Annotated in this window: 49 protein-coding genes and 1 riboswitch (1 of these 50 only partly in view); of the genes, 26 read left to right on the forward strand and 23 right to left on the reverse strand. The window is 70.2% G+C overall.

Translation table 11 applies throughout. The annotated features are described in order from the left end of the window. Window positions 1-989: methylmalonyl-CoA mutase family protein (locus ACE3SG_RS21570; protein ID WP_374568279.1), on the reverse strand; the 989-nt coding region annotated here is incomplete at its 3' end. An 83-nt stretch (window positions 990-1072) separates the two neighbouring features. Between ACE3SG_RS21570 and ACE3SG_RS21575 the strand changes: the two genes are divergently transcribed. Next, window positions 1073-1744, forward strand: a complete 672-nt coding sequence (locus ACE3SG_RS21575) for a GntR family transcriptional regulator (RefSeq protein WP_374568280.1) — start codon at window positions 1073-1075, stop codon at window positions 1742-1744. A 24-nt stretch (window positions 1745-1768) separates the two neighbouring features. Here the strand turns inward: ACE3SG_RS21575 and ACE3SG_RS21580 are convergent, their stop codons facing one another. Then, window positions 1769-3589 carry a GSCFA domain-containing protein gene (locus tag ACE3SG_RS21580; RefSeq protein WP_374568281.1) on the reverse strand — a complete coding sequence of 607 codons (1821 nt, stop codon included), beginning with the start codon at window positions 3587-3589 and terminating at the stop codon, window positions 1769-1771. 115 nt (window positions 3590-3704) lie between these two features. On the opposite strand from ACE3SG_RS21580, the gene ACE3SG_RS21585 reads away from it, so the two are divergent. After that, entirely contained in the window at window positions 3705-4799 is a 1095-nt protein-coding gene (locus ACE3SG_RS21585; RefSeq protein WP_374568282.1) for an SUMF1/EgtB/PvdO family nonheme iron enzyme, read from the forward strand. A gap of 125 nt (window positions 4800-4924) precedes the next feature. On the opposite strand, the gene ACE3SG_RS21590 is transcribed toward ACE3SG_RS21585, so the two are convergent. Next, entirely contained in the window at window positions 4925-5635 is a 711-nt protein-coding gene (locus ACE3SG_RS21590; RefSeq protein ID WP_374568283.1) for a TetR/AcrR family transcriptional regulator, read from the reverse strand. 59 nt (window positions 5636-5694) lie between these two features. Here ACE3SG_RS21590 and ACE3SG_RS21595 point away from each other — a divergent pair, with 59 nt between their 5' ends. From ACE3SG_RS21595 to ACE3SG_RS21605, 3 genes are all read left to right on the forward strand, one after another. Next, complete coding sequence (locus ACE3SG_RS21595; protein WP_374568284.1) at window positions 5695-6090, forward strand: cytochrome c5 family protein; 396 nt, start codon at window positions 5695-5697, stop codon at window positions 6088-6090. Between the two features lie 70 nt (window positions 6091-6160). After that, window positions 6161-7549: a D-arabinono-1,4-lactone oxidase gene (locus ACE3SG_RS21600; protein WP_374568285.1), complete on the forward strand. Its 1389-nt coding sequence runs from the start codon at window positions 6161-6163 to the stop codon at window positions 7547-7549. Window positions 7550-7551: 2 nt separating this feature from the next. Beyond that, window positions 7552-8820, forward strand: a complete 1269-nt coding sequence (locus ACE3SG_RS21605) for an alanine racemase (RefSeq protein WP_374568286.1) — start codon at window positions 7552-7554, stop codon at window positions 8818-8820. 14 nt (window positions 8821-8834) lie between these two features. Here the strand turns inward: ACE3SG_RS21605 and ACE3SG_RS21610 are convergent, their stop codons facing one another. Continuing rightward, a complete protein-coding gene (locus ACE3SG_RS21610) occupies window positions 8835-9311 on the reverse strand; it encodes a dual specificity protein phosphatase family protein (RefSeq protein WP_374568287.1) in 477 nt (158 codons plus the stop codon). Between the two features lie 48 nt (window positions 9312-9359). Next, window positions 9360-9908, reverse strand: a complete 549-nt coding sequence (locus ACE3SG_RS21615) for an N-acetyltransferase family protein (protein ID WP_374568288.1) — start codon at window positions 9906-9908, stop codon at window positions 9360-9362. A gap of 180 nt (window positions 9909-10088) precedes the next feature. Between ACE3SG_RS21615 and ACE3SG_RS21620 the strand changes: the two genes are divergently transcribed. From ACE3SG_RS21620 to ACE3SG_RS21635, 4 genes are all read left to right on the forward strand, one after another. Further along, window positions 10089-11348 carry an efflux RND transporter periplasmic adaptor subunit gene (locus tag ACE3SG_RS21620; protein WP_374568289.1) on the forward strand — a complete coding sequence of 420 codons (1260 nt, stop codon included), beginning with the start codon at window positions 10089-10091 and terminating at the stop codon, window positions 11346-11348. A gap of 10 nt (window positions 11349-11358) precedes the next feature. Further along, entirely contained in the window at window positions 11359-12096 is a 738-nt protein-coding gene (locus ACE3SG_RS21625) for an ABC transporter ATP-binding protein (RefSeq protein ID WP_374568290.1), read from the forward strand. 41 nt (window positions 12097-12137) lie between these two features. Then, a complete protein-coding gene (locus tag ACE3SG_RS21630; RefSeq protein ID WP_374568291.1) occupies window positions 12138-13295 on the forward strand; it encodes an ABC transporter permease in 1158 nt (385 codons plus the stop codon). 108 nt (window positions 13296-13403) lie between these two features. Then, complete coding sequence (locus ACE3SG_RS21635; RefSeq protein ID WP_374568292.1) at window positions 13404-14573, forward strand: ABC transporter permease; 1170 nt, start codon at window positions 13404-13406, stop codon at window positions 14571-14573. Window positions 14574-14618: 45 nt separating this feature from the next. On the opposite strand, the gene ACE3SG_RS21640 is transcribed toward ACE3SG_RS21635, so the two are convergent. Next, on the reverse strand, window positions 14619-15152 hold the full coding sequence (locus ACE3SG_RS21640; protein WP_374568293.1) for a 6,7-dimethyl-8-ribityllumazine synthase: 534 nt from the start codon (window positions 15150-15152) through the stop codon (window positions 14619-14621). Window positions 15153-15246: 94 nt separating this feature from the next. Continuing rightward, window positions 15247-15402, reverse strand: a riboswitch (FMN riboswitch). A 183-nt stretch (window positions 15403-15585) separates the two neighbouring features. On the opposite strand from ACE3SG_RS21640, the gene ACE3SG_RS21645 reads away from it, so the two are divergent. Then, window positions 15586-16494: an alpha/beta fold hydrolase gene (locus tag ACE3SG_RS21645; protein ID WP_374568294.1), complete on the forward strand. Its 909-nt coding sequence runs from the start codon at window positions 15586-15588 to the stop codon at window positions 16492-16494. Between the two features lie 95 nt (window positions 16495-16589). Then, a complete protein-coding gene (locus tag ACE3SG_RS21650) occupies window positions 16590-17417 on the forward strand; it encodes a metallophosphoesterase (RefSeq protein ID WP_374568295.1) in 828 nt (275 codons plus the stop codon). A gap of 11 nt (window positions 17418-17428) precedes the next feature. On the opposite strand, the gene ACE3SG_RS21655 is transcribed toward ACE3SG_RS21650, so the two are convergent. Beyond that, window positions 17429-18970 carry a methyl-accepting chemotaxis protein gene (locus ACE3SG_RS21655; RefSeq protein WP_374568296.1) on the reverse strand — a complete coding sequence of 514 codons (1542 nt, stop codon included), beginning with the start codon at window positions 18968-18970 and terminating at the stop codon, window positions 17429-17431. A gap of 199 nt (window positions 18971-19169) precedes the next feature. Between ACE3SG_RS21655 and ACE3SG_RS21660 the strand changes: the two genes are divergently transcribed. Then, window positions 19170-19592: a universal stress protein gene (locus tag ACE3SG_RS21660; RefSeq protein WP_374568297.1), complete on the forward strand. Its 423-nt coding sequence runs from the start codon at window positions 19170-19172 to the stop codon at window positions 19590-19592. Window positions 19593-19650: 58 nt separating this feature from the next. Here the strand turns inward: ACE3SG_RS21660 and ACE3SG_RS21665 are convergent, their stop codons facing one another. After that, window positions 19651-19869, reverse strand: a complete 219-nt coding sequence (locus tag ACE3SG_RS21665) for a hypothetical protein (RefSeq protein ID WP_374568298.1) — start codon at window positions 19867-19869, stop codon at window positions 19651-19653. Window positions 19870-20167: 298 nt separating this feature from the next. Between ACE3SG_RS21665 and ACE3SG_RS21670 the strand changes: the two genes are divergently transcribed. Both ACE3SG_RS21670 and ACE3SG_RS21675 read left to right on the forward strand, forming a co-directional pair. Then, the gene (locus ACE3SG_RS21670; RefSeq protein WP_374568299.1) at window positions 20168-21481 is read left to right on the forward strand and encodes a D-amino acid dehydrogenase; all 1314 of its coding nucleotides are present in this window, start codon (window positions 20168-20170) and stop codon (window positions 21479-21481) included. A gap of 91 nt (window positions 21482-21572) precedes the next feature. Further along, window positions 21573-22865 (forward strand): Hsp70 family protein, encoded by a 1293-nt coding sequence (locus ACE3SG_RS21675; RefSeq protein WP_374568300.1) that lies wholly within the window; start codon window positions 21573-21575, stop codon window positions 22863-22865. A 199-nt stretch (window positions 22866-23064) separates the two neighbouring features. On the opposite strand, the gene ACE3SG_RS21680 is transcribed toward ACE3SG_RS21675, so the two are convergent. From ACE3SG_RS21680 to ACE3SG_RS21695, 4 genes are all read right to left on the reverse strand, one after another. After that, window positions 23065-23469: a PaaI family thioesterase gene (locus ACE3SG_RS21680; RefSeq protein ID WP_374568301.1), complete on the reverse strand. Its 405-nt coding sequence runs from the start codon at window positions 23467-23469 to the stop codon at window positions 23065-23067. Between the two features lie 22 nt (window positions 23470-23491). Next, the gene (locus tag ACE3SG_RS21685; protein ID WP_374568302.1) at window positions 23492-24184 is read right to left on the reverse strand and encodes a YecA family protein; all 693 of its coding nucleotides are present in this window, start codon (window positions 24182-24184) and stop codon (window positions 23492-23494) included. Window positions 24185-24601: 417 nt separating this feature from the next. Then, window positions 24602-26185 (reverse strand): methyl-accepting chemotaxis protein, encoded by a 1584-nt coding sequence (locus ACE3SG_RS21690; RefSeq protein WP_374568303.1) that lies wholly within the window; start codon window positions 26183-26185, stop codon window positions 24602-24604. A gap of 145 nt (window positions 26186-26330) precedes the next feature. Further along, window positions 26331-27260 (reverse strand): LysR family transcriptional regulator, encoded by a 930-nt coding sequence (locus ACE3SG_RS21695; RefSeq protein ID WP_374568304.1) that lies wholly within the window; start codon window positions 27258-27260, stop codon window positions 26331-26333. Between the two features lie 142 nt (window positions 27261-27402). Here ACE3SG_RS21695 and ACE3SG_RS21700 point away from each other — a divergent pair, with 142 nt between their 5' ends. Then, window positions 27403-28923 carry a CoA-acylating methylmalonate-semialdehyde dehydrogenase gene (locus ACE3SG_RS21700; RefSeq protein WP_374568305.1) on the forward strand — a complete coding sequence of 507 codons (1521 nt, stop codon included), beginning with the start codon at window positions 27403-27405 and terminating at the stop codon, window positions 28921-28923. Window positions 28924-28999: 76 nt separating this feature from the next. On the opposite strand, the gene ACE3SG_RS21705 is transcribed toward ACE3SG_RS21700, so the two are convergent. Both ACE3SG_RS21705 and ACE3SG_RS21710 read right to left on the reverse strand, forming a co-directional pair. Then, on the reverse strand, window positions 29000-29653 hold the full coding sequence (locus tag ACE3SG_RS21705; RefSeq protein WP_374568306.1) for a hypothetical protein: 654 nt from the start codon (window positions 29651-29653) through the stop codon (window positions 29000-29002). A 76-nt stretch (window positions 29654-29729) separates the two neighbouring features. Next, window positions 29730-33044, reverse strand: coding sequence for an EAL domain-containing protein (locus tag ACE3SG_RS21710; protein ID WP_374568307.1), 3315 nt, complete (start codon window positions 33042-33044; stop codon window positions 29730-29732). Between the two features lie 343 nt (window positions 33045-33387). On the opposite strand from ACE3SG_RS21710, the gene ACE3SG_RS21715 reads away from it, so the two are divergent. The 5 genes from ACE3SG_RS21715 to ACE3SG_RS21735 all read left to right on the forward strand — a co-directional run bounded on the left by ACE3SG_RS21715 (window position 33388) and on the right by ACE3SG_RS21735 (window position 41096). After that, window positions 33388-35889, forward strand: coding sequence for a response regulator (locus ACE3SG_RS21715; RefSeq protein WP_374568308.1), 2502 nt, complete (start codon window positions 33388-33390; stop codon window positions 35887-35889). 134 nt (window positions 35890-36023) lie between these two features. Beyond that, window positions 36024-36533 carry a PAS domain-containing protein gene (locus ACE3SG_RS21720; RefSeq protein ID WP_374568309.1) on the forward strand — a complete coding sequence of 170 codons (510 nt, stop codon included), beginning with the start codon at window positions 36024-36026 and terminating at the stop codon, window positions 36531-36533. Further along, window positions 36527-38191 carry a response regulator gene (locus tag ACE3SG_RS21725; RefSeq protein WP_374568310.1) on the forward strand — a complete coding sequence of 555 codons (1665 nt, stop codon included), beginning with the start codon at window positions 36527-36529 and terminating at the stop codon, window positions 38189-38191. Before ACE3SG_RS21720 ends, ACE3SG_RS21725 begins: the two co-directional genes overlap by 7 nt. 12 nt (window positions 38192-38203) lie before the next feature. Then, complete coding sequence (locus ACE3SG_RS21730; protein WP_374568311.1) at window positions 38204-40438, forward strand: response regulator; 2235 nt, start codon at window positions 38204-38206, stop codon at window positions 40436-40438. A 22-nt stretch (window positions 40439-40460) separates the two neighbouring features. Beyond that, on the forward strand, window positions 40461-41096 hold the full coding sequence (locus tag ACE3SG_RS21735; protein WP_374568312.1) for a response regulator: 636 nt from the start codon (window positions 40461-40463) through the stop codon (window positions 41094-41096). A gap of 17 nt (window positions 41097-41113) precedes the next feature. Here the strand turns inward: ACE3SG_RS21735 and ACE3SG_RS21740 are convergent, their stop codons facing one another. From ACE3SG_RS21740 to ACE3SG_RS21750, 3 genes are all read right to left on the reverse strand, one after another. After that, complete coding sequence (locus ACE3SG_RS21740) at window positions 41114-42088, reverse strand: hypothetical protein (RefSeq protein WP_374568313.1); 975 nt, start codon at window positions 42086-42088, stop codon at window positions 41114-41116. A gap of 97 nt (window positions 42089-42185) precedes the next feature. Beyond that, on the reverse strand, window positions 42186-43034 hold the full coding sequence (locus tag ACE3SG_RS21745; protein WP_374568314.1) for a lysophospholipase: 849 nt from the start codon (window positions 43032-43034) through the stop codon (window positions 42186-42188). Window positions 43035-43055: 21 nt separating this feature from the next. Beyond that, window positions 43056-46469, reverse strand: a complete 3414-nt coding sequence (locus tag ACE3SG_RS21750) for an AAA family ATPase (RefSeq protein WP_374568315.1) — start codon at window positions 46467-46469, stop codon at window positions 43056-43058. Window positions 46470-46588: 119 nt separating this feature from the next. Here ACE3SG_RS21750 and ACE3SG_RS21755 point away from each other — a divergent pair, with 119 nt between their 5' ends. Together ACE3SG_RS21755 and ACE3SG_RS21760 are read left to right on the forward strand one after the other, a co-directional pair. After that, window positions 46589-47047: a hypothetical protein gene (locus ACE3SG_RS21755; protein WP_374568316.1), complete on the forward strand. Its 459-nt coding sequence runs from the start codon at window positions 46589-46591 to the stop codon at window positions 47045-47047. 102 nt (window positions 47048-47149) lie between these two features. Next, complete coding sequence (locus tag ACE3SG_RS21760) at window positions 47150-47995, forward strand: enoyl-CoA hydratase-related protein (RefSeq protein ID WP_374568317.1); 846 nt, start codon at window positions 47150-47152, stop codon at window positions 47993-47995. On the opposite strand, the gene ACE3SG_RS21765 is transcribed toward ACE3SG_RS21760, so the two are convergent. After that, on the reverse strand, window positions 47996-48544 hold the full coding sequence (locus tag ACE3SG_RS21765; RefSeq protein ID WP_374568318.1) for a carboxymuconolactone decarboxylase family protein: 549 nt from the start codon (window positions 48542-48544) through the stop codon (window positions 47996-47998). 131 nt (window positions 48545-48675) lie between these two features. Here ACE3SG_RS21765 and ACE3SG_RS21770 point away from each other — a divergent pair, with 131 nt between their 5' ends. Next, window positions 48676-49533: a cupin domain-containing protein gene (locus tag ACE3SG_RS21770; RefSeq protein ID WP_374568319.1), complete on the forward strand. Its 858-nt coding sequence runs from the start codon at window positions 48676-48678 to the stop codon at window positions 49531-49533. 8 nt (window positions 49534-49541) lie between these two features. On the opposite strand, the gene ACE3SG_RS21775 is transcribed toward ACE3SG_RS21770, so the two are convergent. Next, window positions 49542-49757, reverse strand: coding sequence for a hypothetical protein (locus tag ACE3SG_RS21775; RefSeq protein WP_374568320.1), 216 nt, complete (start codon window positions 49755-49757; stop codon window positions 49542-49544). 129 nt (window positions 49758-49886) lie between these two features. Next, entirely contained in the window at window positions 49887-50255 is a 369-nt protein-coding gene (locus ACE3SG_RS21780; protein ID WP_374568321.1) for a VOC family protein, read from the reverse strand. A gap of 93 nt (window positions 50256-50348) precedes the next feature. On the opposite strand from ACE3SG_RS21780, the gene ACE3SG_RS21785 reads away from it, so the two are divergent. Beyond that, window positions 50349-51566, forward strand: a complete 1218-nt coding sequence (locus ACE3SG_RS21785; RefSeq protein WP_374568322.1) for a diguanylate cyclase — start codon at window positions 50349-50351, stop codon at window positions 51564-51566. Window positions 51567-51587: 21 nt separating this feature from the next. On the opposite strand, the gene metW is transcribed toward ACE3SG_RS21785, so the two are convergent. Together metW and ACE3SG_RS21795 are read right to left on the reverse strand one after the other, a co-directional pair. Beyond that, complete coding sequence (gene metW / locus ACE3SG_RS21790) at window positions 51588-52172, reverse strand: methionine biosynthesis protein MetW (protein WP_374568323.1); 585 nt, start codon at window positions 52170-52172, stop codon at window positions 51588-51590. A 108-nt stretch (window positions 52173-52280) separates the two neighbouring features. Beyond that, window positions 52281-53402, reverse strand: coding sequence for a homoserine O-acetyltransferase (locus ACE3SG_RS21795; protein ID WP_374568324.1), 1122 nt, complete (start codon window positions 53400-53402; stop codon window positions 52281-52283). A gap of 210 nt (window positions 53403-53612) precedes the next feature. Here ACE3SG_RS21795 and ACE3SG_RS21800 point away from each other — a divergent pair, with 210 nt between their 5' ends. After that, complete coding sequence (locus tag ACE3SG_RS21800) at window positions 53613-54671, forward strand: AI-2E family transporter (RefSeq protein ID WP_374568325.1); 1059 nt, start codon at window positions 53613-53615, stop codon at window positions 54669-54671. Window positions 54672-54681: 10 nt separating this feature from the next. Here the strand turns inward: ACE3SG_RS21800 and ACE3SG_RS21805 are convergent, their stop codons facing one another. Further along, window positions 54682-55092: a hypothetical protein gene (locus tag ACE3SG_RS21805; protein ID WP_374568326.1), complete on the reverse strand. Its 411-nt coding sequence runs from the start codon at window positions 55090-55092 to the stop codon at window positions 54682-54684. 197 nt (window positions 55093-55289) lie between these two features. Here ACE3SG_RS21805 and ACE3SG_RS21810 point away from each other — a divergent pair, with 197 nt between their 5' ends. Next, window positions 55290-55986: the 5' portion of an MFS transporter gene (locus tag ACE3SG_RS21810; protein ID WP_374568327.1), read on the forward strand. The gene runs 557 nt beyond the window's last position; 697 of the gene's 1254 nt are visible here — the first part of the coding sequence; the start codon lies at window positions 55290-55292; its stop codon lies beyond the right edge, outside the window.

The raw sequence follows: 55986 nt of genomic DNA on the forward strand, positions 1-55986 counted from the left end.
CTCCAGCCCGAGGTCTGGCAGTGCGTGCGCAGCATCAGGCTCTTGGGGTTCTTCGCGTTGAAGCCCTTCATGATGCGCGTCCACAGCAGCCGGGCGGCGCGCATCTTCGCGATCTCGAGATAGAAGTTCATCCCGATCGCCCAGAAGAAGCTCAGGCGGCCGGCGAACTCGTCCACGTCCAGGCCCTTGGCCAGCGCGGTCTTCACATACTCCTTGCCGTCGGCCAGCGTGAAGGCCAGCTCCAGCGCCTGGTTGGCGCCGGCTTCCTGCATGTGGTAGCCCGAGATCGAGATCGAGTTGAACTTCGGCATCTTCTGCGCCGTGTACTCGATGATGTCGCCGATGATCCGCATGCTCGGCTCGGGCGGGAAGATGTAGGTGTTGCGGACCATGAACTCCTTGAGGATGTCGTTCTGGATGGTCCCGCTCAACTTGTCTTGCGACACGCCCTGCTCTTCGGCCGCCACCACGTAGCCAGCCAGCACCGGCAGCACCGCGCCGTTCATCGTCATCGACACGCTCACCTTGTCGAGCGGGATGCCGTCGAACAGGATCTTCATGTCCTCGACCGAGTCGATCGCGACCCCTGCCTTGCCCACGTCACCCGTCACGCGCGGGTGGTCGCTGTCATAGCCGCGGTGGGTGGCCAGGTCGAACGCGACGCTGACACCCTGCGCGCCGGCGGCCAGCGCCTTGCGGTAGAAGCGGTTCGATTCTTCGGCGGTCGAGAAGCCTGCGTACTGGCGGATCGTCCACGGCCGCACCGCATACATCGTGGCCTGCGGGCCGCGGATGAAGGGCTCGAAGCCCGGCAGCGTGTCGGCATGCGGCAGGTTCGCCGTGTCGGCCGCGGTGTACAGCGGCTTCACGGTCAGCCCTTCGGGCGTGACCCAATTCAGCGCGGCCACATTGCCACCGGGGGCCGACTTGGCCGCCGCCTTCTCCCATTGGGCCAGCGTGGCGGGGGCGAACTCTTTCGGATGGGTCATCGGAAACTCCTGCTTGCCACGCATGATACGTTATGCATAATTATGAATTCAAGCTTGACACCGATCTGACAATCAGCCAAACCGTGCCCGAAGTCGCCACGTCGCTCGCCCCACGCGCCCTGTACCAGCAGGTGGCCGAGCGGCTGCGCGAGCAGATTTTCAACCGTGAGCTCGAGCCCGGCAGCTGGATCGACGAGCTGAAGCTCGCGCAGGAATACGGCATCAGCCGCACGCCATTGCGCGAGGCGCTGAAGGTGCTGGCCGTCGAGGGCCTGGTGACGATGAAGGTGCGGCGCGGCGCCTACGTCACCGAGATGTCGGCCGCCGATGTGCAGCAGGTCTACCGCCTGCTCGGGCTGCTCGAGGCAGACGCTGCCGCCGAAGTGGCCGAGAACGCCAGCGACGGCGAGATCGCCGAGCTGCGCGGCCTGCACGACAAGCTCGAAAAGCAGGCCCGCCACCGCGACGCGTTCTTCGCGATCAACGAGCAGTTCCACCTGCGCCTGCTGGCCATCGCCGGCAACCGCTGGCGCAGCCAGATCGTCGGCGACCTGCGCAAGGTGATGAAGCTCAACCGCCACCACTCGCTGTTCAAGCAAGGGCGGATCGCCGAGTCGCTGGCCGAACACCGCGCGGTGATGCAGGCGCTCGAAACGCGCCGGCCCGACCAGGCCGCGCGCCTGATGCGCGAGCACTTCGCCAACGGCTTGGCGGCCGCCACGCCGGTGGCCGCCTCAGTGGCGGCTGAGCGCTGATCTGCCGCGCCCGCGGCGCAGCGCTCAGGCCGCCAGGGCCTCGGCCGGCGCCGAATCGATCAGCGGCAGCAAGGCCGCCAGCACCTCGTCGTACCAGGCTTCGCTGCCGTGGATCCAGTCGACGCCGCCGTTCTCGTCGCGGTCCGGGCGGTAGTAGCGCGCCTCGCTGCCATCGAAGCCGCTGACACCCATCAGCTCGCGCACCGAACACGTCTCGCAGCCCAACTCTTGCAGCGCATGCCGCGCCAGCGATTCGTAGGCGTCGAGTGCGGCCAGGTGCGGCTGCATGCGCGGGTTGCGCGATTGCATCGGCGGGTCGGTCAGGGCGATGACGCGAAAGCCTCGCGCCAGCACCGCCTCGACGACGCTGAGCCGCTCGCGGTTGAGGCGCCGGTAGTAGGCCAGGGCCTGCTCGGTATCGACCTCACCATCTGGAAACTGGCTGGCCACCCAGGCCGCGAACGGCTGGGCCGCCACATGGGTGTGCAACCCGATGTTGGTGATGACCACACGCTGCGCCGCCGGCACCGGATGGTCGGGGGCAAAGAACGGCAGCATGCCGGCCCAGATGCGGCGCGACTTGGCGCCCTCGAGCGGCACGAAGATCTCGTCGCGGTCGAGGTGGAACTGGTTCTTGTACCAGCTCGATCCCCGCATGATCATGTTGCCGACATGCTCGACACCCCGCCGCTGCAAAGCGCGAGACAGAAAGGTCATGTGGCTGTCGCCCAGCAGGCACAGGCGCGCGCCCGGCGGGCTGCCCACGGCCTCGGCGCCCGAGCGGGCAAACGACTCCAGCAAGGCCTCTTCGCAGCTCAGTTCACCGTCGTCGTCGGCCGCGGGTTCGGCGGGGGCTGGCACGACGACCGGCGCAGCGGTCGCTTCGTCCCCCAACCCCAACCCGGCCGCGAAATGGCGCATCACGAATTCGACGCCCTCGTGCTTGACCGAGCGCAGGTTGGCTTCGTAGTAGCGGCCACCACTTTGCAGCCCCGCGATGATCTCGTACGACGGGAAGTAGTCCACATCGTCGCGGCGCGCCACCAGCTCGCCGGCCGCCGCACGCAGCACCGACTTCGAATGCATCGTCGCCGTCAACACATGCCCGCCCGACGCAGTGGCCGTGAGCGGCACCGGTGAGACGGTCAACAAGAAACGCATGCCGGGCCGCACCTGGCGCAACCGGTCCATCGTGGCATTCAGGCGGGTGACGACGTCTGCCGTGCCGTGGTTGACGAAGCGATGCAGGCCGGCGTCGAACTGGCCGCGCACCGTGCCCGGGCACATCGGGTAGGCGTACCCGTCCACATGCTGCCAACCCTCGGTCAAGCCGAGCGTGAAGACCAGCACGTCGATCTGCGACAAGGCCTCGCGGATGCAGGCCAGCGTGTGCGCACGGGCGCGCAGCACCTCTGCCGCCGTGGCGTAGCCGCCGGCCGGCACGGTGGGCCGGAAGGGGTCGAAGAATCGGCCGTCGTCTTCCCACACCTCATCTGGCGGCACCGCATCGCCCAGGGCCCACGAGACCCATTGCTCGAGCAGGGCCACGGTGTAGATGTTGGCTGTGCGAAACGAGAACACGCCCCAGCCGCCGGCCTCGGCATCGGCTGCCGACAGCCCTGCGGGCGCCGGCTCGGAATCGACCCACGCGTAACCGTGCGAGCGCAGCCAGCGGCTGATGTGCTGCGCAAAGCACGAGCCCGCCGTGGCAAAGCGTGTGCCGGCGTGGATGTCGAACCGCGGCGACCACAACGCCTCGAACGGCCGGTCGGCGCGGTCGGCGACCGCCGCCTTCCAGAAGGCCTTGGCAGGCAGGTCGCTGTAGGGGTGGGTGAGTTGGTGCATGGTCGGCCTCCGCCGTTCGAGTGTGACCAAACGGCGGCCGGGCAATCGCTCGAAATGGCCGGGCAGCGCCGGCAAATCGGCCCGCGATAATTTCGCGCCTGTTGCCGAACCCACGATGACCCCTGCCACCGAACCCACCTGGACCGCCGCCTCGCTGGCCGCCGCCCTTGACGCCAGCCGGGCCCACACCCTGGCCCTGTTTCACCGGCTGCAGGCCGCCATCGGCGCCCAGGCCCTGCCGCGCTACCTGCCCGAGCTGAGCCCGCCGCTGTGGGACCTGGGCCACCTGGCCTGGTTCGAAGGCTGGTGGACCAGCCGCCACCCAGGCCTGATGGCCGGCACCGACGACGCCAACGCCCCGCGCGCGCCCCTGGCGTTGCTGCCGAAGGCCGACGCCTGGTTCGACGACCGCCGCGTCAACCACCCCGCGCGCTGGAACCAGCCGCTGCCCAGCACCGCCGCCCTGCTCGACTGGGCGCGCCGCACCCGCGCCCAAAGCCTGGCGCTGCTGCCGGCTGCCGCGCGCCGCCCGCAGGCCCTGGCCCTGTTCGCCAAGGTGCTCGATGCCGAAGACCGCCTGCACGAAGACTGGCTGGCCATCGCGCAGACGCTGGGCATCGACCCCGGCGCCGCAGCCGACGATGCTGCCCCCCTGCCACATGCGCCCGACGAGCCGCCCGCCGTCGACAGCCACCCGGTCTCATGGGCCCGCTTCCTGCCATTCGTCGACGCCGGCGGCTACACCCAGCGCGAGTTCTGGACGGCCGAAGGCTGGGACTGGCGCAAGCGCGCCGGCCTGACCCGCCCGCGCCACGTGCCCGCGCCCGAGGGCGACGAAGCGCCCCGCCGCGCCCGCTTCGGCCAATGGGTGCCGCTGGACCCGATGCAGCCCGCCATGCACCTGAGCGCGCACGAGGCCGAAGCCTGGTGCCGCTGGGCCGGCCGCCGGCTGCTCACGGCCGGCGAGTGGCGCGCCGCCCAGTCAGCCGCCGAAGGTTTTGCCTGGGGCGAAGTGTGGGAATGGGTGCGCAGCGACACGGCCGTGGATGCCGAAGCCGCGGACGACACCACACCGCCGACCACCCCGCCGCCGCAACTGATCGGCGCCTCGTTCGCCACCGCCCCGCACCTGCGCCAGCAACCCACTACCCGCGAGATGCCCGCCGACCGCAACGATGGCTTCTGGGGTTTCCGCAGCGCTGCGATATAGGCCCCCACGCCCCCTCCCGGGGGCTTGCCCCTCGAGGGGGCTCGCGCAGCGGACCGGCGTAGCCGGATCCGCGCACGCCACTTGAAGAGGCCCGGGATGCACCGGGCCGGGAGATCGCGCAAAACCTACGGTTTGCGTAGTTTGACCGCCTCGCCGGCGATCATCGAGGCGAGCATGCGGCCAACCACCATCGGGTCCAGCCCCGGGTCGTCGAACAGCATCTCCTGCGTCGCATAGGCGGCCTCGATCGCCAGCCGCGCGAAGATCTGCACGTCGGCCCGCTCGGCCTGGGGGTGTGCGGCCATGAACGCCTGCTCGATGATGCCGCTAACGTGCCGGTGCGACGCGATGCGCACCTCTTGCAGCGCTGGCACCGCACGCAGTGCGCGCGTGATCCACACCCCGGCCGGCGCAGCCACGGTCACCTCGACCGTCTGGGTGAACAAGTCCATCACGCTGGCCTCCAGCCGCGCGCGCGGCTGCGCCAGCGTCTCGGGCGTGGCCCAGTTTTCCAGCAACTGGTTCTGCACCGCCATCAAGCGCTCGCCCAACTCGTGCAGCAGCGCGTACTTGTTCGGGAAGTAGCGGTACAGCGCCGGCGGCGTCAGCCCGGCGCGCTCGCAGACGAGGTTGGTCGACCAGCGCTCGACCCCCACCTCGCCCAGCAGATCGGCTGCGACCCCGAGGAGGCGCTCGTAGGTCTCGAGCGCCCGGCCCTGCCGCGGCACCGCTTTGGGGCGCAAATCCGGCCCGGCGTCGGCCGCGCCTTTGGACGAGCCCGAGGGGCGGGTCTTGGTGGCAGCGCGGCGGGTGGACGGGTCGGCAGATCGGGGCATGGTGCTTCAGGGTTGTCCCCGGGTGGAATTCTAGGCACGGCTATACGATAGTTATAGCTATGTTTTGTAGCGACATACCCTGTCACCACGGCCGCCTCGGCGCGTGGGGCCTGTTCGGCGCCACCGCGTTGCTGAGCCTGGCCGCTTGCAGCCGGCCCGCCGAGACCCCCGCCACCACCTCGGCCTCGGTCGCCGCCAGCGCGCCACTGGCCGACATGCGCCTGGCCGGCTTGTACGACCGCGCCTGCGCCAGTTGCCACGAGGTCACCGGCACCGGCGCACCCCAGCACGGCGACCGCCAGGCCTGGGCCCCGCGCGAGGCAGCCGGCGTGCCGGCCCTGGTGGCCAGCGTGCGCCAAGGCAAAGGCGCGATGCCCCCGATGGGCTGGTGCCCCGAGTGCAGCGACGACGATCTCACCACGCTGATCGCCCATTTGCGCGGGGTGCCTCAATGAGCCCCGCACGGCCGCCCGAAGGGGCTCGCTCCCTCTCGGAGGGACGGGCCGCAGGCCCTGGGGAGCCGTCATGAGCCGCCGCGCGCTGTTGCGCGGCATCGGTGCCGCGGGTGTGGCGGCGGCGCTGCGGCCGGTGTCTGCATGGGCCGCCGGCCCGGCAGCATCGGGTGCCCCGTCGGCGGCGCCGAAGCCAGCCTGGCACAACTGGTCGGGCCTGCAAAGCTGCCAACCCGCGGCCTGGGCCGTGCCGGCCACCGAAGACGAGACGCTGGCCTTGCTGCGCAACGCAGCGGCGCCCCTGCGCAGCGTCGGCGCCGGCCACTCGTTCACGCAATTGGTGCCAACTGAAGGCACGCTGCTGTCGATGGACCGGTTGGCTGGCCTGCGGGCGCACGACGCCGCCGCCGGCACCGCCACGCTGGGCGCCGGCACGCGCCTGGCCGCGGCCTCGCGTGCGCTCGACGCGGTGGGCCTGGCCTTTCTCAACCTGCCCGACATCGACGTGCAGACGCTGGCCGGCGCGCTGGCCACCGCCACCCACGGCACCGGCGCCAAGCTGCCCGCGCTGCACGCCGAGGCGCAGCAGCTGACGCTGTTGACCCCGCGTGGCGAGCGCATCGTCTGCAGCCGCACGCAACGGCCCGAGGTGTTCGCCGCCGCGCAGGTGTCGCTCGGCGCGCTCGGCGTGCTGAGCGAGGTCACGCTGCGGGTGCGGCCACGCCATGTGCTGCACCGCCGCGTGTGGCTGATGCCGACCGAAGAGCTGTTGCAGGCCGTGCCCACGCTGGCCGCCACGCACCACCAGTTCGAGTGTTATCTGTTGCCGCACACCGGCTACGGCGCCGCGATCACGCACGACGAAGTCAACGAGGCGCCACGCACTCGGCCACCGGCGCCGGACGAAGACGTGCTGCGCGACCTGAAGCGCCTGCGCGACTGGTTCGGCCGCTGGCCCGCGCTGCGGCGCTGGGTGGCGCAGAAGGCGATCGACCCGACGATGACCGAAGAGGCGACCGACTGGTCGTGGAAGCTGCTGTCCACGCAGCGCCCGACCCGCTTCAACGAAAGCGAATGCCATGTGCCGCGCGAGCAGGGCGTGGCCTGCCTGCGCGAGGTGCTGGCCACGCTGGAGAAACGCGACGACGTGTTCTTCCCGATCGAGTTTCGCTTCATCGCGGCAGACGACGCGTGGCTGTCCCCCTTCCACGGCCGCGACAGCTGCTCGATCGCCGTGCACGCGGCGCACGACGAGCCCTGGGACTACCTGGTGAAAGACATCGGCGCCGTCTACCGCCGCCACGCCGGCCGGCCCCACTGGGGCAAGCTGCACGACCGCACCGCCGCCGAGCTGCGCGCGCTGTACCCACGCTGGAACGATTTCCAGCAGGTGCGGCGCGAGCTGGATCCGACCGGCCGCATGCTCAACCCCTATCTGCGCCGCCTGTTCGGCGAGACTTGACGATGAAACGACGCAACTTGCTGCTGGGTGGCACAGCCGCCGCAGCCGCGGCCGCCTGGGTGGCCCGCCCGAACGACCAAGGGGGCGGCCACGACAGCTACTTCAGCCAGCTCGCCGCTGCGCTGGCCGGCCTGCCGGCGATGCCGATGCTGGTGGTCGACCGCCAGCGCCTGCACGCCAACCTGGCCCAGATCCGCCAGACGGCCCATGCCAAGCTGCCGCTGCGGGTGGTGGTCAAGTCGCTTCCGTCGTTAGGCCTGATCGACGAGGCGCTGGCCGCGTGGCAGACACCACGCGCCATGCTGTTCAACGCGCCGCAACTGGCCCTGGTCGCCAAGGAGCGCCCGGCGACCGACATGCTGCTCGGCAAGCCCTTGCCCGCATCGGCCGCCCGCTGGGTGCTTGAGCAGCCAGCCGGCGATGGCTTCGACCCGACGCGCCAGATCCAGTGGCTGATCGACACGCCGCAGCGCCTGGCCGAGTACCGCGCGCTGGCCAAGGCGCGCGGCCAGGCGATGCGGGTCAACATCGAGATCGATGTCGGGCTGCACCGCGGCGGTGTCGAGAGCGAGGCGGTGCTGGCGCAGATGCTGGACCTGCTGAAAGAGGAGCCGCTGCTGCCGTTTGCCGGCTTCATGGGCTACGACGCGCACCTGGCCGCCATCCCCGACCTGGCCGGCAACCGCGCCAGCGCCCAGGCCGAAGCCCAGCGCCGCTACAGCGCGATGCTGGCACTGGCGCAGCAGCGCCTGGGGGGCCCGCAGCCGGGTTGGACGCTGAACGCCGCCGGCTCGCCCACCTTCCACCTGCACGACGACCAGCACGCACCGAACGAGCTGTCGGTCGGCTCAGCGGCCGTCAAGCCGTCGGACTTCGACAAGCCCTCGCTCGCCGCGCTGCAACCGGCCGCCTTCATCGCCACGCCGGTGCTGAAGGTGATGGACGAGTTTCGCCTGCCGGTCGGCGCGCAGACCGTGTCGAGCCTGGCCCGCTGGTGGGACGTGAACGAGCGCCGCGCGCTGGCGATGCACGGCGGCCACTGGCTGGCCGACCCGGTCTCGCCGCCCGGCGTGGCGCCCAGCGGCCTGTATGGGCCATCGTCGAACCAGCAGGTGATGGTGGCCTCGCCGTCGGTGCCGCTGGCGGTGGGCGACTGGGTCTTTCTGCGGCCACGCCAGAGCGAAGCGGTGTTCCTGCAATTCGGCGCGATCGTCGTGATTGACCAGGGCAAGCCGGTCGAGCGCTGGCCGGTCTTTCCCGCCTCAGCCTGAGCCTCGGCTTCGCATCAGAACCAGTTCACCAGGCCCGACTGCACGGCGCTCTGCGGGTTCGAGCCGGCGTCTCGCACGCGGCGCAGGGCTTCGTCCACCGGCAGGCCCAGGCGCTTGAGCACGCAGGCCGCCGCGGTGCCGGTGCGGCCCATGCCCGCCGCGCAATGCAGCAGCACCGCGCCGCCTTCGCGCAGCGTCCGTGCCACCGTGTCGACCGCGTCACGCAGGTCCGCCGCGTCGTCGGCCACGTCGTAGTTGCGCATCGGCACGTTGATCCAGGTGCCGGGCAGCGTGCCGGTGTCGATGGCCTGCCGATAGTCCGGCGACAACTCGGCCACCTCGCTCGGCTCGGTCAGGCACAGCGTCAAGGCCAGGTGGGTGCGCCGCGCTTCGTCGATGAAGTTGGCCCAGGGCTCCCAGCGCCCCGGCATCGAGCTGAGCCACAGCGCACCGGGCACACCGGCCGGCAGTTCAACGCGGCGAAAAGCCATTCATCATTCCTTCTGGCCGAGTGAAGCCGGCCGGGCGTTGGCCACAGGCTACAGCGTTTTGCGCACCACCACGCCGTCACCCACCTTGTCCCTGGCGACGACGAAGCCGGCGCGCTGGTAGAGCGTGAACGAGCCGGTGTGGTTGGCGGTGGGCGAGGTCTCGCCGGGCTTGGTCCAGGCGTCGACCGCCACCAGGCCATCGGCCCTCAGCATCTCGCACGCGGCCTTCAGCAAGGCCTGCGACACGCCGCGCCCGCGCCAGGCCGGCGCGACGACGAAGCAGGTGATCGCCCCGAGTTGGTCCGCCAACGGCTCGGGCGTCTCGTCGTCCATGATGCTGAAGCTGCGCCAGGGGCCGGCGTTGCACCAGCCCACCACCGCGCCGCCACCGTCCAACGCGACCACCCCCCGTTGCTGCCCATTGGCGATGCGGGTGCAGGCGCTGGCGCGGTTGTCGGCTGCGCTGCGGCTCTTCCACGCCACGGCCAGGTGGTCGGCGGTCGGAAACTGGCAGTAGCAACTGGCCCAGCGCGGGTTGTCGGCAAAGGCCACGTGGTCGAAGAAATGCAGCCACGCGGCCTGGTGGCGCGGGGCCATGGGTTCGACAGTGACATGGGCGAGGGCGGCATCGGGCGTCATGCCCGTGACAATGCCGCGGCCCGGCATGTCTGGCAAGACACACACGCGCCGCGCGGGCAATGCGCGCCACACCATCGGGCCGTCATGGCATGCTGCGCAGCCAGCCGTCTTGCATCGCCCTTCACTCTTCACCCGCCCATGGCCGACCATCCCTCGCCCGCCGCGCCCCTTGGATTGCCGAAGATCGACCGCCAGAACAGTCGCCACAGACGCCGGCGCTGGCCGTGGGTCGTCGCGGCGCTGGGCGCGGTCGGCGTGGCCATCGCGCTGTTCGCGCCACGCAAGGCCGAGGTGCAGGCCGCCACGGTGCAAACGGCCTACCCGTCACAGCAATACAACCAGCTCGCGGCCTCGGGCTATGTGGTGGCGCAGCGCCGCGCCGCCGTGTCGTCCAAGGGCACCGGGCGGCTGGTGGAGCTGAACGTGCGCGAAGGCAGCCTGGTGAAAAAGGGCGAGCTGCTGGCCCGGCTCGACGCCGCCGATGTGGACGCCAGCCTGGGGGTCAGCGAGGCCGGCGTGCGGCAGACCGAGGCGGCAGTGCGGCAGGCCGCAGCGAACGTGAAGCTGGCGCAAGCCCAGCAGGCCAATGCCGACGACGAGTTGCAGCGCACGCTGGGCCTGGCGGCGCAATCCTTCGTCTCGCCGCAGGCGGTGGACGCTGCGCGCACCCGCGCCCGCACCGCCGCCGCCGGCACCGCCGCCGCCGAGGCCGCGCTGGCCACTGCTCGCGCCGCCATCGGGCAGGCGAAGGCCCAGGTCAAGGTGCAGCGGGTCAACCGCGATTCGACCGAGATCCGCGCCCCGTTCGACGGCGTGGTGCTGGTCAAGAACGCCAACGTCGGCGACCTGATCACGCCGTTCTCCAACGCGGCCGGCACCTCGGGCGCGGTGGTGACGATGGCCGATCTGTCGACGCTGGAGGTCGAGGCCGATGTGTCCGAGTCCAGCGTCGGCAAGGTCAAGCCCGACCAGCCGGTGGAGATCACGCTCGACGCGCTGCCCGACACCCGCTTTCGCGGCAGCGTCGCGCGCATCGTGCCCACGGTCGACCGCGCCAAGGCCACGGTGATGACCAAGATCCGCTTCGAAAAACTCGACCCGCGGGTGCTGCCCGAGATGAGCGCCAAGGTCAACTTCCTGTCGCAAGCGCCGAGCGACGCCGACCAGAAGCCGGTGATGGCCGTGAACCCGAAGGCCATCGCCGAGCGTGACGGCAAGAAGATCGTGTTTCGCATCGGCGCCGGCGACAAGCTCGAAGCGGTGCCGGTGACACCCGGCCGCACGCTGGGTGACGTGGTGGAGATCGCGGCCGGTGCGCTGCAGCGCGGCGACCGCGTGGTGCTGAGCCCCGGCGACAAGCTCGCCGCGGGCGCCGCCGTGGCCGTGGCCTCGAAGTGAGGGCGGCCCGATGAGCGCCACCACCGCGGCCGGCCCACCGGCCCAGGGCACGCCCGGCAGCGAGCCGCCGCTGATCCGCATCCGCTCGCTCAGCAAGGCCTACCGCCGCGGCCGGCTCGACATCCCGGTGCTGGAAGACATCAACCTCGATGTCCGATCGGGCGAGTTCGTCGCGCTGATGGGTCCGTCGGGCTCGGGCAAGACCACGCTGCTGAACCTGATCGCCGGCATCGACCAAGCCAGCAGCGGCACGATCGAGATCGCCGGCGTGGACATCGCCACGCTGAGCGAAGGCCAGCTGGCCGATTGGCGCGCGGCCAACGTCGGCTTCATCTTCCAGTTCTATAACCTTCTGCCGGTACTGACCGCGTTCGAGAACATCGAACTGCCGCTGCTGCTGACCCGCCTGTCGCCGCGCGAGCGCGGCGAGCGCGTGGACGCGCTGCTGGCGCTGGTGGGCCTGGCCGACCGCGCCGACCACCGGCCCAACGAGCTCTCTGGCGGCCAGCAGCAGCGGGTGGCGATCGCGCGTGCGCTGGTCACCGACCCGCGCCTCATCGTGGCCGACGAGCCCACCGGCGACCTCGACCGCACCACCGGCGAAGAGGTGCTGCAGCTGATGGACCGGCTGGTGCGTGAGCTCGGCAAGACCATCGTGATGGTCACCCACGACCCCAAGGCCGCCGCCAAGGCGCAGCGCATGGTGCACCTGGAAAAAGGCGTGCTGGTGGACGAGGCGCCGGCCTGACCGGCGCAGCACCACCTCTCAGGCCCACCAAGACGATCGACATGTTCCTGCTCAAGCTGCTGCTGCGCAACGCCTTTCGCCACCGGCTGCGAACCGGGCTGACGATCGTCGGCCTGGTGGTGGCGGTGTGTGCGTTCGGCCTGCTGCGCACGCTGATCGACGCCTGGTATGCGGGCGTGGCGGCGAGCTCCAGCACGCGGCTGGTCACGCGCAGCGCGGTGTCGCTGACCTTCCCGCTGCCTTTGAGCTATGCGCAGCGGCTGAAGGCGGTCGACGGGGTCACGACGATCTCGTGGGCCAACTGGTTCGGCGGGGTGTACCAGACCGAGCGCAATTTCTTCCCGCAGTTCGCGGTCGAGCCGGCGAGCTACCTGAAGCTGTACCCCGAGTACCGGCTGAGCGAAGACGAGAAGCAGGCCTTTCTGCGCGACCGCCAGGGCGCGATCGTCGGCCGCAAGCTCGCCAACACCTACGGCTGGAAGGTCGGCGACCAGATCCCCATCCGCGGCACGATCTACTCGGGCACCTGGACCTTCACGCTGCGCGGCATCTGGGACGGCGCCGAGGCCAAGACCGACGAGTCGCAGATGCTGTTCCATTGGCAGTACATCAACGAGACGCTGCGCAAGAAATACGGCCCGCGGGCCGATTTCGTCGGTGTCTATGTGCTGGGCATCGACGAGCCGCACAACGCCGCGCTGATCTCGCAGCGCGTCGACGCGCAGTTCAAGAACTCGGCCGCCGAGACGCTGACCGAGACCGAGGCCGCGTTCCAGCTGAGCTTCGTCTCGATGAGCGAGACCATCCTGGCGGCGATCGAGGCGGTCAGCTACATCATCATCGTGATCATCATGGTGGTGATGGCCAACACGATGACGATGACGGCGCGCGAGCGCATGGCCGAGTACGCGACGCTGAAGGCGCTGGGCTTCTCGCCCGGCTTCGTGGTGCGGCTGCTGTTCGGCGAAAGCCTGCTGATCGCGCTGATCGGCGGGGCGATCGGCCTGGCCGCCACCTTCCCGGCGGTGGCCGGCATCGCCGGCGCGCTGGGTTCGTTCCTGCCGGTGTTCAAGGTGCAGGCCTCGACGGTGGCGCTGCAGTGCGGTGCGGCCGCGGTGGTCGGCCTCGTGGCCGCCGCCTGGCCGGCCTGGCGCATGAGCCGGATCGACATCGTCCAAGGCCTGAGACATTTCACGTGAACACCCGGCTGCGGAGTACCGCATCCGCCCTCCGAGAGGGCGCTCAGGCCGCTTGGGAGCGGCCCGGCGCTGGCCTGAGCCCAGTGCTGCCACTGACGACGTAGGCACATGAAGGTCATACCGTTCAGCTACATCGCCCGCAACCTGTGGGTGCGGCGCGTGACCACGCTGCTGACGGCCGCGGGCATGGCGCTGGTGGTCTACACCTTCGCGACCGTGCTGATGATGAGCGAGGGCATCCGCGCGACGCTGGTGGCCACCGGCCAGGCCGACAACGTGCTGGTGCTGCGCAAGGGCGCGGGGGCCGAGATCAACAGCGGGGTCGACCGGGTGCAGGCCGGCATCCTCGAATCGTTGCCGGGTGTGGCCACCGGCCGCGCGGGCGAGCGGCTGGTGTCGAAGGAAACGGTGGTGCTCAACTCGCTGCCCAAGGCCGGCACCGGCAAGCCGAGCAACGTGACGATGCGCGGCATGGGCACGGCCGGCCCCACGCTGCGGCCACAGGTGAGGTTGACCGAAGGCCGCTGGTTCCGCGCCGGCACGGCCGAGATCGTGGTCGGCCACGCGGTGGCAGTGGGCTTCGAGGGCACACGCATCGGCGAGACGCTGCGCTTCGGCGGCCGCGACTGGCTGATCGTCGGCGCCTTCGACGCGGCCAAGACCGCGTTCGACTCCGAGATCTGGGGCGATGCGGACCTGATGATGCAGTCGTTTCGCCGCAGCGCGTATTCGACCGTGGTGTTCCGCCTGGCCAGCGCCGACGGGTTTGCCACGCTCAAGGCCGCGATCGACGGCGACCAGCGCCTGCAGGTCGACGCCAAGCCCGAGATCCAGTTCTACGAAGAGCAGAGCGAGGGCCTGGCCAAGTTCATCCGCATCCTGGGCACCGTGTTGTCGGTGATCTTCTCGATCGGCGCAATCGTCGGCGCGATGATCACGATGTTCGCCGCGGTGGCGCAACGCACCGGCGAGATCGGCACCTTGCGTGCGCTGGGGTTCCGGCGCGGCGCGGTGCTGCTGGCGTTCTTGTCCGAGAGCCTGCTGCTCAGCCTGGTGGGCGGCGTGCTGGGGCTGCTGGGTGCCAGCGTGATGCAGGCGGTCGACATCTCGACCACCAACTTCCAGACCTTCGCCGAGCTGGCGTTCCAGTTCAAGCTGACGCCCGGCATCGTGGCGCAGACGCTGGTCTTCTCGCTGGTGATGGGCTTTGTCGGCGGCTTCGTGCCGGCCTGGCGCGCCGCGCGGCTGAAGATCGTCGACTGCCTGCGGGCGGCCTGAACCAGGGCGGCACGCGGCCGCCCTCTTCTGCTCAGCGCATGCCGATCAGGCCAGTGCGTCGATGCGCGCGAGCGTGTCGAGGTCGCGGTGCAGCGCGACGATCTTCAGCGCGGCCTGCGCCGCCTCGGTGCCCTTCACGACGAAGTGTTCGCTGAAGTAGCGCCGGTGCTCGTCATGCTCGTGAAAGTGGTGCGGCGTCAGCACCGCCGACAGCACCGGCACGCCGGTCTCGAGCTGCACGCGCATCAGCCCGTCGATCACCGTGCCGGAGACGAAGTCGTGCCGGTAGATGCCGCCGTTGACGACGAAGCCGAAGGCCGCGATCGCTTCGTAGCGGCCGGTCTGCGCGAGCCGCCGCGCCAGCAGCGGGATCTCGAACACGCCGGGCACGTCGAAGGTCTCGACCTGGCCCGGCGGCCAGCCCTCGCGGGCCAGTTCGGCGAAGAACGCATCGCGCGCCCGGTCGACGATGTCGCGGTGCCAGGAGGCGCAAATGGCCGCGATGCGGCGCGGCGGCCGCGTGGGCTGCGACAACGCCTGGAGCTTGGGAGAAGCCAGAGAGGCAAGAGACTGATTCATGGTGTGTCCTTGAAAAGACGGTGGCCAGAATCAGGGCGCAGGAACGCACGGCTCGCACCGTCGCCCTGCTCGATGAGCAGGCGGTGCCAGCCGAAGCGGTTCTCTTTCATCCGGACTGTGACCGTCGGCCCCGGGATCACACCGGGTCTGCTGACCCCACTCAGCGGGAGCTGAATGGGCGCTCGCGGGCTCGGCAGGTTGCCCCGCCATCACCGCCGGTGGGGACTTTCACCCCGCCCTGAGAACGCTGGCGGCCCGCGAAGGCCGCCGGGTGGCAGTGTAGAACGCATCGCCGGGCGCTGTCAGCGCGATGCCCGGCTGGCCGGCCTCTTGTGCGGGCACGCCGGCATCACCCGGCCCCTGTCGGCGAAACCTTCTACGATGCGTAGCCAGACCTATCACGCCCGGAATCACGCCCGGAGAATGCCCCGCCATGAATGCCGTCGACGCCACGTTCTTCCCCGGCTTCGCGCCACGCCGCGTGGCCACCGACGAGGGGGTCGAGATCAATGCGCTGGTGGGGGGCAGCGGCCCGCCGCTGCTGGTGCTGCACGGCCACCCGCAGACGCATGTGATCTGGCACCGCGTGGCGGGCCGGCTCGCCGAGCGCTTCACGGTCGTGCTGGCCGACCTGCGCGGTTACGGCGACTCGTCCAAACCGGCCGGCACCGCCGACCACGGCAACTACAGCAAGCGCGTGATGGCGCGCGACATGCTGCGCCTGATGCAGGCGCTGGGCCATGCGCGTTTCGCAGTGCTGGCGCACGACCGCGGCGCGCGCGTGACGCACCGGCTCGCCGCCGATCACCCGCAAGCCGTGAGCCGCCTGGTGCTGCTGGACATTGCGCCCACTCTGGCGATGTACACGCAAACTACCGAGGCCTTTGCCCGCGCCTACTGGCACTGGTTCTTCCTGATCCAGCGCGCACCGATGCCCGAGCGCCTGCTCGAGGCCGACCCCGGCGCGTATGTGCGCGAGTTGATGGGCGCGCGCCATGCAGGACTCGGGCCGTTCGACCCTCGAGCACTCAACGAATACACCCGCTGCCTGAGCCAACCCGGCGCCGCGCACGCGCTGTGCGAGGACTACCGCGCTGCCGCGACGATCGACCTTGAGCATGACCGCGCCGATCGCGAGCAAGGGCTGAAGCTCGCGATGCCGCTGATGGTGTTGTGGGGCGCCAAGGGCATCGTGCAACGCTGCTTCGACCCGCTGGCCGAGTGGCAAAAGGTTGCAGCCGATGTGCGCGGCCAGGCCGTCGACTGCGGCCACTACATCCCCGAAGAGGCACCGGATCAGTTGCTCTCGGTCGCCCTGCCCTTCCTCGCCAACCAGGCCTGAGCCCGGGGGACCCAAAGCGCTCGCCCCCCGGCGGGTCGAGCGGCACCTTGGCGCCAACGCATGGGGCCGCGCCACGATTTGCGATCATCGCCCCCATGCGATTGCAACTTGCCTCCGACCTGCACCTCGAGCGTTACGCCGATTTCACGCTGCCGCACGCGCCCGGCGCCGACACCCTGGTGCTGGCCGGCGACATCGGCTCTTACCAGGCCAACTCGCGGCTGGGCGGCTCTGACTTCGGGCTCGAGCGCTTTGCCCCGGGCCAGCCAGGGGCGCCGTGGCAGCGCGTGCTGTACCTGCCGGGCAACCACGAGTACGACGGTCTCGACTTCGAAGAGGCCCATGCGCGGCTGCGCGCCACCTGCGAGCGGCTGGGCATCACCTGGCTCGAACGCGAAACGCTGGTGATCGACGGCATCCGCTTCGTCGGCACCACCTTGTGGAGTGATTTCGATGCACTGGCGCACGGCAAGAACACCGTGACCCAGCAGTTGCAGGCGCGCGAGAAAGCCTACCGCGCCGCCAACTTCTACCTGCAGCGCTTCACGGCCACCCGGTACGGCGAGCCAATGCTGGCCGAACAGTGGCGCCAGGTCGCGCTCGAATGCCAGCAATGGCTGCGCAACGCGTTGGCCGAGCCGTTCGACGGCACCACCGTCGTCGTCACCCATTACGCGCCGAGCCTGAGCAGCGCCGACCCGCGCTATGGCCTCACGCCCGGCACCGCGGGCTTCTGCAATGCGCTGGACGAGTTGTTCGACCTGGCCGACGTGTGGCTGCACGGCCACCTGCATTGCCCGAGCCATTACCGCGCCGGCCGCGACCAGCGCTGCGAGGTGTTCGCCAACCCGCGCGGCTATTTCAGCAAGGGCGAGCAAGAGACCTTCCGGCCCCAGTTCGCCATCGACGTGCCGCGGGCCTGAGCCCCGGCGGGTCAGGCGTCGGTCGAGAACACCGCCACTTCGGCCACCAGCCGGCCGGCCTGGTCGCGCAGGCTGTCGGCCGCCGCAGCGGTGTGTTCGACCAGAGCCGTGTTGCCCTGGGTCGTGTGGTCCATCTGCGCCACGGCGCTGGACACTTCGGCGATGCCCGCGGTCTGCTGGCGCGTGGCGGCGCTGATCTCGGCCATCAGGTCGGTCACGCGCTGGATGGCGCCGACGATCTCGCCCATCGTCGCGCCGGCCCGGTCGGCCTGTTGCGCCCCTTGGCCGACGCGCTCGACGCTGTCGGTGATCAGCAACTTGATCTCTTTGGCCGAATCGGCGCTGCGCTGCGCCAGGCTGCGCACCTCGTTGGCCACCACCGCGAAGCCACGACCCTGCTCGCCGGCTCGCGCGGCCTCGACCGCCGCATTCAACGCCAGGATGTTGGTCTGGAACGCGATGCCGTCGATCACGCCGATGATGTCGGCAATGCGCTGCGACGACTGGTTGATGCCCTGCATCGTGCTCACCATCTGGTTCACCAGGTCGCCGCCGTCACGCGCCACCTGGCTGGCGCCCTGGGCCAGTTGATCGGCCTGCTGGGCACTGTCTGCGTTGTGCTGCACCGTGCCGGACAGTTGCTCCAGCGCCGCGGCCGACTTCTCAAGCGCCACGGCCTGCTGGTTGGTGCGGGTGGCCAGCTCGCCGTTGCCCGCGGCCACTTGCGCCGCGGCCGTGGCCACGCCGTTCGCATGGTCGCGCACGCCGCTCACGGTGCCGCGCAGCCGGTCCACCATGTGGGCCAGCCCCGCCAGCAGGCTGTGCCGGTCGCCCTCGGCCACGCGGATGTGCACCGCCAGGTCCCCATTGGCCACGCGGTTCATCAACTCGCGCACGGCCACGGGCTCTGCCCCCAACGTGCGCATCAGGCTGCGGGTGATGGCCAGTGCGAACAAGGCCAGGCCGAGCGCACCGATGCAGGTGGCGATCGCCATCGCCAGCTGGGCACCGCGCCGCACCGTGGTGGCCTCGGCCTGGCGTTGAGCGGCCTCGGCTTCGATCGCGTCCGACACCTTCTGCTGCGCACTTTCCAGCTCCTTGAACAAGGCGATGAAGGCGGGCAGCTGCGCCTGGGCAGCGGCAGCGTCTTGCGCGGCCACCTGGGTGATCTCGTTGGCCAGCGCCACGTAGCGCTGGATCGTCGGGGTCAGCGAGGCCACGCCCTGGCTCAGCGCCTCGTCCAGCGGCAGCGCGCGCACGGCCTGATTGAGGCGCACGAATTGCGCGCCGTGCTCATGGGCTTCGGACTGCGCGTCCTTGATGCCAGCCGGGTCACCCGACGCGGCGAAAGTCAGCGCCTGGAAGACGTCGGCGCGCAAGGCGTCGTGCATCATGTCGCCGGCCATCAGCTCGTCGGTGGCCTGGATGGCCATGACTGAATCGTCCATCGCTCGCCCCAACTGGGCAAAGCCCATCGCGGCGACGACGCCCACAACGATGGTGATGCCCACCCCCAGTGCGCCCAAAGTGATCAGGGTCTGTTTTGTTCTCACGCGGTACTGCTCCTTGCATGAAAAAAGCGCGGGGCGCAGCATTGGCCCCGCCTCGACGGACTCGTCCATCGTAGAAAAGCAACGCCCACCCGATGAGGCGAACTGGCGGGCATTGCCCCGCCATATCCGATGGGCACCGGTGAGGTGTCACGCAAATCGCCAGATGCGACACTGAAGGCATCTCAACCAGGAGCAGACGATGAAGATACTGGTCGCGGTGGATGGCAGCCCCTACACCAAGCGCATGCTGGCCTACCTGGCCGCTCACGACGAGTGGCTCGGCGAGCACCACGAGTACACGGTGCTGCATTCGGTGATGGCCGTGCCGCCACGGGCGGCGGCGGCGCTGGACAAGTCGGTGCTGGCGGCCTACTACGAGTCCGAGGCCGACAAGGTCTTCAAGCCGATCCGGCAGTTCTTTGCCAAGCAGAAGCTGTCGGCCACCTTCGTGTCGAAGATCGGCCACGCCGCCGAGAACATCGCGGGGGTCGCGACGAAGGGCAAGTTCGACCTGCTGATGATGGGCTCACACGGCCACGGCTCGCTGGGCCAGCTGGTGATGGGCTCGGTGACGACGAAGGTGATGGCGCACTGCACGACACCGGTGTTGCTGGTGCGCTGACCGCTGCTCAGGCCAGCCACGCGAAACCGGCGCCGCAAGGCACCGGCGGGGCTGGGGCTCAGCTGGCGCTGAGGCGGCGCAGCCAGTTGGTGCGCACCACGCTCGCCCGGCCCGACTGGGCCAGCGTGGTCGCCGCCACCACGTCGGCCGGCGGCTCGTCGAGGCAGAAGTCCAGGCCCATCGCGGTGCCCATGTCGGCGGGGTCCAGTTCCGGCGCGGGCGTGGCGCCCAGGCCCATCAGACGGCGCAACAAGCTGGGATGAGCGGCGTTCGACATGATGGGTCTCCGGTGCGGGTGTGTCTTCAGTTTCGTCCTGTTGCGGTTTTTCGTTACGTCTATTTCAGGGGGTAAAGCGGCGCAGTTGCGGCATTTGCACGCGGCTGTGGCGCTGCGGTCTCACGGCGGGGAACTCTGCCCACCTGCGCCTCGCGGCTTGCCACCCATTTGAAGCGTTAGGCACTCGATCACGAACATTAGCAAGTCTAATGATCTGTGAATATTATGAGTATCGCTTCATTTGTGATCCCACCCTGCCGAGAATCGCGTGAGTTTCAATCCACGCAGTTCGTCAGACATGAAAGTCACCGTTCTCGGCGCCGGCATCATCGGCATTTCCACCGCTTGGTACCTGGCCGAAGAGGGCCATGAGGTCACGGTGGTCGACCGCCAGCCCGACGCTGCGCTGGAGACCAGCTTCGCCAACGGCGCGCAGATCTCGGTCAGCTTCTGCGAGCCCTGGGCCAACGCCGGCGCGCCGTTGAAGGTGCTGAAGTGGCTGCTGCGCGACGACTCGCCGCTGCTGTTCCGCCCCCGGCTCGACCCGTATCAGTGGCGCTGGGGCATCAAGTTCCTGCTGCAGTGCTCGGACGCGGCGTTTGCCCGCAACGTGGAGCAGTTGGTCGCCCTGGGCGCCTACAGCCACGAGTCGCTGAAGGGCCTGGTCGACAAGACCGGCATCGAGTACGACCGCCTGGAGCGCGGCATCCTGCACTTCTTCTCGTCGGCCAAAGACTTCGAGGCCGGCGCCGCCGGTGCCGAGCTGATGCGCCAGCACGGCGTGGACCGCCGGGTGCTGAGCCGCGACGAGGTGCTGAAGGTCGAGCCGTCGCTGGCCGCCTTCGGCCCGAACATCCACGGCGGCACCTACACGCCCAGCGACGAATCGGGCGACGCCCGGGTCTTCACGCAGAAGCTGGCCGAGAAATGCCGCGAGCGCGGTGTGAAGTTCCTCTACGAGCACGACATCATCGGCTTCGACGTGGTCGCCGGCGAGATCAGCGGCGTCAACGTGGGCTGCCAGCGCACGGGCGTGCGCAGCACGCTGCGCGGCGACCAGGTCGTTGCGGCGATGGGCTCGTTCACCGCCCCGCTGCTGCGTCCGATCGGCGTCGACCTGGACATCTACCCCGCCAAGGGCTACTCGGCCACGCTGAAGCTGAAGAAGCCCGAAGCCGCGAGCACGGTGAGCCTGCTCGACGACACCCGCAAGATCGCGATCTCGCGCCTGGGCGACCACATCCGCATTGCCGGCACGGCCGAGATGGCCGGCTACGACCTGAGCCTGGCCAACGCCACCGCGCAGGTGCGCTGCGCCGCGCTGGTCAAGCGCTACGAAGAGCTGTTCCCCGGCGTCGCCCACCTGGACGAGCCCAACTACTGGACGGGCCTGCGCCCCAGCACGCCGACCAACATCCCCTACATCGGCCGCAGCGACCAGATCAGCAACCTGTGGCTGAACGCCGGCCACGGCACGCTGGGCTGGACGCACGGCGCCGGCTCGGGCCGCGCGCTGGCCGAGCTGATGAGCGGCAAGCGGCCGCAGCTGAATTTCGGCTTCTGCGGGCCCGAGCTGCCGCAGCGCAGGCCGCAGGTCGCGCTGGCGACCTGAGCAGGGGCGGATCCCGGTCGCCGCCCGCGGCGCGGCGATCGGTGGCAGAATCGCGCCCTTTTTTCGCGCGCGCGCCCTGCGCCCGGCTGCCATGCACCACGCCTTCTGCGCCATCGACTTCGGCACGTCGAACTCGGCGATCGCCCTGCCCGATGCGGCCCACCGCGTATCGCTGGTCGAGGTCGAACCCGGCCAACGCACGATGCCGACCGCGGTCTTCTACACCCTTGAAGGCGTGGGGCCACACGAAGACCCACGACACCTGTACGGGCGTCAGGCGCTCGCCGCCTACATCGAGGGCCATGAAGGCCGTCTGATGCGCTCGATGAAGAGCGTGCTGGGCTCGTCGCTGGTCGACCAGAGCACCGACGTCGGCGGCGGCCGCTCGGTGCGTTTCCTCGACGTGATCGCCGGCTACCTGCGCCACCTCAAATCGCTGGCCGAAGCGCAGGCGGGCGAGCCGCTGACGCGCGCGGTGCTGGGCCGGCCGGTCTATTTCGTCGACGACGACCCCGCGCGCGACGAGCAGGCGCAGGCCGCGCTCGAACAAGCCGCCCGCCAGGTCGGTTTTGCCGAGGTCAGCTTCCAGTACGAGCCGATCGCCGCGGCGCTGGATTTCGAGGCCACGGCCGACCACGAACAGCTGGTGCTGGTGGCCGACATCGGCGGCGGTACCTCGGACTTCTCGCTCGTGCGCGTCGGGCCCGAGCGGGCCACACGCGTCGACCGTGCCAACGACATCCTGGCCAACCACGGCGTGCACATCGCGGGCACCGATTTCGACCGCCATGTCGAGCTGGCCGCCATCCTGCCGCTGGCGGGCTTCAAGGCGCGCGGGCCCGCACCGGCCGAGCGCGAGGTGCCGAGCAAGGTCTATTTCGATCTCGCGACCTGGCACCTGATCAACACCGTCTACACGCCGGCCCGGGTGATGGAGCTGCGCCGCATGCGCACCTTCTATGCCGACGCCGAGCTGCACGCCCGGCTGATGGCGATCGTCGAACACAAGCTCGGCCATGCGCTGATGGCCAAGGCCGAGGCGGCGAAGATCGCGGTGGCCGACGGGCGCGAAGACGACGTGGTGCGCATCGACCTTGACGAGCTCGAGCCGGGCCTGGACGCGCTGCTGGCCGAGCCGCAGGCGCTGGGTGCGATCGAAGCCGACCTGGAGCGCATCGTGCAAGCCGGGCTCGAAACAGTGCGGATGGCCGGCGTGGCGCCCGAGCAGGTGGAAGCGGTCTACCTGACCGGTGGCTCGACCGGCCTGGCGCCGCTGGCGCACCGCATCGCCGCACCATTCACCCGTGCCCGCACCGTGCGCGGCGATCGCCTCGCCAGCGTGGCGCAGGGCCTGGGCCTGCACGCCCAACGCGTGTTCGCGTAGGTCACCCCAACCAGGCGCGCGCAGCGCCGCCGCCCGTCAAGTGGCGTGCGCGGATCCGGCTTGGCCGGGCCGCTGCGCGAGCCCCTCGGGGGCCTTGCCCGGACATGAACAGTCCTGAGGACTGTTCGTGCCTGGCAAGGGGTCGGGTCTCTGGCCCGGCGCGGCCTGCAAGGCAGCCCCGGGAACGGGGCGTGGGGCCCTAATACAACACCATCTGGGTGCAGCGGAACAGCGCGAGTGTCTTGCCGGTCTCGCGGCTGGTCACCACCGCGTCCCAGATCTGCGTGGTTTTGCCCAGGTGCACGGCCGTGGCCACGCACTCGATCGTGCCCTCGCGGGCGGTGCCGAGGAAGTTCGACTTCAGCTCGATCGTCGTGAAGCCGGTGGAGCCTGCCGGCAGGCTCGCCACGCAGCCATAACCGGCGCAGGTGTCGGCCAGCGTGACGACGCTGCCGGCATGCAGAAAGCCGTTCGGCGCCATCAGCTCGGGCCGCACCGGCAAGTGCGCGCTGATCCGCGACGGCCCCACCTCGTCGATCACGATGCCCAGGTGGCCAGGCAGGTGGTGGGCGCCAAAGGCGTTGAATTGGTCGGCTTGCATCATCGGCGTCGGCGGGCAGAAAGACTCAATGGCGGCGGCCGCGGGTTCCGCCACCGCTCGCCCCGCCACCGGGTGCGGCCCGGCGAGGCCGCGGCGACGGTGCGCGGCGCGGCTTGGTGCTGGGCAATGGCCGGGTCACGTCCGCCAGCAGCAGCACGCTGTTGACCAAGGCCTCCACCGCTTCGGCCAGGTCGGCCGGCGGCTCCAGCTCTTCGATCAGGGCCAGCAGCTCGTCGGCGTCTTCGAGGTCTTCGGGGTCGAAGCTGCGGTACAGCACCGCCAACGGCTCGGCCACCTCGGGTGAATCGCTGCGCATCAGCGCCGGGAAGAACTCCATCGCCGTCGCGAAGCCGGCCACCCAGGGCATCACCGCTTCGAGCGGGTCGTCTTCGTCGTCGAGCTCGAACACCCACGGGTCGAACCACTGGCGCTCCCGGATCGCGGCGTCGAGTTCCGCATGACGGCGGCGCACCAGCGCGCGCAGCGGCTCGTCGTCGAAACCGAGCGGAATAGAACGACCGTCCACATCCACCACGTGGCGCCACCACTGCGCCTCGGGCACCGCCTTGGGCTGCAGCAGCACGCCGCAGAGAAAACCGTCGAGCATCATCACGTCCAGCGGCTCGGCCGGGGCGGGGATGCGGTCCAGCCAGCGCTCGAGCGCGGCCAGGTCGGCGTCGGTCAACGCGGTCGAAGATTCGGGGGCGGGTGCGGGCATCGCGCCATTGTCGCGCCGGCGGGCGCTGTCGGCGCATCAACCTGACGGCCGGCCGAAGAATGGGCCGCGACACCGACGGTTTGCATCTTTTGTGCAGGCTGGCGCACTCGGGCGCTCAGCATCCCCCAATCAGGGGATAGCTCTGGTTACAGTGCGCCCCTAGAGTGCCCCACATGCCCCAGGGTGCACCAAACGGTGCTTCCGGGCGAACGTCCCAACGACGTCCTCTTTGAGGACTTGTACCGACCCAGTCCTCACGGACTGGGTCGTTTTTTTTGGCGCCCCCCCGGGCGCTGCCGCATCCCACCAAGGCGCTCCGCAGGAGCCGCCGCCCATCAAGTGGCGTGCGCGGATCCGGCTCTGCCGGGCCGCTGCGCGAGCCCCCCTGGGGGCAGGCCCCGGAGGGGCCGTGGGGGCTCAATGAACGTAGTCGGCGTCGCGCTGCAGGCGGAACACGCTGACCAGCTCGGCCAAGCGCGAGGCCTGGCCCTTCAGGCTCTCGGCGGCGGCGGCTGATTGCTCGACCAGCGCGGCGTTCTGCTGCGTCATCTGGTCCAACTGGCCGACCGCACCGCTGACCTGGCCGATGCCGCTGCTCTGCTCGGCCGCGGCGGCGGTGATCTCGCTGATGATGCCCGACACGCGTTGCACGCTGGCCACGATCTCGTTCATCGTGCTGCCGGCGTCGCCGACCAGGCGGCTGCCCGCTTCGACCTTGTCGACGCTGGTGCCGATCAGGCCCTTGATTTCCTTCGCGGCCTCGGCGCTGCGCTGGGCCAGCGAGCGCACTTCGCCCGCCACCACCGCAAAGCCACGGCCTTGCTCGCCGGCACGCGCCGCTTCCACCGCGGCATTCAGCGCCAGGATGTTGGTCTGGAACGCAATGCCATCGATCACGCCGATGATGTCAGCGATCTTGCGCGAGCTGTTGTTGATCTCGTTCATCGTCGAGACGACCTGCGCCACGACTTCGCCGCCGCGCTGCGCCACCGCCGAGGCCGAGCTGGCCATCTGGTTGGCCTGGCTCGCGGCTTCGGCCGACTGGTTCACCGTGCCGGTCAGCTGCGTCATCGAAGACGCGGCCTGCTGCAGGTTGCTGGCGGTCTGCTCGGTGCGTTGCGAGAGGTCCTGGTTGCCCACGGCCACTTCGGTGCTCGCGGTCTGGATCGACTCGGCCGACAGGCGGATGTCGCCCACCAGCGAACGCAGCCGGTCCTGCATGCCGTGAATGGCTTGCAGCAGGCGGCCGATCTCGTCTTGCGAGGTGATCTCGACGGTCGAAGTCAGGTCGCCTTCGGCGATGCGCTCGGCCACCTTCACGGCACGCGCCACCGGGGCGGTGATGCTGCGCGTGGTGCGCCAGGCCAGCATCACGCCGACCACCATGGCACCGGCCATCAGCGCGGCCACCATCATCAAGGCACGCTTTTGCGAGCTGATCACGGCTTCAGCGGCTTCGGTGTTCTGCTTGTGCACGATCTCGATCAGCTTGGCCACCTTCTGGCGCCAGACGATCTCGACCGGGCGCACCGCCTCGGTCAGCGTCATCGTGGCTTCCACGCCGGCGCCGGCTTCGCCTTCCTTGGCGGCGCGCTCGACCAGCGGGATGGTTTTCTTGCCGCTCTCGACGATGTCGTTCATCAGTGCGCGCTCGTCGGCATCGGCGGTCGAGCCGATCAGCGCCAGCAGCGCGGCTTCGCCAGACACGTAGCGCTTCTTCGCTTCGGCCAGCACCTTCATCTCGACGTCGATCGCCTTCACATCGGTCAGCAGCGTGACCGTGCGGGCCTGGATCGCCAGGCTGTTGATGCTCTCGAGCATGCTGTTGGCCAGCGCCAACTTCTCGTTCTTGACCCCGACGATGTCCTGCACCCGGTTACCCTGGGCGCGCAGCTCAGCCACGCTCAGGCCGGCGACGATCAACAGCATCAGCAGCAAGCTGCCGAAACCCAGGCCCAGGCGGCGGGCCAGGGTCAAACGCGCGAAGGAAGGTACGGCCATGGTCTTAAGTCTCCGGACTCGTGTCGGTGGGTCGGTCTGATCGGTTTTCGGATTGTTGGCCTGCGCTCTTGAGCAAGTTCACGTGATATGCAGCACTCGAACGGTGCAATTCCTTTCTTCAAGCTGACCATGTGGCCGCCCCGCCTCACGCCGGTGCACGCCCGCCCAATGCCTGGGCCAGCCAGCCCACCAGCGCCCGCACGCCGCGCGGCACCTGCGCCGCATATGGACGGATCGCCCACAGATGGGTGCCAAAAGCGCCGACCGGCCGCCAGCCCGGCAGCAGCTCGACCAGCCGGCCCTCGCCCAGCGCCGGCTCGGCACTGAAATCGGGCAGCAGCGTGACGCCCAGCCCGGCCAGCGCCGCCTCGCGCAGCGCCTCGCTGTTGTTGGCGGCAAAAGGCCCTTTCAGCGGCACGCTGACGCGCTCGCCCGGCTGGCGCTCGAAGCTCCACGCCGCCGTGTCGCCCGGCCGGGGGTAGAACAGGCAATCGTGCTCGCGCAGGTCTTGCGGCGCGCTCGGCGCCGGCCGGTGCGCCAGGTAGGCGGGGCTGGCCAGCAGCACGCTGCGGGTCTCGCGCAGCATCCAGGCCACGTGGGTATCGGGCGGCGTGCTGGTGTGGCGGATCGCCAGGTCGAAGCCTTCTTGCGCCAGCGGCCGCAGCCGGTCGGACAGGTCCAGCTCGACCTGCAGTGCCGGGTGGGCGCGCAAGAAGCCCGGCAGCAGCGGCACGATGCACTGCCGCGCCAGCGCCACCGGCGCCGTCACGCGCAGCCGGCCGCTGGGGGCATCGGCCAGGTCGCGCACCTCGGCAAACGCCTGGTCGATGGCCGCGAACGCGCCTTGCGTGGCCGCCACCAGCTGGCGGCCGGCATCGGTCAGCTGCATGCTGCGGGTCGTGCGCTGCACCAGCGGCACGCCGGCCGCCGCCTCCAGCTCGGCCACGCGCTGGCTCATCGCGGCCTTGCTCAGGTTCAGGCGCTGCGCCGCGGCGGTGAAGCTACCGGCCTCGGCCAGCACCGTCAACGCATGGATGGGCGACCACAGCGGCGCACCGCGGGCGGGGTTCGACATGGGCTGCTCCTGCGATTGGCTCTCAGTTTGCCAAGCCTATTGTTCGCCATTCAGAACAATGAATCCAGCCGGCCGGCATTGGCAGCGCCGGGCGGGCTGCCTAGACTGGCGCCATCCCCTGCACCCCAAGCGAGACCACACCATGGGCGCCCCCGAAGCTTTCACCGCCACCACCGACATCGGCCACTTCATCGGCGGCCAGGTCGTCGCCAGCACCGGCGGCCGCAGCCAGGCCGTCTACAACCCGGCCACCGGCAAGGTGGCGCGCCAGGTCGCGCTGGCCAGCGTTGAAGACGTGAACGCCGCGGTCGCCGCCGCCCAGGCCGCCTTCCCCGCCTGGGCCGACACGCCGCCGCTGCGCCGCGCGCGCGTCCTGAACAACTTTCTCGGCCTGCTGAACCAGCACAAGGACACGCTCGCCGCGATGATCACCGCCGAGCACGGCAAGGTCTTCACCGACGCGCAGGGCGAAGTCACCCGCGGCATCGAGATCGTCGAGTTCGCCTGCGGGGCGCCGCAACTGCTGAAGACCGACTTCACCGACCAGGTGGGCACCGGCATCGACAACTGGGTGCTGCGCCAGCCGCTGGGCGTGGTGGCCGGCATTACGCCGTTCAACTTCCCGTGCATGGTCCCGATGTGGATGTTCCCGATGGCGCTGGCCACCGGCAACACCTTCATCCTGAAGCCCAGCGAGCGCGACCCGTCACCCAGCCTGTTCATGGCCGAGCTGCTGAAGCAGGCCGGCCTGCCCGACGGCGTGTTCAACGTGGTGCAAGGCGACAAGCTGGCGGTCGACACGCTGCTGACCCACCCCGATGTGAAGGCGGTCAGCTTCGTCGGCTCGACCCCGATCGCGCAGTACATCTACGAGACCGGCGCCAAGCACGGCAAGCGGGTGCAGGCGCTGGGCGGCGCCAAGAACCACATGGTGGTGATGCCCGATGCCGATGTCGACCAGGCGGTCGACGCGCTGATCGGCGCGGCCTACGGCTCGGCCGGCGAGCGCTGCATGGCGATCTCGGTGGCGGTGCTGGTGGGCGATGTGGCCGACAAGATCGTGCCCAAGGTCGCCGAGCGCGCGAAGGCGCTGAAGATCAAGAACGGCATGGAACTCGACGCCGAGATGGGCCCGATCGTCACGCGCGAGGCCAAGCAGCGCATCGAGGGCTACATTGGCATCGGCGTGGAGGAAGGCGCCAAGCTGGTGGTCGACGGCCGCGGCCACACCGTGCCCGGCCACGAGGGCGGCTTCTTCACCGGTGGCACGCTGTTCGACCACGTGACGCCCGAGATGCGCATCTACAAGGAAGAGATCTTCGGCCCGGTGCTGGCCTGCGTGCGCGTGCCCGACTTTGCCGCGGCGCTGGCGCTGGTCAACGCCCATGAGTTCGGCAACGGCGTGGCCTGCTTCACCAGCGACGGCAACGTGGCGCGCGAGTTCAGCCGCCGGGTGCAGGTGGGCATGGTGGGCATCAATGTGCCGATCCCGGTGCCGATGGCCTGGCACGGCTTCGGGGGCTGGAAGAAGAGCCTGTTCGGCGACATGCACGCCTACGGCGAAGAAGGTGTGCGCTTCTACACCAAGCAGAAGAGCGTGATGCAGCGCTGGCCGGCCAGCATCGGCAAGGGGGCCGAATTCGTGATGCCGACGGCCAAGTAGCCGCCGGCCGGGTGACGGTGGTCCGTCATCCCCTCCCTGAGACACATGCGGCCGCTTCACAGCGGCCGCGCCGCTTTCAGTGCGACTGCACCTCGCCGCCGCACCAGGCCGCCGCCTTGGCGGGGGCCTCGCCTCCACACCACGCCGCCGCCTTCGCGGGGGCCTCACCCCCACACCAGGCCGCCGCCTTCACGGGCGCCTCGCCGCCGCACCAGGCGGCCACCTTGTCGGGGCTCGCCTCGCCGCCACACCACGCCGCGGTCATGTCGGCGCGTTGCTCGCCGCCGCACCAGGCCAGATCGACCGCCGCTGCGCCAGCAGCGGCGGCGTTGGCCGGCACCGGCTCGCCGAACTCGCGCTCGAACAGGCTGTGCAGCGCCTCGGCCGCCTGGTCGCGCTGGTCTTCGTCGCCCCGCATGCCCAGGTACGGGTGGTGGTGCAGGAAAGCACCGAAGATCTGCTCGCAATCGGCCGCGTACTTGCGCGTGTCCAGGATGTGGGCATGCCAGAACTTGTCGATGTCGCGCGTGGGCGCGATCTGCCGGCCCGGGTGCATGGCCAGCAGCGCGAGAAAGCGCTTGTAGCCCAGCTCGACACGATCGACGTGCTCGGCAGTCCAGCCGTAGCCGTCTTCCTTGCTGGTGATCTTGAACTTGATGGGGGCCAGGTCGAGGGCGGCGATGCGGGTCATCACCTGCGCCAGCGCATGGTTTTCGGTCAGCAATTGCATGGGTTCAAACTCCCTAGGGTCGACAAATCTGCCGGCGGCCGGCGGCCACTGGCACTCACGGGAGCCGTGATGCGGCTCACGCCGCCACCACCGGGCTCACGAGGTTTCGCACGTCGCGGGCCAGGAACCGGCTCATCTCGCCCGCGGTGATGGGCTTGCTCAGGTAGTAGCCCTGGATCTGGTCGCAGTGGTGGCTGCGCAAGAAGCCCAGCTGCTCCAGCGTCTCGACCCCCTCGGCCACCACCTTCATGCGCAGGCGCTGGGCCAGGCCGATGATCCCGGCCGTCAGCGCGGCGGCGTCCTCGTCGCCCGGCAGGTCCTTGATGAACGAGCGGTCGATCTTCAGCGTGCCCAGCGGAAAGCGCTGCAGGTACGACAGCGACGAGTAGCCGGTGCCGAAGTCGTCGATCGCCAGCGACACGCCCAGGTCGCGCAACTCGCGCAGCTGCGCGGCGGCGCGGGTCGGGTTACGCATCACGCCGCTCTCGGTGATCTCCAGCTCCAGCAGCGCGGCATCCAGCCCCGCCAGCGCCAGGATCTGCGACACCTCTTCGACCAGCCGCGGCCGGTTCAGCTGGCGCGGCGACAGGTTGACGCTGACCTGCACCGGGTGGCCCTCTTGCTGCCACCGCAGCGCATCGCGGCAGGCCACTTCGAGCGCCCACTGGCCCATGCTCTCGATCAGCCCGGTGTCCTCGGCGATCGGGATGAACTGCGCCGGCGAAACCATGCCGAGAGTCGGGTGCTGCCAACGCATCAAGGCCTCCACGCCGGTGACCCGGCCGGTGGCCAGCTCGAGCTTCGGCTGGTAGACCAGGAACAGCTCTTCGCGTTCGAGCGCGCGGTGCAGGTTGCTCTCCAGCGCCAGCCGCTGCTGGCCCTGCGAGCTGACCTGGTCCGAATGGAATTCGTAGCTGCCGGCGCCCTTCTCCTTCGCGCGGTACATCGCGGCGTCGGCGTGCATCAGCAGTGTCTCGACGTCTTGCCCGTCGTCAGGGAACATGCTGACGCCGATGCTGGCGGTGGTGGTCAGCTCGCGGCCGTTGATCTCGAACGGCGCGTTGAAGCGGGCCAGGATCTTGGTCAGCGGCTGCACCGCGTCGGCCGAGCTCTGCAGCCCTTCGAGAACCACGACGAACTCGTCGCCGCCGAAGCGGGCCACGGTGTCACTCTCGCGCACGCTGGCACGCAGGCGTTCGGCGCAGGCGCGCAGCAGCATGTCGCCGGCGCTGTGGCCGAGGCTGTCGTTGACGTACTTGAAGCGGTCCAGGTCCATGAACAGCACCGCGACACGGTTCTGCAGGCGCGCGGCGCGCTGCGTGGCGTGGGTCAACCGGTCGTGCAGCAGCGGGCGGTTGGCCAGGCCGGTCAGCGCATCGTGGTGGGCCACGTGGCGCAGCGCCTGTTCGGCCTGCTTGCGTTGCAGGTACTGCGCCAGCTGGCTGGCCACCGAGCGCATGAAGCCCTCGATCTCGCGGTCGACGCTGATCGGCGCGCGGCTGAAGAATTCGAGCGCGGCCCACTGCGCACCGGCGCTGACCGGGATCACCACCGCCGCCTGCAGCCCGCAGCGGCTGGCGATGCGGTCTTCCTCGTGCACCGAATCGTCCAGCGGGATGCTGCGCCAGGTCGGGCTGCCGGTGATCGAGGCTGGCTCGACCTGGCCGCCGGCCAGCGCGCCGCGCCGGCGCAGCATCGCGGCCGCGAATTCGCCGAGCGCCGGCGCATCGCCTTGTGCCCAGGCATGCATGCAGCGCAGGTGGCCATCAGCCTCGCGCAACCAGCACACCGCGGCGCTCCATTGCAGCCGCGTGCCGATCGACGCCAGGATGTAGGCCACCGCGTTCTCGGGCTCGGCCTCGACCGCGAGCTTCTGGCCGATGTCGTGCGCCAGCTCCAGGCGCAGCGCTGCCTTCTTGCGCGCCGTCTCGTCGCGCACTGTCGCGCGCACCGCGGCCACGCCGTCTTCGGTGGCACGCTGCAGGTTGACGTGCACCCAGCGGTCGCCGCCGTCGGGCAGGCGCACCGCGTGCTCGATCTCCACCCGCTCGTCGCTGTGCTCGGCCTGGCGCACCGCTTCGCTCAGCGCCGCGCGCTGGCGGTCCGGCACCAGCGCCAACAGGCGCGGCAGCGTCAGCGGCGCCGAGCCCAGGTCGTGGCCATAGATGCGCCGCGCCTCGTCCGAGCATTCGATCGCGCCGGTCGGCGTGTCGAGCACCCAGCTGCCCAGCTTGGCCAGCGCCTGCGCCTCGGCCAGGCGCTGCTCGCTGCTGCGCAGGCTGTGCGTCATGTCGAAGGCCAGTGCCAGTGCGCGCCGCCGGCCGCCCAGCAAGCCCAGCAGCACGCTCGCGAGCAGCAGGCTGATGATGCTGCCGCCCACCAGGATGATGGCCGGCAGCAGGCGCTCGAGCGTGCCCACGCCCTGGTCGAAAGGCGACGACGCCTCGATCTGCCAGACCCGGCCCCCGAGCGGGAACGAAGCGACGCGGTAGAAGCCCGTGTCCGCGGTGGGCAAGGGCTCGCTGGCCGCACCGGCTTTCGCGGGCGCCGCCAACGCCGACGACGCGGCGGCGGCCATCGGCTGGGCGCGACGGCGCTGGGTATCGAAGACCAGCTTGTCGGCCTGCGGCGCGGCGTTGTCGGCCGCGGGTGAGGCCGCCGGCTCGCGCCCGCCGTCGAACACCCGCAGGCGCACACCGTCGGTCGGCGCCGGCAGGCTCTCGAGCATCCGCGTGACGAGAAACCCCGCCCCGACGCTGCCGAGGTAGGCCTCGCGACGCTGTTCGGCCGTCTCGATCGGCTGGCCCGGCCGGTACACCGGCAGCCGCATCGCCAGGCCGATCTCGCCCTGGATCTGGATCAGCTTGCCCGATGCGGTGAGGCGGCCTGAATCGCGGGCCGCCTCGAGCGCTGCGCGCACGTCCGGGAAGACGGCGATGTCCTTGCCGAGGAACGCCTCGTTGCCGGCCATCGGCTCGATCAGCGAGATCGGCTGGTAGGCATCGCGGTTGCCGGGTGGCTTGATCGCGAACCGTGCGCCGCCATCGGGGCCCAGGTCGCGTTGCAGCGCCGCCTCGAAGCCGTCCTTGGCCGGTGCTGCCACCAGCGGCGCGTAGTTCAGCACCTGGAAGCCCGGGAAGGTGCGCTTCAGGTCGAGCGACTCGGCGTAGCGGCGAAACGCTTCGCGCGACACCTCACCGGTGTGGAACAGCGCCTGCAGCCCGGCCAGCACCTCGACATACGCGGCAAAGCGCCGTTCGACCTCGTCGCTGGCGCTGATCGAGGCGGCGTCGAAGCGCAGCTGGGCGTTGCGCCGGATCTCGTCGCGCGCCGACTGGCTGATCGCCAGCGAAAGCAACACCCCGACCAGCAGCACGGCAGCTGCGATCAACCGGTGATTGCGTACTGCTTTGTCGTTGGCCCTGACCATGTGGTGCTCCGTGTTGGGCCGCACTGTAGAGACGGGGCCTCGCGAGCGCTGTCGGGAGCCCAGGAGCCTGTCTGTGGGGACCTCTTGACGATTTGCGTCAGCAGAACCAGACGACAACGTGTCAGCCTGTTGACACGTTCGCCCCGACCCCGGCGTCGACAGGGTTGACGCATCCGACCCTTCGCTCCACCATCCACCCCGATTGGTCGCAGAACCAATTCATGAACAAACCACGGCCGCCTCCGCAACGCAGAGGGTTAGGCCGAGGGGAGGCTGAATGTCAGGGCTTGTCGTTGACAGGCCAGTGTTTCTTTCGACCCTGACTGCGCAACGCAGCCAGGCTCGCTTGGCGCTGGCAGTGGCGGCGGTATCGGCGGCGTTGTTTGCGCTGCTGGTGCCCTTCGCGAAGCGGCCGCTGGCGCCGGTGTGGGCGTTCATCCCGCTGTACGAATCGGCGCTCGTGATCAGCGACCTGGTCACGGCCGCGCTGCTGTTCGGTCAGTTCGCGATCCTGCGCTCGCGCGCGCTGCTGGTGCTGGCCGGCGGCTACCTGTTCACCGCCTGCCTGGCGATCGTGCATGCGATGACCTTCCCCGGCCTGTTCTCGCCCACCGGGCTGCTCGGTGCCGGGCCGCAGACCACCGCCTGGCTGTACATGTTCTGGCACGCCGGGTTCCCGCTCGCGGTGCTGGCCTATGTCGCGCAGACACGCCGCGCGCCCGAGGCGGCGCACTGGCCGGGCCGCATTGCCAGCGCGGTGGTCGGCTGCGTCGTGCTGGTGCTGCTGCTGGCCCTGGGCTGCGGCCTGCTCGCCACGCTGGGGCGCGAGGCGCTGCCCGCCGTGATGCAAGGCAACCGCTACACGCCGGCGATGGTCTTCGTCGTCGGCAGCATCTGGCTGCTCAGCGCCGCCGCCCTGGTGGCGCTGTGGCGGCGGCAACCGCGCACCGTGCTCGACCTGTGGCTGATGGTGGTGATGGGCGCATGGCTGTTCGACATCGGCCTGTCGGCGGTCTTCAACGCGGGCCGCTTCGACCTCGGCTTCTACGCGGGCCGCATCTACGGCCTGCTGGCCGCGAATTTCGTGCTGATGGTGCTGACGCTGGAAAACGGCAGGCTCTACGCCGGGCTGGTCGAAGCCCATGCGCGCGAGCAGCAGAAGGCGGCCGACCTCGAGCGGCTGAACGCCCGGCTCGACGACTTCAACCGCCAGCTGCAGCAGGCCAGCCGCTTCAAGTCGGAGTTCCTGGCCAACATGGCGCACGAACTGCGCACCCCGCTGAACGGCGTGATCGGCTTTTCCGAACTGCTGAAAGACGAACAGGCCGGGCGCCTGCTCGACAAGCAGAAGCGCTTCGCCAGCCTGATCTACGACAGCGGCCACCACCTGCTGTCGTTGATCAACGACATCCTCGACCTGTCCAAGGTCGAGGCGGGCAAGATGAGCCTGGACCTGGAAGCGGTCGAGCCCAACGCCTTCCTGCGCGAATGCATGGCCTTGTTCGACGAAGCGGTCGGGCGGCGCGGCATTCGCCTGCGCTTCGAGGCGATGCCGCCGCGAGGCCGGCTGCTGGTGGACGCGCGAAAGCTGCGCCAGATCGTCTACAACCTGCTGTCCAACGCGGTCAAGTTCACGCCCGACGGCGGCGACATCCGCCTGGCGGTTCGATTGACCCGGAGGCAGGCGCCCTGGCAAACCGCACCGCCCGGCACCGTGGCGCGCGTGCTGCCATTGCCCGATGGCGACAGCCCGCAGCTGCTCGAAGTCCTGATCGTCGACAGCGGCAACGGCATGCGTGGCGAAGACCTGCCCCAGCTGTTCGAGGCCTTCCAGCAACTGCGCTCGACCGACCAGGCCCAGCACATGGGCACCGGCCTGGGCCTGGCACTGGTCAGCCGCTTCGCCGCGCTGCACGGTGGCACGGTCGGCGTGGCCAGCGCGCCGGGGCGCGGCTCGCAGTTCGGCGTCTGGCTGCCGTGGCGCGACGGCGACGAAGCCGCCCGCGCCGCCGCGGCACTGCTGGCCAACACCACCCGCCCGCGCGCCGCCGCAGCGCGCCACGCGCTGGTGATCGAAGACGACCCGGAATCGGCCGAGCTGCTGCGCCTGCACCTCGAAGGCGCCGGCTTCCAGGTCCGCATCGTGGCCGACGGCAGCCAGCTGCACCCGCCTGGCGCCGCACCGCCGGACCTGATCACGCTCGACATCATGATGCCCGGCACCAGCGGCTGGAGCGTGCTCGAGCAGATCAAGAAAGACCCGCAACTGGCCGACGTGCCGGTGGTCATCGTCTCGATGGTGGCCGACCGGCAGCGCGGCGTGGCGCTGGGCGCATCGAAGGTGCTCGAAAAGCCCGTCGGGCGCCAGCAGCTGCTCGACGCGGTGCAGGCCCTGGGGCTGGTGCGCGAGCCGGGCCAGCTGCGCAAGGTGCTGGTCGTCGATGACGACCCGGTGGCCGTGGACCTGGTGGCGTCGAACCTCGCCGGCGCGGACTGCGAGGTGCTGCGCGCCCTCGATGGTGAACAGGCGATCGGCGTTGCGCTGGGCAGCCGGCCCGACCTGATCATTCTCGACCTGATGATGCCGGGTCTCAGCGGCTTCGAGGTGCTGGACCGCGTGCGCAGCCAGCCGGCGATGGCCGAGGTGCCGATCCTCGTGATGACCTCCAAGACCATCACGCCGCAAGACCGCGAGCGCTTGCGCGGCCGGGTGCAGCAGGTGTTCGGCAAGCAGATGCTCGACCGCGACCGTTTCATGGCCGAGGTGGGGCGCGCCCTGCATCACGCTGAATCGGCGGGCCCATGAAAGCGCTTGCCTTGACACGCACCGGACCGCCCCACGCCACGCGTCAAGACTTCCCCTCACCGAGGTGGTCGTGTGCCCGCCGCAAGTTGCCGACATCCTGGCCGAGGTCGATGCCCTACCAGGAGCCCCACCCCATGAACCACGACGAGTCTTCCATGCCCCACGAGCCGGACGGTGAATTCACCATCGCCCGCGGCGAAGTGCTGGTGCTGACCATCGCACCGAACGAGCGCATCAGCTACTGCAACCCCGCCTTCGCGCAGGCCAGCGGCTACACGCACGACGAGCTGATCGGCCAGCCCCAGGTGTTGTTCAACCGGCGCGACATGCCGCCCGAAGTCTTGCGCGACCTCTGGGCCACGCTCGAAGCGGGCGCCTCGTGGTCGTCGGTGATCCGCAGCCGGCGCAAGAGCGGCGAAGGCTACTGGCTGCACGCCACGGCCGCGCCGATCAGCGAGGCCCGCCGCCCCGCCGGCTACATGGTGGTGTGCACACGGCCGCGCCGCGGCCAGGTGCGCAGCACCGAGGCCGCTTACGCGACCATGCGGCGCACCGCCCGCGACTGGATGCATGCCGTGTGCAGCGCGGCCCACGGCAGCGTGGTGGCCCTGCCGCAGCGCGCCGAGGAGACCCCGCCATGGTGAGCACCGAACCGACCTTTGGCACCAGCTGGGCCGAGATGGCGCGGCGCCAGGCGCTGGTGATCGACGCCAACCCCGCCTCGCGCACGATGCTGACCGCGATGATGCGCGAGCTCGGCTTCGGCACCGTGGTGCAGACCAGCCGGGCGCAGGACGCGCGCCGCCTGATCGAGCACCAGCGCTTCGACATGGTGGTCTGCGAATACACCTTCGACAACCAGCCGATGACCGGCCAGGACTTGATGGACGACCTGCGCCTGGCGCAGCTGCTGCCGCTGTCGACGGTGGTGGTGATGATCTCGGGCGAGGCGGGCTACGCCAAGGTGGCCGAGGCCGCCGAGGCGGCGCTCGACGCCTACTTGATCAAGCCGCACACCGGCCAGGCGCTGCGCGACCGGGTGCTGCAGTCCTTCAATCGCAAGGCCACGCTGGCCGACATCATCGGCTGCGTCGAACGCGGCGCCTACGAAGAGGCGGCCGGGCTGTGCCAGCGGCGTTGCGACACGCGCGGGCCCAACTGGCTCAACGCCGCGCGCATCGGCGCCGAGCTGTGGCTGCGCGCCGGCCGGCCGCAGGCGGCGCAGGCCCTGTTCGAAACCATCATGACCACCCGCGCTGTGCCCTGGGCGCGGCTGGGCTTCGCCCGCTCGCAATACCAGGCCGGCGGCATGCAGCAGGCAAGGCGCACGCTCGAAAGCCTGCTCAACGACGAGCCACGCTACGCCGATGCCTACGACGTGATGGGCAAGGTGCTGCTGGACCAGGGCGAGCATGTGCAGGCGCTCAATTCGCTGCGCCGCGCCACCGCGCTGACGCCGGGTTGCGTGTCGCGCCTGCTCAAGTTCGGCCTGCTGGCCTTCTACCACGGTGACCCGAAAGAGGCCGCCGACGCGCTGCAGCGCGCCGCCGTGCTGGGGCAGAACTCGAAGGTCTTCGATCTTCAGGGGCTGGTGCTGCTGGGCACGCTGCAGTTCGACCGCGGCGACCTGCGTGGGCTGACGCAATCGCTGCACGCGATGTCGTCGGCCTTCGAGGCGCAGCCGCAGAGCGCGCGCCTGCGCCGCTTCGAGGCGACGCTGTCGACCCTCAAGCTGCTGCTCGAACGCAAGGTCGCCGAGGCGGTGGCGCTGACGCACCAGGCCCTGCGCGAGCTGAGCGAGCCGAACTACGAGTTCGAGGCCGCCTGCAACCTGCTGAGCGTGCTGTCGCGGCTGCATGCACGCGAGGTGCGGCTGGACGACATCCCCGAAACGCTGACACGGCTGGCCGACCGCTTCACCGTGTCGCGCACGACCTGCGAGCTGCTGTGCCGCGCGGCGCAGGGGCGGCCCGATTTCGAGCCGCTGATCCGCGCCCGCTACACGCTGATCTGCGACCAGGCCGAGGCTGCCGTGTCGCACACCGTGGCCGGCGAGCCGGGACGCGCGGTGACCAGCTTGCTCGACGCGGCCGAGCAATCGCTCAACGGCAAGTTGATGGACCTGGCCGTGCACACGCTGGAGCGGCACCGCCACGGCATCGCCCATAACGACGAATTGTCACGGCGGGTGCAGGCGCTGCAAGACCGTTACCGCAGCTACGGCACCCAGGTCAAGCTGCAGCACAAAGCAACCCGGCCGGCAGCTAACCCGACAATTGAAAGGGTCGCTCATTCATGCTAAGAATCGGGCCACATGGCACGTATCCTCGTCGTCGATGACCGCTCGTCGAACCGCCACTACCTGAGAATGGTGCTGGCCACGATCGGCCACGAAGTGGTCGAGGCGGCCGACGGCGCGCAGGCGCTGGAGCGCACCCGCGCACTGCACCCTCACCTGGTCATCACCGATCTGTTGATGCCGGTGATGGACGGCTTCGAATTCGTCAAGCGCCTGCGCAGCGAGCCCGCGATCGCGGCGACGCCGGTGGTCTTCTACACCGCCACCTACCGCAGCAGCGAGGCCCGCAAGCTGGCCGCCGCCTGCGGCGTGAGCGAGGTGTTGCCCAAGCCGACCGGGCCGTCGGTGCTGATCGACACCGTCAGCCGCCTGCTGGGCCAGGCGGCCCCGGCGCACGACGCCGACGCCCCGCGCGAATCGCCTTCGCTGCTGATGGGCCTGGGCCAGCACATCGCCGGCCAGATCGACCACGTGAGCGAAGACCAGGCGCTCATCGACGGGCTGCTGCGCGAACACCGCGGCCCCGATGACGAGCGCGAGCGGCTCGAACGGCTGTCACGGCGGCTGGCCGACAACCTGGGCCACGTGCAGCGCAGCGCCAGCCGCGTCTTCGCGTTGATCGAGCTGGCGCTCGACCTGGCCGTGGAGCGCCGGCACGATGCGTTCCTGCGCATGTTCTGCGAGGCCAGCCACCGCATCGTCGAGGCCGACGCGGTGGCCCTGGTGCTGCTGCAGGCCGACCAGCGCGAGGTGCGCCATGTCGAGGCGCATGGGCTGCCGCCCGCAGCGGTGCAGAGCCTGCATGGGCCGGCGATCCGCCAGGGCCTGGTCGGCCGGCTGTGGGCCTGCGACGGCGCGCTGCGCGAGGGCGACGGCCACGGGCCGCTGGCCGGGCTGCCGGCCGACCTGGGGCCGGTGCGCAGCTTTCTCGGCGTGCCGGTGGGCACCGACGGCGCGCCGTACGGCGTGCTGCTGTTCACCGACCAGCGCGAGGGCCACCGCTTCGACGACGAAGACGAGATGATGGCGCTGGCGCTGGCCGGCGAGTTCGCGGTGATGTTCGAGCTGTTCGACGCCAACGAGACGCTGCAGAGCCGGGCCGTCGAGCTTGAGCTGCAGGTCGCCCAGCGGCAGCAGGCCGAGCAGGCACAGGCCGAGGCGCTGGCCCGGCTCGACGGCATGATCCAGGCCGCGATGGACGCGATCATCACGGTCGACCAATCGCAACGCATCGTGCTGTTCAACCCGGCCGCCGAGCGCATGTTCGGCCGCCGCGCGGCCGAGATGCTGGGGCGCCCGCTCGACGAACTGATGCCCGAGTCTGCCCGCGCGCTGCATGCCGACCACCTGCGCGCCTTTGCCGCCGGTGGGCCGTCGACACGCACGATGTCGCCGCTGCGCACGGTGCGCGGGCGGCGCGCCGACGGCGCGACCTTTCCGATCGACGCCTCGATCTCGACCGTGGTGCTCGACAGCGGCATCTACTACACCGCGATCCTGCGCGATGTCACACAGCGCGAGCAGGCCAACCAGGCGCTGGAGCAGTACCGGGTCGAACTGGCCGGCTTCTCGCAACGCCTGCTCGAGCAAGAAAAGCAGACCACGCGCCGCCTCGCCCAGGCCCTGCACGACGAGCTCGGCCAGACGCTGGCCGCGATGCGCCTGATCTACGACGCCAGCCACCAGACCGCCGGCCGGGCACCGAACCCCTTGATGCAACGGCTGGACCACCTGATCACCGAGGCCAACCGGCAGGTGCGCCAGGTGCTGGTCGATCTGCGGCCCCCGCTGCTCGACGAGCACGGGCTCGCCGCGGCGCTCGACAACGAGCTGCGCCAACGCGCGCCGATGACCAACGGTGTCGCGCTGCGGCTGCATGTCGCCCCCGGCCTGCAGGGCATGCGCTGGCCGCCCGAGGCCGAATACGCGGCCTTCATGATCGCCCGCGAGGCGGTGCACAACGCGCTGTGCCATGCGCATGCCGCCACGGTCCGGGTCGAGCTGAGCGGCGACGAGGCCACGCTGACGCTGGCGATCTGCGACGACGGCTGCGGCCTGCCGCTGGGTGGTGCCACGCCCGCCCCGGGGCACCTGGGCATGGTCGGCATGCGTGAGCGCGCGCTGGCGATCGGCTCGATGCTGGCGGTGCATTCGGCCCCCGGCCAGGGCACCACCGTCCACCTGCGCTGGCAGGCGCCGCAAGAACCCGCGGCCCGCCCACCCGCCACCCACGAGACCGCGTGGCCATGAGTCGCCAGGCCGAGGATCTGCCATGAGCCGCCTGTACCTGATCGACGACCACGCGCTGGTGCGGGACGGACTGCGCGCCGTGCTCGAAGGCAGCGGCCACACCATCGTCGGCGAGGCCGCCGAGCCGACGCCGGCGCTGGCCGACCTGGCACGGCTGAAGCCCGACATCGTGCTGCTCGACCTGAGCCTGGGCGAGCGCTCGGGCTTCGAGCTGCTCGAGGAGCTGCAGCGCCGCAAGCTGGACCTGCGCGTGATCGTGCTGAGCATGTCGAACCAGCCGCGCCACGTGGCCGAGGCGCTGCGCCTGGGCGCGCTGGGCTATGTGCTCAAGGGCTCGCCGAGCGCCGAGCTGCTCGAAGCGGTGCAGGCCGTGTCGCAGGGCCGGCGCCACCTCGGCCACAGCGAGGCCGAGCTGGCCCTGCGCGGCCTCACCGAAGGCGGCAGCGGCGCCCAGGCCCTGTCACCCCGCGAGCGCCAGGTGCTGGTGATGGTGGCGCGCGGCGCCTCGAGCACGGCGATCGGCGAGCAGTTGCACCTGTCGCCGAAAACGGTGGACACCTACCGCAGCCGCCTGATGGCCAAGCTCGAGCTGGCCGATGTGCCGGCGCTGGTGCGCTGGGCCATTCGCGAGGGCCTGGTCGGCCTGGACGAACGCTGAGCGGCCGAGCGCGGGCCTTACTTGACCCGGGTGGCGATGTAGGCGCGCAGGCGGCCCTTGCGCACCCCCACGCCGGCGATCTGGCCGGCCTCGTTGATCGAGTTGGCGTACATCAGCTGGTCCCACCCTGCCCCGCTCTTGCCCAGCAGGCTTTTCAGGCGATAGGTCTTGCCTTCGGCCGACAGCAGCACCTCGCCCGCCGAGCCCGCGCCCACCACCTCGTCGCGGTCGTTCACGTCGTAGGGCGTGAGCGTGTCGCCCTCTTGGGTGGGCGGCAGCTTCCTCATCACGCTGCCGTCGTGGATGAAGGCGTGGTAGGCGCCCTTCTTGTCGCGCGCCGTGCCCACCACGTGCCCCAGATCGTTGATCGCCGCGCCCCAGCTCGAGGTGCCGCCCAGGGTGCCGAGGTCGACCATCTCGCCGTTGCGCCAGGCGAAGGCGTGGTACGGCGCGTACTGGCCCGGCAGGTCGGCGATGCCGGTCACCTCGCCCCGGTTGTTGATGTCGAAGGCCGAGCTGTTGTTGCCCCCGAGCGTGCCGAGATCGGTCAGCGTGCCGTGGTCATAGATGCAGCCGTGCCAGGTGCCGTCGGCGCGCACGGCCATCTGGCCCAGGTCGTTGATCGCGTACAGCGACAGGCCCGGCATGGCCTCGGTGGTGCCATCGGCGCGCCAGACGTAGTAGTCGTTGACGATGCGGCCGATCACGTCGCCGCTGTCGTTCATGTCCTGCACCAGCATGGCATTGGCCGGCGCAGGCAGGATCGGCTTCAGCACGCCATCGACATAACGAAAGGGCATCAGCCCCTGGTCCGGCGCACCTTTCACGCCGGCCCGGCCGGCCACCACGCCGTGGTCGTTGATGACCATCGCCTCCTTGGGCAACAGCTCGTCGTCATGGTCGATCAGTTCGATCTTGTAGACGGGCCGCGCCGCCACGGCGGCCGAGGCCGACACGGCCAACAGCAGCCAACACACCATTGAGCGAATCATGCGAACCTCCTTGTTGGAGGCGCAATCCTAACATCCTAAATGGTGGGACTCTCCATCGATCGCGCGACGTGGGCCGCGCGGCACGGCGGCCTGCCGCTCAGGTGCGTGGGTAGCGCTGGTCGAGCCAGCCGTTCAGCGCGGCCAGCACCTGGCCCTTGTCGGGCTCGTTGAAGATCTCGTGCGAGAAGCCGGGCCACTCGCGCGTGGTGACCACCTCGCGCGGCGCGGCCGCGGCGAAGCGGGCCGAGCCCTCGGGCTTCACGCAGCGGTCGGCACCGGCCCACATCAGCAGCGTCGGCAGCGCCCAGCGGGCGGCGGCCTCCAGCACCACCGGGCCAGCCTCGGCGATGAACTGGCCGAGCAGGCCGCTGATGCGATCGTGCACCAGCGGGTCATCGACATAGGCCTTGACCACCGCCGGGTCGCGGCAGATCCATTCGGGCTTCAGGCCGTTGTTGACGCGCAGGTGCGGCAGCACTTTCGGCACCACCGCCAGCAGCGCCTTCTGCACCGCGTTCATGCCCGGGTCGAGCGCCGGCGACGACAGCACCAGCGCATCGAGCGGGCGCGACCAGCCGGCCGGCTGCGGCGCCAGGCCCTCGGCCACGAACCGCGCCGCCACCAGGCCGCCCAGGCTGTGGCCCAGCAGCACCAGCGGCCCCGGCAGCTGCGCCCGCATCGCATCGATGATGCGCGCCAGGTCGGCCAGCAGGCTGTCGGCGGCGGCGATGTCGCCGGGTGCACCGGCCGAATGGCCGTGGCCGCGCTGGTCATACGCCGTCACGTCCCAGCCCCGGGCCTGCAGGTCGGCCGCCACATGGGCATAACGCCCGCCATGCTCGCCCAGGCCATGAACGATCAGGACCTGACCGCGCGCCGGCGGCTCGGGGCTCCAGCGCCGCACATGCAGGGCGAGGCCGTCTTGGGTTTGAACAATGGCGTGCATCACACCGAGTCTAGAGCCTGTTCAAAGCCCCAGCCTCGCGGCCCAGCCCAACAAGCCGAGGTTGACGGGGTTGCGTTCGAGAAAGCCGCTGCGAAAGGCCTCGGGCACGTGGCGGTCGGCGGTGTCGTGGATCCAGCGCACGGCTTGGCGCACCACCTGGGCCGCCTCGTCGTCGGCGCCGGCCGCGTGCAGCGCCTGCGCGGCCTGCCACCCCAGCTCGGCCGGGTACAGCGTGGCCGGCACCAGCCGCTCGGCCTCGGCCAGCGCCTCGCGCGCGCAGGTGGCCGCGCGCGCGCTGTCGACCGCGCGGGCCACGTCTGCAAAACGAACCAGCGCCGCCAGCCGCGCCCCGCCGTGGCCCAGGCGCTCGGTGGCTGAGAGCGCCTGGTCGAGCTGGCGCATCGCGTCGGGCGGCGGCAGGTCTTTCGCCTGCTCGATGGCCAGCGGCCAGTACAGGTCGGGCCGGTCACCTTCGTCGGCCAGCAGCGCGCGCGCCTGCTGCAGCAACGCCGCCGCGTCGGCCTGGCCACCGCGGCGCTCGCGGGCCAGGCGCGACAGCAGCAGCAAGCGCCGCACGCGCGCCACCATCGGCGTGTCGTCACCGTCGCCCACGGGCTGCAGGGCCTGCTGCGCGCGCGCCGCCTGCCCCAGTTGCCACCAGCAGGCGGCACGGTGGCAAGCCACCACCGACAGCAGGATCGGCTGCTCGCGCGCCATCACCTGCTCCGCTTCATCCAGCGCGGCCAGCGCGCTGGCGTAGCGCCCCTGGCCCAGCTCGCACAGCCCGCGCAAGGCCCATGAGGTGCCCAGCTGCGCGCCGATCCAGTCGTGCTGTGCGGCCAGGTCGAGCGCGCGCTGCACCGATTCGCCGGCACTGCGCAGGTCGCCCCGGTCGATGCGGTTGCAAGCCAGGTTCGACAGGCCGCTCATCACCTGCGACCCGTCGCCGATCTGCTCGGCGAAGGCGATCGAGGTCTCGTGCCACGGCATCGCGGCATCGAGCTGGCCGCAGTTGTCCAGCGCCACCGCCAGGCTGCCGGCCGCTTCCGAGCACTCGGCCGGGCCGCCGTGTTGCAGCAGCCACTCGGTGGCCGAGCGCAGGGGTTCCACGGCCTCTTGCGGCCGGTCGGCCATCACCAGCACCATGCCCTGCTCGCCGTGGGCCTGGGCCAGCAGACGCTCGTCACCCAGGCGGTGGGCCTCGGCCACGCAGGTCGCCACGCGCTCGGTCAGTTGGTCGAGGTCGCCCCGGTGGCCGAGCAGGTGGATGCGCATCAGCGCGGCTTCCAGCCGCTCGGCATCGGTCGCGGCAAGCCGATCGAGCCGGTCGCACAGCGCCTGGCCATCGGCGATGTCGTAGTCGATGCCCAGGTGCAAGTCGGTAGCCCCCAGCACCGCGGCAAAGGCCTCGGCCTGGCGCCCGTCGTCGGCCAGGATGTCGGCACGCCGCAGCAGAAAGCCCAGCTGCTCGTGCCGGCGCGCACAGCGCCAGGCGGCATCGGCCGCCTGGCCGAGCCATGGCAGCGCCCGCAGCGGCTGGCCGGCGGCCTGCCAATGGTCGGCCACCCGGGCCGGCGCGTGCTGGCGTGCGGCGTCCGATTCGAGGAAGCTGGCGATGCGGCCGTGCAGGTGGCGGGCGATCGGCGCGGGCACGCCGTCGCGCACCGCCTCGAACACCAGGTCGTGGGCGAAGGCCTGGTCGCTCAGCACCTGCGCCGCTTCGAGCGCCTGCCAGTCGTCGGCCAGCGCCATCACCGGCTGGCCCAGCACCGCGGCCGCCAGCTCGACATCGAAGTCGACCCCGGCCACGCTGGCCACCCGGGCCAGGGCCAGCGCGCCGGCGGGCAGCCGTGCCAGGCGCTCGGCGATCACCGCGCGCACGTTCGACGGCCGGGCGCGCAGCCAGTCGCCCACATCGCCGCCCAGGCGCTGCTCGGCCCAGGCCTGCTTCAGCGTCTCGAGCAGGAACATCGGGTTGCCGCCGGTGTGCTGGCGCAGGGCCGCGCCGGCGGCCGAGCCGCTGAGGCCCGGCAGCGCGAGCGAGTCGACCAGCTCGGCCAGCGCGGTCTCGTCCAGCGGCGCCAGCGGCAGCGGCCGCAGGCGGGCGTGGGCGATCAGCTCTTGCCGCAAGGCCGCCAGGGCGCTGCCCTCGACCGCCGGGCGGCTGGCCAGCGCCCAGCGCGGGGCCGGCGCGTGGGCATCGGCCAGTGGGCTGCGCAGGATCCAGTCGCGCAGCCAGTCGATGCTGGCGTCGTCGGCCCATTGCAGGTCGTCGACCAGCAGGCCGGCAAAGCCCGGCGCCTGCGCGCGCCACAGTGCGTCCAGCGCGTCGGGCAGGGCCTGCTCGTGGCCACCCCGCGGCGGCGCCACGGGGCCGGCCGAGATGTGCGGCAAGAGCTTGGCCAGCTCGCGCCGCTGCGCCGCGCCCAGCCGGTCGGCGGCCTGCTCGTCGTGGCGGTGCAGCGCGTCGAGCCAGCGGGTCAGCGAGGCCAGTGGCACGCCGGCATCGCCGGGCCGGGCCGCCACGCACAGCGCCCCGGGGCGCGACCGGGCCAGGGTCTGCAGCAGCCGGCTCTTGCCGAGCCCGCCCTCGCCTTCGACCCACACCACCTGGCCCAGGTCCCAGCCCTGCAGCAGGGCCTCGACCGCGGCGGCGCGGCCGATCAGGCGAGGCGGCCGCAGCACGCTGGCCGGCAGCGCCGCGCCGGGCACCGGCAAGGGCGACGCATCCACCTCGGCCGCCTCGATGGTGGCCAGCAGTTGCCGGGTCTCGGAGCTCGGCTGGGCGCCGACCTCGTTCTTCAGCATCTGCTCGCAACGGTCGAACGCCAGCAGCGCGGCGGCGCGGTCACCGGCCAGGTAGTGCAGCCGCATCACGCGGCGGTGCGCCTCTTCGGACAAGGGCTCGAGCGCCAGCAGCTCGTGCGCGTGCAGCAGCGCGCCGGGCCAGTCCTGTGCCCGCTCCGACATCTCGCACAGCTCGGCCAGGGCCAGCCGCATGCGCTGGCGGCGGTGGTCGCGCTGCAAGGCCAGCCACTCGGCCAGCGTGCCGGTGGCGCCGGCGTCCTGCCCGCCCAGCACGTCGTCCGAGTCGGCCAGGTCGTGGCCGATGCCTTCGGCCAGCGCCAGCACCGCCTGGCCCTCGACCAGCTCGACGCCGAGCTGACGCCGCAGCTGGAACAGGCGCTGGCGCAGCGTGTTGCGCGCAGCGGCGGGCTCGCTGTCGGGCCACAGCAGCAGGGCCAGCCGCTCGCGCGGCGTGGGGCCTTCGAGCGCCAGCCAGCTCAGCATCAGCGCATCGCGCAGCGCCAACGGCCGCTGCTCGCCATGGCGCGTGAGGGCCGGCGAAGCGGGCGCCAGCAGCAACTGCACCGGCCCGGCGCCAGGCTCTACCGCCGCCTGGCCAAGCGACGAAGACGCTGTCTCGGCACTCATAACGGCATCCTAACGGAGCGATTTCTACAGTGACTTCACTGGCGGACGGGCAGCGATCGAGCAGGCACCGAAAGGCAGTAACCCACCCACCCGTTATGTCACTCAGAGAGGCAAGCACCATGAACACCCGACTCATCACCGCCCTGGCCCTGACCCTGGCCGCCGCCGGCACCCAAGCCGCCCAGACCACCCGCAGCGCCTGCAGCGTCGACGGCAGCGGCGGCGCCAACGTCGTCTCGGCCCACCCTGAAGACGGCTGGGTCTCCGTGGCCGGCATCAGCAAGGTCGTCAACAACACGACCAGCGCGGCCAAGCAGGCCTACGTGACCTTCAGCGCCGATGCCGGCGTGGAGGCCGATGCCGAGCTGCGCCTGGCCTTCTCGATCGACGGCGGCGCGCCGTTCTACGCCGGCCCGCAGAACCTGGGCAACAACCAGCAGTTCTGGGAATCGCGCAGCACGGTCGCCGTGTTGTCGATCCCGGCCGGCAGCCACACGATCCAGCCGATGTGGCACGTCAACGGCGCGGCCGGCAAGCTGGGCATCCTCGACGACCGCTGCCTGATCGTCACCTTCTGATCACCGAGGCTCTGGGGGCGTTGTGTCCCCCAGGTGATCGACGGGGGAGCGGGAACGGTTAGCCTTGCGTGATCTGTTGCGAGATCCCACACAAGGCCAGCCATGACCACTCCCTCTGCCTATTTCGACCTGCAGCTCGACAGCGCCACCGGCATCGCCCGGCTGACGCTGAACCGCGCCGAGCGCATGAACACGATGGACCCGGGCTTCTTCCCGGCCGTGCGCGACGCGGTGCGCGCGCTCGACGACGCCGGCCAGACCCGCGTGCTGGTGATCGGCTCGACCGGCAAGCATTTCTCGGCCGGCATGGCGCTGGACGTGTTCGCCGGCGCCAACATGCCAATGCTCGACCTGTCGACCTCGCGCAAGCGGCAGGCCTTCCAGACCGGCCTGCGCCGGCTGATGGCCTGCTTCGACGCGATCGACGAAGCCCGCTTCCCGGTCATCTGCGCCGTGCAGGGCGGCTGCATCGGCGGCGCGCTGGACCTGGCGGCCGCCTGCGACATCCGCCTGTGTGCGGCCGACGCGTTCTTCACCGTGCAAGAGATCCACATCGGCATGGTGGCCGACCTGGGCTCGCTGCAGCGGCTGCCGAAGATCGTGCCGCAGGGCGTGGCGCGGCAGATGGCCTACACCGGCGAGCGGGTCGACGCGCAACGCGCGCTGGCGATCGGCCTGGTCAACGCGGTGCTGCCAGACGCCGACGCGCTGCTGCTGCACGCCAACGAGCTGGCCTCGCAGATCGCCGCCAAGAGCCCGCTGGCGATCGCCGGCAGCAAGCTGGCGCTGAACCAGGCGCGCGACCACGGCACCGCCGAAGCCTTGTCGCAGATGACGCTGCTGCAAAGCGCGATCTTCGACATCGGCGAGATGGAGAAGGCGATCACCGCCTGGAAGCTCAAGCAGCCAGCGGCGTTCGAGCCGCTGGCGCCACTCGAGAAGAGCTGATCAGCGCGCCGCGCGGCGCAGCGGCACCGCCGGGAAGTCGACCGGCACCGCGAAGGCCACGTTCACGTAGTTGGTGAACAGGTTCAGCGCGACGTGGGCCAGGATCTCGACGATCGCCTCGTCGTCGAAACCGGCCGTGCGCAGGGCCTGCACATCACCATCGGCCACCTGGCCACGCTGCTCGACCAGCTTCAACGCGAAGCGCAGCGCCGCCGCGGTGCGCGGGTCAGACGACTCGCCCATCTGCGCCGCGCTCATCTCGTCGGCCGAGGCGCCGGCCTTGCGGCCGAGCGCCGTGTGCGCCGCCAGGCAGTATTCGCAGGCGTTGCGGTCGGCCACCGCCACGGCGATCTGCTCGCCCAGCTTGGCCGGGATCACGCCGCCGCCGAGCGCGCCGAACGCCGCCCACATGCTTTTCAGCGCCGCCGGCGAATTGGCCACCGCGCGAAACATCGCCGGCGTGCTGCCGAAGGCCGACTGGATCGGCGCCAGCAGGGCGCGGCGGTCGGCGGTGGTGGTGGCGGCGTCGATGAGTTGGACACGGGACATGGGGTTTTCCTTTTGCTGAGAGGGTTGGAAGGTGCCGGGGGTCATCGCCCCAGGCACACCGCCAGTGTCTCGGCGGCAGGGGTACGATTGGGCACTTTTCGTCCACGATTCATACCCAATCGTCCAACCACATGCCCCCGCCGATCGACCGTCTGTCCACGCTGCTCGAGCACTTCCGGGTGCGGGCGCACCTGTTTCATGCCGGCCCGCTGTGCGGCACCACGCATTTCGCGGCGCAGCCGGGGCGCGGCTTTCTGCATGTGCTCAAGCGCGGCGAGATGGCCCTGTCGCACCGCGCGGCCAATGGCCGGCGCCAGCGCGTGCAGGTCAACGAACCGAGCCTGCTGTTCTACCCGCGGCCGCTCGCACACGACTTTCACAACGCCCCGGTCGACGGTGCCGACTTCACCTGCGCGACGCTCGATTTCGACGGCGGCGACACCAACCCGCTGGTGCAGGCGCTGCCGCCGGTGGTGCTGTTGCCGCTGGCCGCGGTGCCCGGCCTGGAGCCGGCGCTGGGCCTGCTGTTCGCCGAGACCGAAGCCCTGCGTTGCGGCTCGCGCCTGCTGGCCGACCGGATGTTCGAGGTGGTGCTGATCCAGCTGCTGCGCTGGTTGGTCGATCACCCGCAGCAGGCGGGCGTGCCGGCCGGCCTGATCACCGGCCTGTCGGACGAGCGGCTGGCGCGGGTGCTGGTCGCCATGCACGAGCGGCCCGGCGAAGCCTGGGGCCTGGCGCGGATGGCCGCTTGCGCCGGCATGTCGCGCAGCGCCCTGGCCGTGCATTTCAAGGCCGTCGTCGGCCAGACCCCGGCCGACTACCTGGCCCATTGGCGGCTGACGCTGGCCCAGAGCCAGTTGCGTCAGGGCCGGCCGATCAAGGCGATCGCCACCGACCTGGGTTACGCCAACGCATCGGCGCTGTCGCGCCTGTTCACGCAGAAGCTGGGCACCTCACCGCGCCAGTGGCGCGACAGCGTGGCGGCGTGAGCGCCGGTTCAATACCAGCCGCGGTGCCAGCCGTAGTGGGGGTGGTGCCAGCCCCAGCCGTAACGCGCGTGAAATTCCCAGGTCCAGCCCGGGCCGGGGCTGGCGTAGGTGGGGGCCACATACACCGCCGCGGCGGCGTGGCGCGGCGGTGCCACCACGCACCCAGAGGTCAAGGCCATCAGGGCGCTGGCGGCGGCCAGGGCAACCAAGCGAGTCTTCTTCATGCAGTCTCCAACAGCACAAACAGGGCGAGCGCGCCTGCCGGGCAGGCGCCGTGTGTGCCTTGAAGATAGCGGCGCCCCCGGCGCGGCCGGGTCAGCCCGCGGCGCGAGCCGGTGTAGGACGGCGCCTACTCACTTCATGCAGAAGACATTGAGCTTGTTGCCGTCGAGATCGCGAAAGTAGCCGGCATAAAAGCCCTCGCCGCGCGGGCCGGCCGGGCCCTCGTCGGTGGCCCCGAGCGAGAGGGCCAGCTTGTAGAGGGTGTCAACCTTGTCCTTGCTGTCGACCACCAGCGCGACCATGGTGCCGTTGCCGCGCGTGGCGGGCTGCTTGTCGAACGGCTTCATCACACCCAGGCTGGGCTGGCTCATGCTCGTGCCCCAGGCCACCCCTTGGTCCGACTCCCACAGCCGCTTGGCGCCCATCGCGCCGAACAACTGGTCGTAGAAAGCGACTGCGCGGGGCAGGTCGTTCGTGCCGAGGGTCACGTATCCGATCATGAAAAGCCTCCTTTTCGAGCGATGGCCACCAAATTAGGGCCCTAGAGTTTAGGGCGCCCGAACCACGCCCAAGCTGGCACACTGCCGCCCCGCATGAACCTGAAGACCCGCCTCAACATCGCCCTCGGCGCCTGCGCCGTGTCGGCGGTGCTATTGGCCGGGCTGTACATGCGCGGCCAGTTGCGCGAGCGGGCCCTGGCCGAGGTGCAGCGCGAAGCCGAGCTGCACATGGAGGCCGCCACCGCCCTGCGCAGCTACACCGCCGACCACGTGCGCCCGCTGCTCAACACCGACCCGACCCACTTCCAGGTGGCCGCGGTGCCGTCATTCGCCGCCACCACCGCGATGCACGAGTTGCACCGCCGCTACCCGGGCGTCAGCTACCGCGAGGTGGCGCTGAACCCGACCAACCCGGCCAACCAGGCCACCGGCATCCACGCCGAGATGGTCGAAGCGCTGCGTAGCAGCGGTGTCGACACGATCCAGCGCCAGACGTTCGAGAACGGCCAGGAAATGCTCTACGTGGCCAAGCCGCTGCGCGTGAACGACGCGGCCTGCCTGACCTGCCACGGCGAGCCGGCGGCCGCGCCCACCGCGATGCGCGCGCTCTACAGCGACCAGCACGGCTTCGGCTGGCGCATGGGCGAAACAGTGGGCGCGCAGGTCGTGTCGCTGCCGATGACGGTACCGCTGGAGCGCGCACAGCAATCGCTGTGGCAGTTCTTGATCGGCGCCTGCGCGGTGGTGCTGACCGTGTTTCTGACGCTCAACGCGATGCTGCGCCGGGTGCTGCTGAACCCGATCGCCAGCCACCACGGCGAGTTGCACCGCCAGGCGCGTGAAGACGAGTTGACGCGGGCCATCAACCGGCGCGGCTTTCTCGAAGCCGCCGAGGCCGCGCTGGCACGCGCCCGCGCCAACGGCGAGCAGCTGTCGCTGGCGATGCTCGACGTGGACCGCTTCAAGCAGATCAACGATCAGCACGGCCACGCCGCCGGCGACGCGGTGCTGCGCGAGCTGGTGCGGCGGGTGCAGTCTCGTGTGCGCGGGTCCGACCTGCTGGGCCGCCTGGGCGGTGACGAGTTCGCGCTGCTGCTGCCCGACGCTTCGCTCGACCACGCCCGCCAGCTCTGCGCCGCGTTGCACGCCACACTGCAGCGCGAGCCCTACCCCCACGGCGAGACGGTCGGCATCAGCCTGGGCGTGGCGCAGTGGCAAGGCGGCAGCGAGGCGCTGTCTTGCCTGCTGGCCCGCGCCGACCAGGCCTTGTACGACGCCAAGCGCAGCGGCCGCGGGCGCTGCGTGGGCTGAGCGCCCCGCGCCCGCAGCCGATCAGCTGCGCTCGAACTTGAACACTGCCACGCTGGCGCGCAGGTTCGGCCAGCGACGGATCACCTCGCCGCTTTGCAGGCCGAAGCTGTCGATCACCTCGAGCCCGTTCTTGCGCGCCAGCACCTCGAAGTCCTTGTAGGTGCCCACGCGGATGTTCGGCGTGTCGTACCACTCGTAGGGCAGCGCGCGCGTCACCGGCATGCGCCCGCGCAGGATCGACACGCGGTTGACCCAGTGCGCGAAGTTCGGAAAGCTGACGATGCCGATGCGCCCGACACGCGCCGTCTCGCGCAGCATGTTCTCGGCATTGCGCAGGTGCTGCAGGGTTTCGAGCTGCAGCACCACGTCGAAGCTGCGGTCTTCGAACAGCTTCAACCCCTCTTCGAGGTTCAGCTGGATCACGTTGACGCCGCGCTGCGCACAGGCCAGCACATTGGCATCGTCCAGCTCCACGCCATAGCCCGTGCAGCCGCGCGTTTCGCGCAGGTAGGCCAGCAGCTCGCCGGTGCCGCAACCCAGGTCGAGCACCCGGGCGCCTTGCGGTACCAGCCGGGCGATGACTTCGAGGTCCTTGCGTTCACTCATACGTATCGATGGGGTCGAATTTGATCAAGGTTCTTGCGCGGATCCGGCTTTGCCTGGCCGCTGCAAGGGCCCCCTCGGGGGGCAGCGAAGCGGCAGCGAGCGTGGGGGTCACAGGATCCGGTCGAAGTAGGCCCGCATCACGCCGTGGTAGCGCGGGTCTTCGAGCAAGAAGGCGTCGTGGCCGTGCGGCGCGTCGATCTCGGCGTAGCTGACCTCGACCCGGTTGTCGACCAGCGCCTTGACGATCTCGCGCGAGCGCGCCGGCGAGAAGCGCCAGTCGGTGGTGAAACTGACGACAAGAAACTTCTTGTCGCGCGCCACCTTGAAGGCCGCCGCCAGGTCATTGCCGTGCTCGCGCGCGGGGTCGAAATAGTCGAGCGCCCGGGTGATCAGCAGGTAGGTGTTGGCGTCGAAATACTCGCTGAACTTGTCGCCCTGGTAGCGCAGGTAGCTCTCGATCTGGAACTCGATGTCCTGCGTGCTGTAGCCCAGCTCGGCCTCGCGCAGCTCGCGGCCGAACTTGGCCTCCATCGAGTCGTCGCTGAGGTAGGTGATGTGGCCGATCATGCGGGCCACGCGCAGGCCACGCTTGGGCACCACGCCGTGGGCGTAGAAGTGGCCGCCGTGAAAGTCGGGGTCGGTCACGATCGCGCGCCGCGCGACCTCGTTGAAGGCGATGTTCTGCGCCGACAGGTTGGGCGCGGTGGCCACCGCCACGCAGTGGCGCACACGGTCGGTGTGGCGCAGCGTCCAGGCCAGCGCCTGCATGCCGCCCAGGCTGCCACCGACCACCGCCGCCAGCTGCTGGATGCCCAGCCGCGAGACCAGCCGCGCCTGCGCGTCGACCCAGTCTTCGACCGTGACGACCGGAAAGTCGGCGCCGTAGGGCCGGCCGGTCGCCGGGTTCAGGTGCATCGGCCCGGTCGAGCCGAAGCACGAGCCCGGGTTGTTGATGCCGATGACGAAGAAGCGATCGGTGTCCAGCGGCTTGCCGGGGCCGACCAGGTTGTCCCACCAGCCGGTGCTGTGGGGTTGGTCGGCGTAGTCGCCGGCCACGTGGTGCGACGCGTTCAGCGCGTGGCATACCAGCACCGCGTTGCTGGCATCGGCATTCAGCGTGCCGTAGGTCTCGTAGACCAGGGTGTAGTCGGACAAGCTCGCGCCGCTTCTCAGCGGCAGCGGCTCGGCGAAATGCATGCTCTGCGGGGCAACGAAGCCGACCGACCTCATGAAGCCTGACCTTCCAAAAGAAAAACCCGGTACCGCAGCGAGACGCGGACACCGGGTTCAACTCGGAGCCCTCTTTAGCTGCATTTGATTAAGCGCCCGCAATCCGGACCAAATCGGCGCTGTGGGGAAGAAGTCTACCAGCCCTCGCCCGGCGGCGGCCGGGGTGGCATAGTCGCCGGCGGGAACAGCATGGGAAGGGCAGGCCGCTACGTGAACCACAGTCTTCAGCACTACGCCCGGCTGGCGGCGATCGTCGTCGTCGTCTTCGGCTGCTACCAGGTGCTGCACCCGTTCATCCCGGCGCTGCTGTTCGCGGCCGTCGTCTGCACCGCCACCTGGCCGGTCTACCGCCGCCTGCGCGACGCGGTCGGCGGCCGAATCACCTGGGCTGCGCTGTTGATGACGCTGCTGCTGGTGGTGCTGGTGATCGGCCCATCGACGCTGCTGGCGCTGAGCCTGGCCGACGACGTGGCCTCGCTGTTCGACGGCGCACGTGGCCTGCTCGACCACGGCCCGGTGATGCCGCCCGACTGGTTGCGCGACGTGCCGCTGGTCGGCTCCGCGCTGTCCGACTACTGGCAGCGCATCGCCGCCAGCCGCGAAGAGCTGAACGCCCTGCTCAAGAGCCTGTTCGAGCCGGCGCGCATCGTGCTGCTCGGCGCCGGCAAGGCGATCGGCAGCAGCCTGGTGCAGCTGAGCTTCGCGGCCTTCATCGCCTTCTTCTTCTACCGCGACGGTGAGCAACTGGTCAGCGCCGCGCGCGCCATCCTCACCCGGCTGGCGGGTGAGCTCGGCGACTCGCTGCTGTCGACGATCAACGGCACGGTGATCGGCATCGTGCACGGCATCTTCGGCACCGCGCTGGCGCAGGCCCTGGTCGCGTTGATCGGCTTCTTGATCGCCGGCGTGCCGGGCGCGCTGGCGCTGGCCGCGGGCACTTTCTTGCTGTCGATGGTGCCGATCGGCCCGCCGCTGATCTGGGGCGGCGCGGCGATCTGGCTGTTCGTGCAGGGCTCGGTCGGCTGGGGCATCTTCATGCTGGCCTGGGGCCTGCTGGCCGTCAGCTCGATCGACAACGTCGTGAAGCCCTACCTCATCAGCCGCGCCAGCAGCCTGCCGCTGTTGCTGATCCTGCTGGGCGTGTTCGGCGGCATCGTCGCCTACGGCTTCATCGGCATCTTCATCGGCCCACCGATGCTGGCGATCGGGCTGACGCTGGTGCAGCTGTGGTCGACCACCGAACCGCGCCCGCCGGCCGCCGGCACCTGACAGGGGGTGCTCAGTGCGTGGGCATCAGCTTGCTGACCCACTCGCTGCGCGCCTCGTCGAAGCGGTACATCATCAGGAAACGCGCGGTCTCCATGTTGACCTGCTCGCGGGTCAGCTTGCTCATGTCGCGCGCGGCGCCCATGGGCACCCAGCTGCCCGTCAGATCGTCGAAGGTGTGCATGCGCAACCACTCGTCGCGCATGGCCAGCACTTCAGAGCGCGACTTCACGCCCTTGGGCGGCTCCATGTTCGACTTCAACACCCACTGGCCGGTGAGCTCGTCCCAGTTCATCGTGGCCAGGAAGGTGTCGCGGTCCATCTTGACCTGCTCGCGGGTGAGCGGGCCGTCTGCATGCGCGAGGCCGGCGAAGGTGGCCAGCGTGCTAACGAGCAAAAGGGTGATACCAAACTTGGTCTTCATGGGAAAGGTCTCCAAAAGGAAAGGTGAAGGACATGGTGAAACGATGACTGCGACGCACTGCTCTGATGTCGTGGTGGCTTTTCGCCTGCCTCAAGCCGGCCGCTGAGACGTAGTCGCACCACTTCGCACGAACTTACAGGCGGCGCCGCATTGAGTTACCGTCGCGCCGCAACCCAGCCTGCTTCGACGCGCCCTGAATGCTTCTTGACATCGGCCCCCTGCGCCACAACACCGCCTTTCGCCGCCTGTTCGCCAGCCAGTTCATCTCGGGGCTGGGCACGATGGTCAGCTACGTGGCCGTGCCCTGGCAGCTCTACGAGCTGACGCACTCCAACGCCCAGGTGGGCCTGCTGGGCTTGGTGCAGCTGGTGCCGGTGGTCCTGTGCGGGCTGCTGGGCGGCGCCGTGGCAGATCGGGTGGACCGCAAGCGGCTGTTGATCGCCTCAGAGGCGCTGATGGCGCTGTGCCTGGCGGGCCTGCTGGCCAACGCGCTGGCCGCTGCGCCCAGCGTGCTGGCGATCTACGCGCTGGTGGCCGTGCTGCAGGGCGCCAGCGGCTTTCACCGCCCGGCGCTCGAGGCACTGACGCAAAAGCTCGCGCGGCCCGAAGAATTCGCCGCCGTGGCGGCGCTGTCGTCGGTGCGCGGCACGGTGGGCATGGTGGCCGGGCCGGCGCTGGCGGGGCTGTTGCTGGCGCGCTGGGGCGCGGTGGGCGCGTACCTGTTCGACTTCGTGACCTTCCTCGCGGCGCTGTTCTTTCTCGCTCGCATCCCACGCGCCGCCATCGGCACGGTGGGCGAGCCCGGCGAGCGCCCTCACCTGCTGGCCGACCTGGCCGAAGGCCTGCGCTTCGCATGGGCGCGCCCCGAGCTGATGGGCACCTACATCGTCGACA

This window comes from Ideonella sp., assembly GCF_041914305.1.
GTDB lineage: Bacteria > Pseudomonadota > Gammaproteobacteria > Burkholderiales > Burkholderiaceae_C > Ideonella.

Excerpts from the sequence above, each read along its gene's own strand:
- metW (WP_374568323.1), bottom strand. The coding sequence starts at position 52,172 with ATGAGTGAACGCAAGGACCTCGAAGTCATCGCCCGGCTGGTACCGCAA.
- ACE3SG_RS21685 (WP_374568302.1), bottom strand. The coding sequence starts at position 24,184 with ATGCCCGCACCCGCCCCCGAATCTTCGACCGCGTTGACCGACGCCGAC.
- ACE3SG_RS21755 (WP_374568316.1), top strand. The coding sequence starts at position 46,589 with ATGAACACCCGACTCATCACCGCCCTGGCCCTGACCCTGGCCGCCGCC.
- ACE3SG_RS21580 (WP_374568281.1), bottom strand. The coding sequence starts at position 3,589 with ATGCACCAACTCACCCACCCCTACAGCGACCTGCCTGCCAAGGCCTTC.
- ACE3SG_RS21795 (WP_374568324.1), bottom strand. The coding sequence starts at position 53,402 with ATGAGGTCGGTCGGCTTCGTTGCCCCGCAGAGCATGCATTTCGCCGAG.
- ACE3SG_RS21585 (WP_374568282.1), top strand. The coding sequence starts at position 3,705 with ATGACCCCTGCCACCGAACCCACCTGGACCGCCGCCTCGCTGGCCGCC.
- ACE3SG_RS21770 (WP_374568319.1), top strand. The coding sequence starts at position 48,676 with ATGCCCCCGCCGATCGACCGTCTGTCCACGCTGCTCGAGCACTTCCGG.
- ACE3SG_RS21615 (WP_374568288.1), bottom strand. The coding sequence starts at position 9,908 with ATGGCCCCGCGCCACCAGGCCGCGTGGCTGCATTTCTTCGACCACGTG.
- ACE3SG_RS21635 (WP_374568292.1), top strand. The coding sequence starts at position 13,404 with ATGAAGGTCATACCGTTCAGCTACATCGCCCGCAACCTGTGGGTGCGG.
- ACE3SG_RS21645 (WP_374568294.1), top strand. The coding sequence starts at position 15,586 with ATGAATGCCGTCGACGCCACGTTCTTCCCCGGCTTCGCGCCACGCCGC.
- ACE3SG_RS21660 (WP_374568297.1), top strand. The coding sequence starts at position 19,170 with ATGAAGATACTGGTCGCGGTGGATGGCAGCCCCTACACCAAGCGCATG.
- ACE3SG_RS21605 (WP_374568286.1), top strand. The coding sequence starts at position 7,552 with ATGAAACGACGCAACTTGCTGCTGGGTGGCACAGCCGCCGCAGCCGCG.
- ACE3SG_RS21780 (WP_374568321.1), bottom strand. The coding sequence starts at position 50,255 with ATGATCGGATACGTGACCCTCGGCACGAACGACCTGCCCCGCGCAGTC.
- ACE3SG_RS21665 (WP_374568298.1), bottom strand. The coding sequence starts at position 19,869 with ATGTCGAACGCCGCTCATCCCAGCTTGTTGCGCCGTCTGATGGGCCTG.
- ACE3SG_RS21675 (WP_374568300.1), top strand. The coding sequence starts at position 21,573 with ATGCACCACGCCTTCTGCGCCATCGACTTCGGCACGTCGAACTCGGCG.
- ACE3SG_RS21700 (WP_374568305.1), top strand. The coding sequence starts at position 27,403 with ATGGGCGCCCCCGAAGCTTTCACCGCCACCACCGACATCGGCCACTTC.
- ACE3SG_RS21595 (WP_374568284.1), top strand. The coding sequence starts at position 5,695 with ATGTTTTGTAGCGACATACCCTGTCACCACGGCCGCCTCGGCGCGTGG.
- ACE3SG_RS21750 (WP_374568315.1), bottom strand. The coding sequence starts at position 46,469 with ATGAGTGCCGAGACAGCGTCTTCGTCGCTTGGCCAGGCGGCGGTAGAG.
- ACE3SG_RS21630 (WP_374568291.1), top strand. The coding sequence starts at position 12,138 with ATGTTCCTGCTCAAGCTGCTGCTGCGCAACGCCTTTCGCCACCGGCTG.
- ACE3SG_RS21725 (WP_374568310.1), top strand. The coding sequence starts at position 36,527 with ATGGTGAGCACCGAACCGACCTTTGGCACCAGCTGGGCCGAGATGGCG.
- ACE3SG_RS21670 (WP_374568299.1), top strand. The coding sequence starts at position 20,168 with ATGAAAGTCACCGTTCTCGGCGCCGGCATCATCGGCATTTCCACCGCT.
- ACE3SG_RS21650 (WP_374568295.1), top strand. The coding sequence starts at position 16,590 with ATGCGATTGCAACTTGCCTCCGACCTGCACCTCGAGCGTTACGCCGAT.
- ACE3SG_RS21680 (WP_374568301.1), bottom strand. The coding sequence starts at position 23,469 with ATGATGCAAGCCGACCAATTCAACGCCTTTGGCGCCCACCACCTGCCT.
- ACE3SG_RS21785 (WP_374568322.1), top strand. The coding sequence starts at position 50,349 with ATGAACCTGAAGACCCGCCTCAACATCGCCCTCGGCGCCTGCGCCGTG.
- ACE3SG_RS21600 (WP_374568285.1), top strand. The coding sequence starts at position 6,161 with ATGAGCCGCCGCGCGCTGTTGCGCGGCATCGGTGCCGCGGGTGTGGCG.
- ACE3SG_RS21590 (WP_374568283.1), bottom strand. The coding sequence starts at position 5,635 with ATGCCCCGATCTGCCGACCCGTCCACCCGCCGCGCTGCCACCAAGACC.
- ACE3SG_RS21735 (WP_374568312.1), top strand. The coding sequence starts at position 40,461 with ATGAGCCGCCTGTACCTGATCGACGACCACGCGCTGGTGCGGGACGGA.
- ACE3SG_RS21695 (WP_374568304.1), bottom strand. The coding sequence starts at position 27,260 with ATGTCGAACCCCGCCCGCGGTGCGCCGCTGTGGTCGCCCATCCATGCG.
- ACE3SG_RS21705 (WP_374568306.1), bottom strand. The coding sequence starts at position 29,653 with ATGCAATTGCTGACCGAAAACCATGCGCTGGCGCAGGTGATGACCCGC.
- ACE3SG_RS21720 (WP_374568309.1), top strand. The coding sequence starts at position 36,024 with ATGAACCACGACGAGTCTTCCATGCCCCACGAGCCGGACGGTGAATTC.
- ACE3SG_RS21690 (WP_374568303.1), bottom strand. The coding sequence starts at position 26,185 with ATGGCCGTACCTTCCTTCGCGCGTTTGACCCTGGCCCGCCGCCTGGGC.
- ACE3SG_RS21740 (WP_374568313.1), bottom strand. The coding sequence starts at position 42,088 with ATGATTCGCTCAATGGTGTGTTGGCTGCTGTTGGCCGTGTCGGCCTCG.
- ACE3SG_RS21805 (WP_374568326.1), bottom strand. The coding sequence starts at position 55,092 with ATGAAGACCAAGTTTGGTATCACCCTTTTGCTCGTTAGCACGCTGGCC.
- ACE3SG_RS21625 (WP_374568290.1), top strand. The coding sequence starts at position 11,359 with ATGAGCGCCACCACCGCGGCCGGCCCACCGGCCCAGGGCACGCCCGGC.
- ACE3SG_RS21760 (WP_374568317.1), top strand. The coding sequence starts at position 47,150 with ATGACCACTCCCTCTGCCTATTTCGACCTGCAGCTCGACAGCGCCACC.
- ACE3SG_RS21765 (WP_374568318.1), bottom strand. The coding sequence starts at position 48,544 with ATGTCCCGTGTCCAACTCATCGACGCCGCCACCACCACCGCCGACCGC.
- ACE3SG_RS21620 (WP_374568289.1), top strand. The coding sequence starts at position 10,089 with ATGGCCGACCATCCCTCGCCCGCCGCGCCCCTTGGATTGCCGAAGATC.
- ACE3SG_RS21730 (WP_374568311.1), top strand. The coding sequence starts at position 38,204 with ATGGCACGTATCCTCGTCGTCGATGACCGCTCGTCGAACCGCCACTAC.
- ACE3SG_RS21775 (WP_374568320.1), bottom strand. The coding sequence starts at position 49,757 with ATGAAGAAGACTCGCTTGGTTGCCCTGGCCGCCGCCAGCGCCCTGATG.
- ACE3SG_RS21610 (WP_374568287.1), bottom strand. The coding sequence starts at position 9,311 with ATGGCTTTTCGCCGCGTTGAACTGCCGGCCGGTGTGCCCGGTGCGCTG.
- ACE3SG_RS21745 (WP_374568314.1), bottom strand. The coding sequence starts at position 43,034 with ATGCACGCCATTGTTCAAACCCAAGACGGCCTCGCCCTGCATGTGCGG.
- ACE3SG_RS21640 (WP_374568293.1), bottom strand. The coding sequence starts at position 15,152 with ATGAATCAGTCTCTTGCCTCTCTGGCTTCTCCCAAGCTCCAGGCGTTG.